Genomic DNA, 57,671 nt, shown 5'->3' with positions numbered 1-57,671 from the left:
CGGGGGAAATAGTCGTAACTATATACAAGCATAGAGGTTCGTACCTTTATGCTTGTATATTCTTATCCAGCAAATTGCACAGCAGTATTTGCATGTAAAAAAGCAGTATCAAAAACGGGAACAGTAAGATCATTTTGGGAGATGAGTAAAGGTATTTCAGTACAGCCTAATAGTATACCTTCAGCGCCGTTTTGAATTAATGACTTTGTAATTTGTAATAGCTTTTCTTTAGATGCTTCTGAAATGATCCCTTTACTTAATTCATCTAATATGACATGATGGATAACTGTTCTTTCCTCTTCATTTGGGATAATTGTCTCAATGTTATATTTCGCTAATCGTGATTTATAGAAATCTTGCTCCATCGTTTGTTTTGTTCCTAATAGTCCGATACGTTTTATATTTTGTTTTACCATTTCTTTAGCACTTACATCGCCAATGTGAAGAAGCGGGATAGAGATTGCTTGTTCTACTTCTTCGGCAAATAGATGTACAGTATTTGAACACATTAATAAACAGTCAGCCCCAGATTTTTCAACCTTCTTTGCAACCGTGACTAGTTCATTTTTTACTTCTTCATATTGATGGTTTTGTAATAAAGTAGTTACTTCTCCAAAGTCCATACTATATAAAACTAGCTTCGCATTTTGATCGTATTGAGAGAGTGTAAGTGTATTAATATGTTTATAGTATAATGATGTAGATTCCCAACTTAATCCCCCAATTAAACCAATAACTTTCATAATGCATTCCTCCCGAAACGATTTTGAATTTATTATTTCATAATTCCGATAAGAATACAATGATTTAAATGTACTATTTAACGAAAAATAAAAATAGTTAGAAAAGTATTGAAATTTATGCTTTTTAGTGCCATAATACGAATTACAAATTAATACTTATCCAGAGAGGTGGAGGGAACGGCCCTAAGAAACCTCAGCAACCCCTATGCAATTTTATAGGAAGGTGCTAATTCCGCAGAGGACACGATGTGTTTTTTGAAAGATAAGAGGATTCTTGAACGTGAAAGAAAATGACCTCTTATGTAAGAGGTCATTTTTTTGTTGTATAGAAAGGAAGTGTCGATGCATAATTCATTTTTAAAATAAATATAGAATAATAAAAGTTGACCAATATGAGAGGGGAATTGTAATGAATAAATTATCAACAAAGTTAGTAGTAGCAATCGGGATTGGAGCAGCCTTATACGGGATATTAGGACTTTGGGGATTTTCTATTGCACCGAATACATTTATTAAACCAGCATTAGCTATATTAACTGTTTTTGGAGCATTATTTGGTCCAGTGGCAGGACTCTTAATCGGACTTATCGGTCATACCGTAACAGATACGATTGCTGGCTGGGGGATTTGGTGGGGCTGGGTTATTAGTTCAGGGATTATTGGTTTTTCAATGGGTCTTATTCAAAAAAGAGTTGGTTTTAGTGTGAAAAACGGGTCATTTAACAAGGGAGATATTTCTTATTTAGCAATTACTGGGTTAGTTGGTATTGTCATTGCTATTATATTTGCTGGGGCATTCGATATTATTGTGATGGGAGAACCATTTGACAAAATTGTTATACAAGTATTAGGAGCAACAATTTCCGATGTTATCGTATTCTTAGTTCTTGGATTGCCACTTACAATTGGCTTGGCGAAATCCAATAAGAAACATGCACATTTAAAAATTGAAAAGTAGGGATGTTAACATGCAACCAATTATTTCGTTTGAACAATTCACCTTTCAATACGGGCATGCTGCGCAGCCTACTTTAAGTGATATTACCTTTCATATATACCCTGGGGAAAAAGTGCTAATTGCTGGACGAAGTGGTTCAGGAAAGTCGACATTAGCTCATTGTATCAATGGGCTAATTCCATTTTCTTATGAAGGGATTAGTACAGGTAACGTATTAATTGCCGGTAAAGACCCGAGGGAAGGCAGTATTTTTGAACAGAGTAAACATGTGGGAACAATTTTGCAAGATCAAGATGCTCAATTTATTGGTATGACAGTAGAAGAAGATGTAGCTTTTTATTTAGAAAATGAATGTGTAAATCAAGAGGATATGAAAAAGATTGTTTCGGACTCATTAAGAAAGGTGAAGATGCATACGTTTCATAAACAAAGTCCACATGAATTATCAGGAGGTCAAAAACAAACAGTTTCTCTTGCTGGTTTATTAACAACAAATGCGGATATATTATTGTTCGATGAACCGTTAGCGAACTTAGATCCGCTAAGCGCCTTACATACGATAGAACTTATGAAAGATATACATGAGCAATATAATAAAACGATTGTTATTATCGAACATAGAATAGAAGAAATTTTAAAGCTGGATTTAGACAAAGTTATATTAATTGATGAAGGTAAAGTCATTGCAATAGGAACACCAAAAGAAATCTTAGCGTCAAATATATTACCATGTATTGGCTTAAGAGAGCCTATTTACATCGAAGCATTAAAGAGATTACATTTTGATAGTAATAATGACGTAATATATCCAATGGAAAACCTTCAAAAGGAAAAGGTAAGCAACGTTATAAGAGAGTGGATGGAGAAACAAGTCATATTAAAAGGTAATACTAAAAACAAGGAATTACTTAAAGTGGAGAATTTATCATTTTCATACCCTAATAAACAAAAAGTATTAGAAAATGTAAACCTTTCAATATATGAAGGAGAAATTGTGGCACTGTTGGGACATAATGGAGCAGGGAAATCAACATTAGCTCATAGTCTTATAGGCATAAACAAAATGAAAAATGGGGAAATCTTGTTAGAGGGTGAAGATATTAGTTCTTGGTCTATTCGTAAACGTGGGGAAACCATATCTTACGTGATGCAAAATCCAAATCATATGATTACACAGCCCACTGTTTTTGAAGAAGTTTCATTTACATTAAAATTAAATAATTTTTCTAAGGAAGAAATTAAGAATAGAGTAGAAGAAACTTTAAAAATTTGTGGTTTATATCCATTTCGTAATTGGCCAATTCAAGCGCTAAGCTATGGGCAAAAAAAGAGAGTAACAATCGCATCTGTATTAACAATAGATCCCAAGCTTATCATATTAGATGAACCGACAGCGGGACAAGATTATTATCATTATAAACAATTTATGTCGTTTATTAAAAAACTAGCTAAAAAGGGAATCTCATTTGTTTTTATCACTCACGATATGAATCTCGCACTAGAATATGCAGACCGTGCAGTAGTTCTACATGAAGGGAAAATTATTGCGGATAATACAGTGTCTAATGTATTTGGTGATCAAGAAACCTTACAAAGAGCCAACTTAAGAGAGAGTTCTTTAACCAAGCTTGTTAAATTTAGTGGGATTGTATGTCCAGAAAAATTTATGGAGCTTTATTTAGACAGTAATAGGAGGGAGGAAGGTGCATAGTACATATTTTCATCGTATGGATGGGGTAGTAAAATTGTTTTTATTTATTTTTTGTATGACGATTACTTTTTTGTTTTTTGATTTTAGGTTGTTGCTAATTTTATTTATTATTGGGTGTATTGGACTCGGAATTGCTAAAATTCCATTTCGTAAAATTTTAATTGTTTTTAGTGTCATATTTACATTTAGTTTATTAAACTCTGTCATGATTTTATTTATTACACCCACTCATGGATCTGAATTAACTGAATCATATACCTCGTTTTTACATATTGGATATGCAACAATTACATATGAAACATTATTTTATGCAGCTACACTTTCATTAAAGTATTTTACGTTATTACCATTTACACTTCTTTTTATTTACACGACAGATTCAAGTGAATTTGTAAGTAGTTTAAATAAATTTGGTATTCATTATAAGATTACATATGCAATAAATATTGCACTGCGTTATATTCCTGACATCCAGTCTGAGTATAAAATTATTAAACACGCGCAAGAAGCGAGAGGAGTGGCTTTTGAAAAAGGAGAAGCAAGTTTATGGGTTCGTATGAAGAACCGTGTTTTAATTTTCTGGCCACTAATCATTCATTCTCTAGAAAGAATAGATACGGTTTCAAATGCAATGGATTTAAGAGGATTTGGAAAGAAGGATAAACGTACATGGTTTTATACAAGTAAGGCGAAACGTGAAGATTTCATCGCTTTATTTGCCGGTGTTTTCATATTCATTGTTGCCGTATATTTAAAATTAAACGTATTTCAAAACTTTTGGTATCCATTTTAAAGCACTCTTTAAACGAGTGCTTTTACTTATTTTTATGTAGACATGCTCAAAAAAGGGATATACACATAATGTATAATACGAACCAGTTAAAATGATCAACTACCTATTAGTTTTCAAACCAAAAGGAGGAGAAAATATGAGTTACGGTGGTTCTTGTGGTTTTGGTGGAGGTTTCGCTTTATTAGTTGTGTTATTCATTCTATTAATAATTGTAGGATGCAGCTGCTGGGGCGGAGGATACTAATTTTTAATTAGTCTTCACAAATGTAAACTAAAAAACATTGAAGATACTTATGTATCGAAACAAATAAAAAAGGAGCGACTATGCTCCTTTTTTATTTGTTTTAATGCGTATTCTTACTATATTTTGGGAACGTAATCGTTAAAGTCGTTCCTTTACTAACGATACTTCGGATTTTTAAATTTCCATACATCGTCTCAATAATCTTAACAGCAACCATCGTACCTAAACCGGTGCCTTTCGTTTTTGTACTAAAATACGGTTCACCGAATCGATGTATTTGCTCCTGTGACATTCCAACTCCACTATCTTCAATTCGTATTTCAACTTTACTATTATTGATAGATGAGGAAATATTTAAGGTACCACCATTAGGCATTGCTTCAATACTGTTTTTTATTAAGTTTAAAAAACATTGTTGAAAGTGTTGTTTATTACCAACAATGGTTGCCTCAGAAAAATCCTGTGTAATATGTATCGTATTCATATTACACAATGGCAATATCATATTAATAACTCGATTTAACTCTTGTTTTACTGAAATTTGATCTAATTTTTCTGGAGAAGGTTTGGCAAACGTTAAGTAATCATCGATAATTTCTTGGGCACGATTTAACTCTTCAAGTATATGTTTAATATATTCGTCTCTTGATTCAGGAGTTAAATTTGGTGTTTTTAAAAGCTGTGTAAATCCTTTTACAACCGTTAAAGGATTCCTTACTTCGTGCGATATACTTGCAGCGAGTTGGCTAACAATCTCCATTTTTTCCATTTTAATTAATTTTGAGCGCATTAATACAGCATCTTTTATAACTTCATTTATATAAACAATAAATAACATTAAAGTAGTCGGTAATACCATGAAATAAATAATATACAAATTATTCACTTCAAAATCTGATAAAGTTAATACAATTACAGTTGTAAATATTGCTAGGAAAAAGGTTAAAAACATGGAAAAAGCTACTTTAAGCTTTCTATTATATGTATTAAATTTTGAAGATGCGAGTGCTGTAACGATGAACATTATTCCGTAAACAACGACTGTTAGCATATTAAAGCCATAAAATATAAATCTTGTAATTAATAAAATTGTAAACAATATGATACCGACAGGGAATCCACCATAAAGCGTACCTATTATGACCGGAATTTGTCTTAAATCATGAATACAACTTTCATCCATATAGATAGGGTATCGCATACATAAAATAAGCGGGATACTAGAACAAAGGGTAATCAGTAATATTTTGTATTTTTTCAAATAATGCCTGCTATCATATATGAAATAAAAAACAAATATACTACATAAAATGTATAGAAGGTTATTTAATACGTTTTGGTTAATATAAACAAAGTCCATAATATTTGCCTCGTTATTCTGAATTTACTTAACATATGTATTATACATGATAACATGTGTTAGGATGTATAAACCTTGTTCATACAAGATTTATTTAGCTTGTTTTATAAAATGCAAACATTAGCTATTCAAAGATACTTTTACCAAAACTTTTTACTGCTTCTTTCTGCATGTTCGGTAAAACATGGTGGGTTATGTTGCTACTATAAGAAACGTAGGTATTCTTTTTTAAACTCATCCTTTTAATTTCTAGCCACTGAACGAGATAGTCTTTTAAAGTAAGCTTAGACGGTTCCACAAAAGTCCCTTCATTTAAATCCGTAATCTTTTTCGCCACATTTTTTACTGCTTCTTTTTTGTCTTATAACCAGAAAAACACTAAGTACTTATTTCCTCTTTTTCGAATATGTCCTTTCACTTAAAACACTCCTTCATTTTGTTTTGAATTATATTGTATAAGTCTAGTTGTAATGTTGCTACTTTGAAAATTGCATAGTTGGACATATGAGCGATGGATATATTTTACCATATATGAACAAATTCAGTTATAGGATATGATATGTAAGTTACTGCTAATTTTATATTTACAATATACTGAAAATTAAGTAATGCAAAAAATGGAAATATAAAATAATGCAAGGGGGAAAGAAAATGAAAAAGGTTTTTGTAGTGTTTTTTGTACTAGCATTCGCATTTATGTCTATCAATTCTTCAAAAGTTATGGCTTACGGAAATCATAAAGCGGATCTTTATACAAGCGGCGGATCTCAATTATTGAATTATGTTGGATCTAAACAACCTTTATATAATGATCCTGGTAACCTAAATGTAGTAGGTTATGTTGCTTATCAACCTGTTAAAGTAAAACAAGCATGGTATTTAATTAATACATTGTTAGGACAAAAATGGATAGGTTATAACCTTTAAAAAGCACTCATAATGAGTGCTTTTTTTATTTATATATAAGTCTATTTATAATTTTGGTGCTATGAAAATTACATATTTGGACATATGAGTGATGGATATATTTTATCATATTTAGATTGTTATTAAGGAATAAAAAAAGAGCCATAGGGCCTCTTTTTTTGCTGTATTCATGGAAATAAAATTAAAAGCGTTATTTTATTATAAAAAAATAGGTGACTCAACAATTGTGCTAGCCGAGTCACCTAGTACTATCGAACCAAATAATGTACTTTTTCTATATGTAGTTATGGGGAGTTCTTAGAGGCTAGCCCAATAGACAGTTAAGGGACAAATAAAATCATTTTAGAGAGTTTTACATTTTGTTATGTTAATGCTACAACAGCAAGAGTTAAGCCCAACGTATTTAATGTATTAGAATATGGTCCTACATTAACAGTAAGAGTACTTGTTATACCTGGAGGTGTAGTGAAAATTGCGGGTGCTGATACAGAAGTGAATCCGGCTGTATATCCTAGAGAAGTACCTGAGCCAATGATAGGATTATTATTCAGATACATAGTTATACCTGCCGAATTACCCCCTGGTTGAATAATAACTTGCACTTCATAGATTGCCAAATAGGTTCTTCTACCTTCAAGTAAAACAGTTGTTGGTGGTGTGAATGAGATTGCCGTACCATTAGAATTTACCACGGTATCTAGTGGAATCGCAGAGTTTACAGAAACTATTGATGGGGTAGTTTGAACAACATTTAAACTGTTAGCCGTGGGAGATGGACAAGAACAAGGTTTGTGAATGTTAGAGTTGTTATCATTTTGGTAATTCACAAATAATCAAGCTCCTTTGCGTAAGATAATTTTTTATCTTATATAAAACGTAGCCTTTTTGTATCTAAGTTATTTTTAATAAGTTTTTAAAGATAAGTCGAATATTGTTGGTCAGTCGACTTTTGAAATTATTTGAAACTCTGGGATTTTAAAGTGCGTTTGATAAATATATATGAAAAATTTTTTAAGGACATTACTGTAAGTTAGGAAACATAATAAAAAACGGTAAAATGAGGGGAGTAAAAGGAAAAGAACCCTTTATATAAAGGGTTTTTCTGGTGATTTAATATATCAATTACATTCGTGGTAATATTCATCACATGAATCGTTATTATCGTTACAGTATATACAAAATGTTTTTTGAACAAATAAACTAACTACACTAGTAGAACCTTCCTGCTTTGTAAGAGTAAGACTTTGAAAATCTTCAACTTGAAATATTTTTGTTTGAACAGGTTGTAATGTAGTAGTAATTGGTACGCTAGATCTTCTTGTTAGAATAGTTACTTGAACGGGTGCACTCATCCCGACAACGAATAACTGAATTAATGTTTTATTATGATTGTTTGTAAAATCCTCAAATACAGTTTGTGGAGCGGTGGTTTCAAGGAAAACTGACACAGGTATATTTCCATTTGCATTTTCTGCAGAACCAGCTATCGTATGAGTTTCAATAAAACAGTTATTTTTTTGATTGTTGGAATGTGATTGGTTTTTATAATATTTTTTACCATCTTTATAAAATTAATCAGCCATATGAATTTAAAGCTCCCTTCTTTTGGATATCTATATAGTCTATTTAATAAAGTGAAGTAGTGCTTGTACAACATAATAAAATCCGCTCTCGTAATTATCTAAAAATGTTATTTGGAAATTAAAGAGCGCCATTCAAGGCGCTCTCGGATAAACATTAATATTGAAAAAGAATACCACATTATATTTTATGCATGTTCTTAATAAATGTGTAGTTTTTTAGCAAAATCCTTATTTGAAAACAAGAAGCCCTAGAGTTAGGGCTCTAAGGCTTCTTATTTTGGTATTCTCACATGGTTTTTCAAAAAGAATAGAACATATTGAAGATAACATGTGAATGTTTCATAAATGTATCAAAAAAGTGAACAAAATTGCTAGTGGAGAAGAAGCAGAAATGAAGTTTCTAATACGTAAGTACGTGAAAGGTATTATTTCCGGTGAATAAAATGCGCATGGGACACCTAATCATTATTTTATCGGGGGAAAAGAATATGTTATGAACTTGGTTGAATGAAAAAATGAAAATTTTACTTTTAGAGTGAAACTAAACAAAAACGCTATTTTATTAGAAAAGGAGAATGAAAATGGAGGTCCAGTTAATTCACGAACAAACATATAAAAGTCAGTATGATTTAGAAAGTGCAGTAGAAAAATTCTACGATAGTCTCCGAGAAGAATTCGGAATGGTTGAGGACGAGGATATCAAGCAATTTGACCATATAAGCAGAGTATTTGAAGCGACGGCCGTAATGGAGAATGGTTTGAAATTGAAGGTAGAAATATTCTTTGCGGATGATGCAGACGAAGATGAATCATGGGTTTGTAAAGCTTATCAAGTAGCTTAATAGAAACTTCATTTGAAAGGAAAGTGATCAGGGTGGAAGTTCAATATGATGCGCAGGGCCGAATGAAGTATCATCCTGATTACGATCCGAATCATAAGAAGCCGTATACAACGAAAGAATTAGCCTACATATGTAAGTATTATGGATTCGGAAAGGTGAAGGGAATTGCTTTAGCATTAGGAAGAACGGAATTAACGATAAGGCAGCTAGTAAATACTCTCCGGAAGAATGGAATGTTTGAAAAATATAAAACTATGGGTGAGTAATTACAATAAAAATTTCATTTTATAGAAATAAAAACCCTAGTTTCCTAGGGTAATGGTATAACTGCCAAATATATTTTATTCGTTTATATTGTAACTTAATATTACGTTAAATACATCAGGTAAATGAAACCAATTGTAGAAAATAAGAGCAGTTAGCAAAAGCTAACTGCTCATCTCCAAGGGGGAACAAGGAGAAAATCTAATGTCATATATAGTATTGACGTAATATTTAGTTTTATTCGTGAAGAATTACATTTAACTTAATGCATAAGCAATGATTAAAGTTAGTGTTAAAAACACTGATAATAACAATGTTAGCAGAACTGTTACTATGCTTCTAAGCATTGTTATCCAATTACCTGCTTTAGAGAATCCTTTAATACCAGCAAAAAAAGTTCCTATTGAAAAAATGAGTACAAAAAATAAAGGGTGAAAATAAACGATTTTTATAAACGACGCATTCATTTCAGGTGTGCATACTTCAAGATATAAAAGAAAAAAAAGCAATGCAAGCGAATGAAAAAATAAAAGACCATAGATTTATATTATGCTTCATAGGTTGCTCCTTTGTTATCAAAATATTGCTATTAAATTTTAATGGAAAATATAAGAAAAATATAGTGGTTATAAATTGGAATGAATTTTTAAACAAAATAATCCTTTTGTTTAAAGAAAAACAAGCTACCACGTTACAATGATTGGAGATATTTTCCGATATATCCTTAAGAGGGTGGGAATAGAAAGAGTATCTTCTAGAGGAAAGGAATTAATTTATGTTAGGAAATTGGTTGGGTAAATTAAAATAACCTAAATGTATACAAAGATATAAACTTATTAATAGTCATGACAATGAAGATTTTAAAACTGGTAAGATGGGAATAGTTAGTTATTTCAAATGTGAAAAGTGTGGGAAAGAGAAGGAAATCAGCAAATATACTAATGATGTTAATAGTGACTATTGGGATATTTAAAACAACATTCGAATATCGTCCAGCTAGAAAACTAGAGGACACCAATTCATTAAAGCAGCAATTAAGGCTGCTTTACGAATGGGTGTCCTTTTTATTTTGAAAAGGGAGATGGGGTAATGGAGGGGTTAAAAAATCAGTTACATGAATGGAAAAAGAAATCCAAGCAAGAAAAGAAGAAAAAACCAAAAGAGAAATTAAGTACTCGTGAAATTGAGGATTTAATGGGGATGCATAGACCTTGTTATGAACGAAGACGTGGAGCAATAAGACAAAAATAATCTAAAAATAAAAAGGAGCGGTCTTATATGACTAAACAATTATCTTTCTTACCAAAAATTGATAGAACAGCGAAACAAGAGGAATTAGAAGGCGTGTTGGAAAGTGTACGTATACATAGGAAATGTGAAAATTAGAAACAGATTCTTTCTTCTAGTAAAAATTGAAGTGGAAGTTGGAAATGTAGCCATAGAGGAATTTGTTTTTATTCGAATATCTGAGCAAGAAGCTAGAACATTGTTAGTAGGGGGTATTCAACGTTGTACTATTTCTAATTGTATTCCTAGGTCTCATGATGATTTAGAAGTAGAATTCATTTGTGTTTTAATCGTGGGTGGGGAAGCATTTGCGGTTTTTGATGTAGAAGACGATGTTGATGAAGCTGTACTTGTTCCAATTTCATTAAGAGAAGCCGAGCGTTTAATCTGTAGAGGAGCAAGACGATGTACAGTTATTAATAGATAAGAGTAAGCCTTTTTATGTTGTATATGTTGAAGATCTTTTAAATGAAAATACCCTAAATCACGGATACATAAATCATTTGGTGCTACAGTTGGAATACACAGAGAACCATAGGTTCGATTATGTTGTTTCCCTGGACCTGTATGGATATAAGGAATTGTCCGCTTAATAGGTCATATTCAAGTTGAATTTTCATCCCAGCAGTATGGCTACATCCTCCAGCCCAGGATAAATGGTTGAAAATATATCTGGAAGCTGAAATGCAGTGGAATCTAAAATGCGAATACGCTTGAAAACAGAGGTGTATGGAGAAGAAAGTGGTATAGATGAAGTTAATTTGTTATTTAGAAGGTTAGTCAATATATGTTGCAAAAACTGAACGGCTGATTTATTAAACCTTTGATTCAGTCCTTCCTGACTGATGAGTACTTCTGTGGATGATTCTAAACAGCTAGATAACTGAGCTAAAGAGGTTGTAGCGATATTTTGACTCATCCATATACATAAAGCGACTAAATCTTACTGGTTCGTTGCACGAAACCAACATCTCTAGCAAGATCCCGTAAGGTATTTGGAGATAAAAAACTTTGAATCTCTTGAGCAAATAGTTGTAATTCATCAGATACAGAAATAGACATACAAAAACGCCATCCTTTCCTATGATTCTACAAAAAGAATAGCGTATTTTTTCATTTTAGGGGAGATTTTGTTGAATTAGCTTGATAGCGATTAGTGGTACCCCTTATAGGATAATAGAAGTTTTGCATTTTCAATTTTTTTACACTCTATTAACAAGGCAGTTATAGCATCCTGGTTTAGCGTTAAGAATATGAATATATTCTACTTCTTTATTATCAAAAATTTCATCTATATTTTCTCTTAAATTTACACCTTCTGTAACCCTTGCTTCTACAATCATTGAGTCAGCATTGTAGCCGTGTACAGATAGATACCTATGATGTAACATATGCGGAATTTCATTTACATCTAGCTTAGCAGTAGTTGCTCCCTTTCGTATAAATATAGGACCACTTGCTTTATAAGGCGAATTAACACTATGATATTGGTAATTCAGTAAAATTACCTCTTCTGCTACCTCTGCATCCTTCAAACTTACCCTGCAAGGATATCCAGGATTTTTATTTGCTATTATTTTGACTGCCCCGATATTTTTTAATACTTCTTCATTCATTAGAAATAGGTTATTAAACTCCTTCTCTTGTAACGCAACGATTTGAAAGTTATTTCTCATATTCTACCCCTCCTTAATTAGTTGTTATAAAGCAATTCACTAATGATGCTACCACTAAAGTTCATAAAACTTGTTCAATAATGCTGCCCGTTTGTTGAGGATTGAATTAAAAAGCCTACAATTCTATAACAGAGAAAAAATTGCTTATTATTGTTCAATACAAAGTTGTTTACTTTTAATCAATCAGTAATGATTTATCGAAAAATACGATGAGTACAAAGCACTCTTGTTAATTCATGCTATCTTTTGTTAAAGAACGTGAATTCAGTCAAGTTCTTGGTTTACGGTATTTCCACTATGGAAAGCCCGGAATTGACTCGGTGAAAATCCTGTATTTCTTTTAAATGCATTATAAAAGCTAGATACACTTTGATAGCCTGTTTGATAACCAATCTCTGTACTATTAAAGACCGTTGTCAAGAGCAGTTCCTTTGCTTTCTTAACTCTGATCCTTTCTAGATATATTCGAGGAGTATACCCTGTTCTTTCTTTGAAACTCCGATTTAAATGAAAACGACTAACTCCTACCCTTGATGCAATTTCATTTAAAGACATGTTTTGAACATAATTATTTTTTATCAATCGCATAGTATCTTCTAAAACGCATTCGAACGGGTCGTATATTTTTATATTTAGATCTGATCGGCATCTTTTGCATGGGCGATAGCCTGCCCTTTGAGCTTCTTGCGCATTTGAAAAAAAGGATACATTTTCATAATTAGGAACCTTAGACTTGCAAGAAGGCCGGCAGAAAATTCCAGTTGTCTTGACTGCGTAAAAGAATATCCCGTCATACGCTGAATCACATGATACTGTTGCTTTCCACATGGTATCTCTAGAAAGGTTATTTTGATCTTTCATTAGATTTTAATCCTCCCTTGTAGGCGAAAATCTTATTACTTAAAATCATATAAATCACATATATAGCCACGACAATTAACGGAACAAATATATACAATTGAAAAAATGGAATCACCAGCAAACATAAAATGAAAGAGATTAACGATGCCCACCATGCCAGTGTGTTCTTCCTAAATAATTTAACGCCTGCCGCCATTGAAAGAACATAAACTAGAATCCCAAGAGAAGTCGGTATAAACAAAATATCATCAAACGTTAGTGACAAAGCTTTTGTCACTAACACACCTGCTACCGAAAAACAGATAACAAACAATACCATCTGTCTTGGAATTTGAGTAGTTGCATGCAACCTTGAGAAAAATTTTGGGAAAGCACCATCTCTGCTTAATGAATATCCTAATTGCGTTAGGCTGGCTACAAAAGCATTCGCTGTCCCTGTACAAATAATTAAAGCTAAAACAGCTGTAACGACTTTGGCACCTCCGCCTACTGTACCTCCCATTATAACACCGATAGGAGACAGGTTGCTTTCTTGACTGCCATACGTGGCCGTTCCAATAGTGACAAGACTTAGCGCTAAAAATAATAATCCAATGACAACTGCACTAATAACTGCTCCTTTGACAATATCTTTTTCTGGCCTTTTAAAGTGCTCAGCCAGATTACAAATCGCCTCCCAACCGAAAAATGCCCAAAAGATAACCGTTATAGCGTTCCCGACAGAAAACCATCCATTTGGAACAAAGGGAGTAAAATTCCCCCATTGTATTCTTGGAAATGCCACAAATACAGCTGACGCTAAAAGAATCAGTAATAAGGAACTTAAAATCACTGCAACTTTACCACTAACATTTACGCCGTAATAATTGGAAACACCTGCAATTACCAAAATAAAGACGGCAATTATAATTGTTTCAAAATGCGAAAATCCAAATGCCTGACTGACGTAAAAAGCACCAGTTAAAGATACAATCGTTTGACCAACTGCTGCTGTTACAAAGTAAAACCACCCAACGATATTGCCAAGATGATATCCAAAAGAATTTCTAACAAAGGTTGCTGCTCCACCAGAATCAGGATATATCCGTGCCAAACTAGCAAAGGAATAAGCAAGCGGAAAACTAATTATAATAACGATAAACCAGGATACAATAGATGCAGGGCCCGCTATTGAGGCCGTTACCCCCGATAAAAAAAGGACACCTGATCCTAGAATAGCTGAAATGTATAACGCAATTCCTTGAAATAATCCAATGGCTTTATTGTTCATGATCTCCCCCCTTTTATAGGATTTAGTGTACTAGTAAAAAGGGGGGGATTCTTCTTGTTTTTTGCGGTTTAATTCGTTTAATAAAACAATCAAAAGCATTTTTATTATATTTCTTCTTCAACAATCGGGCCAGATTGTTGAAGAAAGTAGCCTGTTCCAATAAAGAACTTTATTATTCAGTAAACAACTTGTCATGAAACCATAAAACGAACCGAAATTTTTCTTAAGGGTAGAAAATTCGGCTCGCTTTATGTTGGGATTTGCTTAGCTTATATTTTCGTTAAAATGTGGGCGGGATCCCATGCCCATCAAGCTAACATTTTGAGACATCTCCATTACGAGAAATCTTCAAGAAAACAGACTTTGAAGTAAGGATACTATATACACGTATAGTACTCGCTAATTGGTGCTTTGGCTTTATGGATGCTTATAGTAATCTATATAAAATAATCTTTTTTTATAAATAAAAGGGCCTGATGTGAGAGAAAAGGCCTTTTCAAAAATTGCATATGAGGAAAATCAATGTCAATAGTTTAATACCAATAAATAAGAATTAATTCCAGGTATTAAGTATTGAGAAATAAAAAATATTTAACGCAACAAATTGGTTAACTTTATGAGCTAACCAATTGTTACACAAAAGAAAATTAGGCCCTCTAAGTAATAGATGTGTAACTTAAAGTTACAGTTATAGTGTAAGCGAGATTGAAAATGTTATACGAAAGTAATTCTGTTAAAAAGTTTCATTTTGTCATAAATAAAAGAGCAGTTAGCCCAGCCTAACTGCTCGATACAGAGGTAATAATCTAGCTACATAGATATTATATGCTGAGTTATTGATTTTATTTGTGTAAAAAACAAAAGAGCAGCTAACAAAACCTAGCCGCTCTAAACAGTGATGTGTCTCTAGATGTAGTTGTAGTATAAACAGAATGCTGAGTTTTATTCATGGGGAGATAGAAATGAGCTTGAAAATAGAATATAGTCCGGCTAGAAAACTAGAGGACACCAATTTTTAGAGCCGCGATAAAATTGTTTTAAGAAAGGGTGTTCTCTTTATTTTGAAAGGGGATTCGGGAAATGAAGGTATTAGAATAGAAATGTTTAAAAAACGCATAGATTGATAAAAAGTAAAGGGCGAATTCCTTATGAGAATAAGGAATATTATCATTTTTGTTACCATTTTCTTCTATCCTTATATATAATTGATTTGTATTTTATATATAAATTAGGAGGGAATTTATGACTACAAATAAGGACTACATTCGTTATATCCGGGGAAAAGTAGGGCATGATTTAATATTTCTTAATTTTGCTGGAGGTATTGTTTATAACGAACGAAATGAAATTCTTTTACAAAAACGGGGAGATAGAAATGAGTGGGGTCTACCAGGTGGTGCTATGGAACTTGGAGAATCTCTTGAAGAAACCGCTAAACGAGAAATATTTGAGGAGACAGGATTAAATGTTGAGGTTGAACATCTTATAGGTGTCTACTCTAAATATTCTGGTGAGTTTCCGAACGGAGATAAAGCTCAGACTATCACTCATTGTTTTCAATGTAAGCCAATTGGTGGAGAACTTACTGTAGATGGTATTGAGACTTTGGATTTAAAATACTTCCCAATAGACCAAATACCAAAATTATTCACAAAACTACACGAAGATGCCTTAGAAGATTGGCTTTCCAAAAGAAAAGGTGTATTTAGATAAAACACTTTCAAATTAATTATCCATAATCTTTAACTAACGGGCGCTTTAATTGAGTAAGAAAATAAAAACTTTTAACTTCCGCTAAAGATAATTATGTTAATGATTTAGTGATGGCAGTCCTGTTAAGGACAAGAAGAGGAACGTATAAAAATAGAGTTGTAGAAATAGAAAGAGTGGATTCCATGTGAGAGAATAGGGATCCACTTTTTTTCTTACAACTGATAAAGAGACACTATATCTGACTTACATAAATATCCTAGTTGTTCAAATTTGTCCTTGCTAATGGTACCATTAGAGTCATGGAGGGATATTATGTTTACTTTTAGATAATGCTTTAAGTTAAGTCTTTACAATTAAGCCCATTAAACGAAAGCCTTTAAATATAGAGCGTACAACTTTCATGAAGATGCGCCCTAAAAGAAATATTAAGTATGTATTATTTCTTTTCTTTAACTTCGTATTTAGCTTCAATAAAATTTAATAATTTACCTTTTTGATCATCATTTTCTTATATTTCCTTATCGTGTTGTATAATTGATTACGAGTTACTCTTTCTATTTTGATGTTCCTCTACTTTCTTATCATATACCTTAGAGAAATCATCCTTGTTTTCTTTAGCTAATTGGTAAACTGCTTCTTTCCACTGTTCTCTATCCATGCCTAACAGGTGGGGAGAACTATTCGCAATAACTACACTAACTTCTTTTACATCTTTACCTTTAGCTTCTAATATTGGTTTTGTACCTTTTCTTGCATCCTCTATCCCTTCTAAGATGAGTTTATGCGTGTCTTTATACTTATCAGGTACTTTTACGTTCTCCATTCGATCTAAAGCTTCATCCAAAATACTTGCCGTTTTGAATACCTCTTTATACTTTTCATCACCTTTTAGTGCATAACCTAAACCTATTATTATGTCATCCTTATTAAAGTTAAAATCTAGTAATTGTTCATACATGTAACTTGGATACTGTTCCTCAGATATTGTAGTTTTCAACATTGCTTTACTAGTTTCTTCAGTCTTAGGAGTAGAATCTTTATCTCCTAGCCCACAACCGAACAATAATAGAACTGGCATTGTCAACGCTATGAGTTTCGTTGCTTTCATTATGTATTCCCCTTTTAGAAAGTATTGTAATTAATTAACATATTGTACCATAACATAAATTATGAATATTAGATATACAAATTCCCTATCTTTACCGTGAAATGCATTTATTGTAATAATGAAGAATATGATACACATGCTTGGAATTGAAAAAATTTATAGCTCGTGAAATAAACATATACAAAGAAAAAGACATATTTATATTGTCCTCACCCTTACCGTCCATTTTGTCTAAAATATGGGTAGTCAAACCCACACATTAATACACAATTGGAAACATAATCAGTATATTAAGAAAAAATGTGTGAATTATTTAAACAAAAAAGTGTTAGCAAGTTTGCAAACGAACTTGCTAACACTTATACAGAATAGACATAACTTATTGCCGATATGTCGCCTTTGAAAATAGCTTTAATCAGTTACATCACACTTTATACGAAATACTCATAAAAACAGTCTTAATATACATGATAACAGTATAAACTCTATATTTCTTTTAATAATTTAAGGTTATATCCTTTCTGCATTCGCCGCGTTTAACCACGAATCATAGAATTCTGTAACTGATGCATACCGTTCTGCCCGATTTTCATTTACAGCACGATACGCTACCTCATATAATTCCTTACTTGCTTCCCATTTTATAAAGGAACGATCTTTTTCACCGCCTAGAAGTGAGAAAGCCATTGCTCCCATATTAAATACATTTGTTCTTTCATCAATTATAGCGTTTAGTTCAAATTCCTCTGGTGACATAAAACGGGAGGAACCCCATAGCCGGCCCATTTTATTTATGTAAGGTTTCTTACTGTATAAATCTATATCACAAATTTTTGTTTCGTTTGTATTAAAATTATATAAAATACTACCGTCATAAAAATCTATCGCTACATAGTTTTTCTTTTCTACATAAGTATGGAAAGAAAAAATGGAATGTAAGGAATGAATTCGTTTTATAGCAGACAAATGTCTAAATTTATAAAATGGAGAGTTTGGATTTTTATATTTCTCAGGAGGTGGGAAACGCCAATGCGAATGAAGACATTCACCATCAAACCAATTGAAAATTAATACATATCCAGATTGAACTGGAAAATGATCGATTAATCTTATAAGCGAGTCATGCTTTAAATCTTCATAGATAGTAACTGAATTTTTTAGCCTTTCAATAGCATCCCTTGTTGTTCCTTCATATGCAATTGCTTGTGCTCCTGCGTATTTAATAAATTTCTTATGACCATCTTTTTCTATACCAAAACTTATATTACCTGAATCTTGCTGGTCAAAAACTGCAAATACGGTCCCTAATTTAATAAGCCAATCAAAATTATGATATTCTTTCAATTGGAATGTTACGTTATTTAACTGAATTTCCACGGAATTATCTTTCATAGATTACCTCACATTTAATATAATTAAGTTGTACATTCCACTATTTCGACATATTTTATGGAAATCCTATGCTAATAATATAAAATTTTATAAATATAATGATAAACACTTATAAAGAGGTGAATATAATGGACCAACAAATTGTTATTAAAGCATATCAAAAAGACTGGGTTGAAGAGTATATAAAAGAAAAAGAGAAATTCTGTTCCTTGTTAGGACAAGAAATAATTGCTGTTGAACATATAGGAAGCACTGCAGTAAAAGGATTAGGAGCTAAACCTCTTATTGATATGATGATTGGCGTAACGGACTTGCAAATTACTGAAAACTGGATAGAAATTCTATCTGAAATTGGATATGAGTTTGTTCCAAAAGAAGCTACGAATTGGCGCTTTTTTAGAAAGGGAAAATGGAGAGCAGGTACTCATCATTTGCATGTTTATATTTATAATAGCGAAGAATGGAGAAACAATATTTTATTTCGGGACTTTCTAATAAGCCATGAATGGGCACGTGAAGAATATAGAGAATTAAAAGAGATGCTTGCTATTACATATACTTTTGATCGTGTGTCGTATACAAAGGCAAAAGCGCCGTTTATTCGAAAAATATTAGAATTAGCTAGAACTTAATAAATTTATAGATTCTTATCTAACTAGTTTTGAAACCTCTTCCTATACTTTTTATAGGGAGGGGATTTTTTGTTTTTTTCATGACAAAATATATAAGTTCTAATTATTGGAGGCAAACTATTTTATTTATTTTGATATTTCGAGTACATTGGAAATATTAAGGGGGAATTAAGCAATGAAAGCTATTGTACATCAATATAAAAAAGGATTAGAGGGATTAGAATATAAATTTTCACCTGAGATAAGTCCTAATGCAGGTGAAGTAAAAGTAAAGTTAAAAGCTGCAGGATTAAATCATAGGGATTTATTTATTATAAATAATAGAAAAGAAATGGATCTATCATTAGTAATAGGGTCAGATGGATCAGGAGTTGTTACAGAAATAGGAGAAGGAGTTTCAAATATTAAACTACATACAGAAGTTATTATTAATCCTAGTATTGGATGGGAACATGCTACTGAAGTACCGGAGTTACCGGAAGTGCTAGGTGGACCGAAAGATGGAACGTTTGCTGAATATGTAATTGTACCAGCTGAAAATGTAGTAGAAAAGCCTTCATATCTTACTTGGGAAGAATCAGGTGTTTTATCTTTATCCGCACTAACTGCATATAGAGCGCTTTTTACAAAAGGTAGACTGAAGTGCGGCGAACACGTTTTAATTCCGGGAATAGGCGGTGGTGTTGCTACATTTGCCATGTTATTCGCGAAAGCAATTGGCACAAAAGTGAGTGTTACTTCTAGGGTAGAGAATAAAAGGGAACTTGCTGAGAAATATGGTGCAGATATTTCTTTTCATAGTGCTGGAAATTGGGAAGAGAGCTTACAAGGTGAAAAAGTAGATTTAATAATAGATAGTATAGGTCCGGCAACTTTTTTGAAATATTTTGATGTATTAAAACCAAATGGAAGAATCGTGAATTTTGGTGCAAGCTCAGGAGATAAAATTGAATTACCATTACGCGCGCTATTTTACAATCAAATTGATATTATGGGAACATCCATGGGTAGCGGTGAGGAATTTAATGAGATGATAAAATTTATAGAAAAACATCAAATTAAACCAATTATTGATAAAGTTTACTCGTTAGAAGAAGCAATTCGAGCACTAAGCCGTATGGAACATGGAGAACAATTCGGAAATATTGTACTTCAAATGAATTAAAAAATATGATTTTGCAATTAGTATATTTAAATGAATATGTTATGTATCCCAAACATGAAAAAATACGAACCGCCTTATTATAAAGGCTTACCAGCTTTATACATAAATTGCGTATAAAATTTGTTTTATAATTGTCATATGAATAATAGTAAAATGAGAATTAGATGAAAAAAGTTTAAGCCTATTTTCATAATGGTATTGTATACTGTGTAAATCAAGAACACTTGTATGTAAGGAGAGAGTTTAATGAATTACACAGTATTTCAGTGGTTTAATAATTTTGCTGATTCATCCAAACTATTAGATACGTTAATGGTTGCTATTACAAATAGCGCTGCATACGTAGCCATTTTATTTATGCTTATCTTATGGTTTAATAATGGAAAGAAAGATAAGGCAATTAGAAAACAATATACAGTTTTATATACGACGCTTTCGGTTATTTTTGCATTATTAGTAAATGTTCTTATACACGCAGTATATTACCATCCGCGTCCGTTCGTATCACATGATGTACATCAATTAGTACCACATGCAGCAGATTCATCATTCGTTAGCGATCATTCTGTACTTGTATTTTCAATCGTCTTCGTATTTATTCTTAGAGGAGAAAAACTGAAATATATCGCGCTATTATGGGCAGTATTAGTCGGTATATCACGTATGTACGTAGGTGTTCATTATCCTTTAGATATACTTGGTGCAGCATTCTTAACACTTATTATGAGCGCATTAGTAATGCAAAGTGCACGTATGTTTGAACCAATAGCGAAACTTGTATTCAAAATGTATGCATTAGTAGCGAGACGAATTCCTTTCTTAGCGAAATATAACCATATCGCATAATTGTATTATAAAAAAGTTCCCCTTTGGACATCCAGAGGGGAACTTTTTTATAGGAAATACGAAAAGAGTTTAGAGTGCTCTGTAATCAAGTTGTACTAATTAATATTTTGAAATTTCACGCACCGAATTTAAATTATATAAAATAATGACACAAAATAACAACAGTTAGTTTTGCATTGTTTTAAAGGAATTAAAAAGAAAACTTCGAAACATATAATATCGCAAACAAAAATTACAAATTTAAAAACGTATCTTCGTACGAATCCATTCCAAAAGAGAGGAGATAAGTATGCAAAAACTCCAAACGAATAAAGGCGCTCGATATATGATGATTGCTTTTATTGTTTTGTTTCTTATTATGATTTTGCGTATATTCTATATTCAGGCAGTAGGAGTCGTGCATAATGTGAATGTAAAGGATCTAGCGAATGAACAACATAATAAAAAAGGTGTTTTAGAAGCGAATCGTGGCACTATCTATGACCAAACCGGGAAGGTGTTAGTACAAGATTCTACAACGTATCGAGTTGTTGTGAATTTAAAAGGAAAAGATAAAGTGAAAAATAAAGATGAAACCGCACAACAATTAGCCGATGCGCTTGAAATTGATAAAGAAGAAGTATTGAAAAACTTGCATGAAGGGCGTACACAAGTTGAAATTGGAAAAATTGGTCGGAACTTATCTAGGGAAACGAAGGAAAAAATTAATGATTTAAAAATACCAGGTGTATCTTTTATGACGGAAAAAGCAAGAGTGTATCCGAATGAAGACTTTGCATCCTATATACTTGGTTTTGCTAGACCAGATGATAAAGGGAATACAGAAGGAAAGTTTGGGCTTGAAAAGAGTTTGGATAAATATTTGCGCTCTACAAACGGGAATATAGAATATGTGGGTACACGAAGGGGGATTCCGCTTACGAATGATATAGGTAAAGTAGAACCTGCTAAAAATGGGAATAACGTATATTTAACCCTTGATAAACAAATTAATAGCTTTTTAGAAGAAGCGATGAACAAAGCACAAGAGCATTATGATCCTTCTATGTTAATTGGAATTATTGCTGATCCAAAAACAGGAAAGGTTTTAGCAATGTCTAGTAAACCTAGTTACAATCCTAATGTAGGTGATATCGAATACTTTTTAAATGATCCGATTGCAAATGCATATGAACCAGGTTCAACAATGAAAGTTTTTACGTTAGCAGCTGCCATTAATGAAGGTGTATATAACGGAAAAGAATATTTTCAATCTGGAAAATATTCCGTGGGTTCATCTGATATAAAAGATCATAATGGTGGATTTGGATGGGGATCAATTACGTTTGATGAAGGTTTTGAAAGGTCATCAAACGTAGCTTTCTCTATTTTAGAAGATCAGTTACTGAAACCAAATAAATTTAAGCAATATATGAAAAAATTTGGATTCAATCAAAAAACAGGAATAGATTTACCTGGTGAAAGTAAAAATACTTTATTATTAAATACGCAAATTCAACAAGTTACAACTTCTTTCGGCCAAGGTTCTACAGTAACTCCTATTCAATTAATCCAAGCGGCTACTGCAATAGCAAATGACGGGAAAATGATGCAACCATATATCGTTGATAAAATTGTAAATCCAACAAACAAAGAAGTTATTATGGAAAATCAACCGAAAGAAATTGGGAATCCGATAAAAAAAGAAACAGCGGACAAGGTTAGAAGCTTAATGGAGCGTGTTATAACATCTTCAAAAGGAACTGGTACAATGTATAAAGTGGATGGTTATCCAATTGGAGGTAAGACAGGAACAGCACAAATCCCGAATCCTGAAAACGGCCGATATATGGAAGGGAAAGAGAATTACATTTTCTCCTTTTTAGGAATGGCTCCAATTGATGATCCGGAGTTAATCGTATACTTAGCTATTAAGCAGCCAAAGTTAAAAGGAGATGAGTATGGAGCTCAGCCTCTTGCTGAAATATTTAAACCTGTTATAAAAAACAGCCTTGAATATTTAAAAGTGAAACCGTATACAGAAAAACAAATAGCTGATGCAGCGAAACAATCTCAATTAAAAGTGCAAAATTATGTAAATAAATCGATGGATACAATAGAGAAAAGTGTAGAAAAAGAGAAGCTACAGCCGGTAATTTTAGGAGAAGGAAAAATAATAAAACAATACCCACAGTCTGGCGAGGTAATAAGTGAAGGAGATCGTATATTTTTATTAGGAAATAACGCACATATGCCAAATGTAAAAGGTTGGTCCATGCGTGATGTTATGTATTTCTCTAAGCTTTTGAAATTAGATTTGAAAACTTCTGGTACGGGTTATGTAACGAGCCAAAGTATTGAAAAAGGACAAGGTTTACAAGAAGGAGATACACTAGAAATAGAATTAGAACCGCCGTTACAACCGTTAACAGAGGCGAATACGAATTAATTCAGGTATTTGGAAGGAGCTATATGAAAATGGCTCTTTCTTTAGAGTTATAAGTAATTTCACGCACCGTAATTTTTAGAAAAAATAATAAATAAGTGAATTAATAATAATACGTTATTAAATATCTGATTATTTTTTATTTACAGTTAAAATAATTTGTGATAATATGGAAAAAATCAAATGCAGTGAAGAGAATAGTAAATAAAATGAATTTTTCACAGAGAGCTCCATTTAGCTGAAAAGGAGTAAAAATTCTTTATTGAATCAAGCCTCTGAGCAGCACACCGGAACTTGTTATGAAGGGGGTGGTGTGACGGGAGCTCCCGTTATAGAGCTATGGTATAAGTATGAATGAGAATGCAGTACCTGATAAGGTTAGTATGGTGACATATTAACAAACTAGGGTGGCACCGCGATGATAATCTCGTCCCTAAGATTAAAAGTCTTGGGGGTGGGATTTTTTTATTGTTGTAAAACAATTTGGAAAGCGGGGGCAAAAAATGAAAAACTTACTTAAAGATTGGAAATATCCTTTATTACTATTGTCCGGAGTTGGTATTGCGAATTTAGGGGCATGGATTTACTTAATAGCACTGAATGTACTTGTCTATAATATGGGTGGCTCAGCCTTAGCTGTTGCTACTTTATATGTAATAAAACCATTAGCCACTTTATTTACAAACGCTTGGTCTGGGAGTATGATTGATCGTTTAAATAAACGGAAGTTAATGATTCACCTCGATATATATCGTGCGTTATTTATCGCTATTTTACCTTTACTTCCGTCACTTTGGATTGTTTATGTATTCGTATTCTTTATAAGTATGGCCAGTGCAATTTATGAGTCAACTGCTATGACGTATATGACGAAATTAATTCCAGTAGAGCGAAGACAACGTTTCAACTCACTACGTAGTTTAATAGGATCTGGTGCATCACTAATTGGACCAGCAGTAGCGGGGGGATTATTAATTGCGGGTACACCAGAATTCGCTATATATATGAATGCTATAGCATTTCTCTTATCAGGATTAATTACATTACTTTTACCCAACCTTGATAAGAAAAAAGATTCGGATACAACTAGTAATACATTATCCCTTACAGTATTAAAAAAAGATTGGAGCACTGTTATAAATTTTAGTAGAAAACATGTGTATGTCGTATATGTGTATTTCTTATTTCAAAGTATGTTCGTATTAGCAACTGCTACTGATTCACTTGAACTATCGTTTGCGAAAGAGGTATTACTACTAACAGATAGTGAATACGGTTTTCTAGTTAGTATAGCTGGTGCAGGCTATATATTAGGTGCCATAACAAATACAATTTTGTCAAAGAAATTAGCACCTTCATTTCTAATTGGAATAGGATCATTATTCATCGCAATTGGTTATTTAATTTATGCCTTTTCAAATGTATTTTTAATAGCTGCTATTGGATTCTTTATTTTATCTTTTTCGATGGCATATGCAAATACAGGATTTTATACATTTTACCAAAATAACATCCCTGTTCATATGATGGGACGGATCGGGAGTATATATGGGCTTATTATTGCGTTAGTAACAATTTTTATTACAATATTATCTGGTGTTGCGACTCAGTTCATTTCTATACAACTTGTAGTTATTGTAGGGTCATTAATAATGTTATTTATCACTATCGTATTGTGTGTGTTTACTTTATTCCCATTGCAATCTAAGTTGTATTCTACTGAATCAATAAAGTGAAACTTTAATCAGTGGGGGTTTTGTTCATCCCCCGCTTAACTTCCACTGAATTTTGAGGTGGGGGTCTTACTGTCCGTTAATGCGGGATAAATTCGAAATAAACTTTGTGTTCTCATTAACAATTTATCGTATTCAATAAGAGGGTTCTTTCCCCTTTATATGGAAAAATTAATAAGGGGAAAGAACAATTTGGAAAGATAAGGGTGGTTGTCGTGATAAAAACAAAAGATGAGATTAATAAAATTGTAAAAGAAATACAAAAGGAAATAGATTTCTCTGGAGTAGTTTTAGTAAAAAAAGAAAAAAACCTAGTCTATGAAAAAGCATTGGGTTACGCAAACCAAAGTGAATGTATAAGCAATACGATACAAACAAGATTTGGCATTGCCTCAGGATGTAAAATTTTCACTGCAATTGGCATCTGTCAACTTGTTGAAAAAGGTGTTATTTCTTTTCATACAAAATTAAAAGATTGTCTAGAGATAAAATTTCCAAACTTTGATGAAGATATTACAATACATCAACTACTAACGCATAGCGCTGGTATACCAGATTATTTTGATGAAAGTATTATGGATAACTTCGAAGATCTTTGGAAACAAACACCTATGTATCTATTAAAGAGCTTAAAAGATTTTTTACCATTATTCCAAAACAGTAATATGATGTTTACACCTGGAAGTAAGTTTCACTACAACAATGCAGGTTTTATCATACTTGGATTAATAATAGAAGAACAGACGGGATTTAAATTTACGGAGTATATAGAAAAGAACATATTTAATCCAATTGGTATGAATGATTCTGGCTATTTTTCTTTAGATAGATTACCAAGACATACAGCACTAGGATATATAAAGGATGAAACTAACCAAAATTGGAGAACAAACGCCTACTCTATACCAATAAAAGGAGGAGCTGATGGAGGTGCATATGTTACTGCACCAGACATGCTGAAATTTTGGGCGGCACTATTTAATAATGAAATTTTAGGAAAGGAATATACAAAGTTACTTTTAACTCCCCACATTCAAGTAAATGATAAACAGTCTTACGGCTATGGAATATGGATTGAAACACGAGAAAACAAGGTATTCAAATATCATATAATGGGATATGATCCAGGCGTCAGTTTTCGCTCGTCTATATATCCAGAATTAGGAATCACTTTAGTTATTCCATCGAATAAAGGGGCAGGACCCGAAAAATTAATGACAGAAATAGAAAGAGCTTTTTAATTATATGGATATTAAAGAAGAGATACAAAAATAATTTAAACGGGTTCATGATAGTTTCTATTTTGAAAAATATTTTAGTTAACGAGAAACCCTTTATTTAGTAAATAAAGGGTTTTATAATTTCATAAAAATATATACAATTATATAGATTTTGGAATTCGAAAACATTACTATATAGTTGTAAATTTTAATTATTCATTCATATGAAAGGGCGTGTTAGCAATTTGTATATGATCAACGGTAGTTTGTTTATTATTTTAGGGGTTATTTGTTATTTAATTGTACGTGGAATATTAATTGGTACCAAAAATAAAAAACATGTGATTTGGTGGAAAGAAATAATAAGTTTTTTATTCGTGGTCTACATTTGTATGGTTGTTGCAGTAACTTTATTCCCTTTACCAATTGGTTTTCCTTCTAATGTTGAAAATCTGAATCGCTCGGTCAATATAATACCATTTGCATCAATTATTAAAGACATCAATCAAATTGGTAGTGCTTATGATGGGGATGCCCTGTTTATGATTGGTCTAATTGTAAGAAATGTAGGCGGGAATATTTTATTATTAATGCCTTTAGGATTTTCAGCACCAATCTTATGGGATAAATATACGAAATTCAAAAATAATATTTTATTAGGATTTGCTATATCAGTTAGTATTGAATTGCTACAATTAATTGAGTCTTTATTTAGTGGAGTGGGACGTATTACTGATATTGATGATGTGATCTGTAATGTTATAGGTTCTATTGTTGGATATTGTATTTATAATATCTTTTTAAAAGCTATTAATAAATTTAACATTCGATTGTTGGGTAAAACTAATTCTAAAGGTGTGGAATTAGTTGATAAATAGGAGTTTAAACGAGTTATTAAAAGCGTACGAGTAAAAAGTACGTCTTTTTATTTTTATAAATAATGCTTAAGGCTGATGAGAACTCACATTTTCCATCTTACACTTGAAAGTAGCTATTGTATTTCAATTATGGAATGAAAAGAGGAGAATATAATCTTTAAAGATAAACAAGTTTATAGGAGGATTCTAAATGGATATTTTACTTGTTGTTCTTATTATTGTTTTGATGCAAAGTAAAGAACGAAAAGTGAAAATAAACCGTATTTGGCTCATTCCGGCTTTGTTGTGCTTTGTAACAGTTCAGTCCATTATTCGTATGGGACAAATAACTTTGCTGCAAGGACTACTGTTTTTTGTAATGCTTGGAATTGGCTTAGGTATTGGAATTATACGGGGGAAAGCTTTAACATTTCGATTAGATAGTGAAACGGGTCATGTACTACGGAAAGGAAATTGGGTAAGTACAATAATTCTTCTTGTTATTTTAGGAGCAAAAATTATTATTAAACAAAGTATGTTTTCTGGTAGCACGCACCAGACACTAATGGTTGTAACAAATGCCTTTTTATGTATTACATTAGGCACCGTAATTAGTAGACGTTATTATATTTGGAAAAAATATAATGAATTAACACAAAAAGCGTAAATACATGCATCCCTTGTTTAACATTGTTGCGAACGGTAATACTAAATAACATTGAACTTTTACAACAAGGGATGATAATATGATATACATTTACACAGACTTCGGCGGTACACATACAACATCACTAGCTGCAGCATATCATTTAAATAAATTACCAACGGATCGTAAGTTAACAAAAGAAGAAATTTTGAATGTAGATTACTTTAATAAATTGAAAACAGAAGATATGGGAAAAATTATTTTTCATGGAATAGACGAAAACGGTCATCCTGTATATACGATTGGATGTGGCGCATCAAAAGTTGTTGTACCAGCGATGAAGCATTTAGGAGAAATCTTGCAAAAACATTATCAAAGTCATGAAAAAATTATTTTTTCTAATACATCACCAACCGTACCTTTACCAATGACTTTTGGTGGTCTGTTTTCTAGAAGGTTCCATATCGATTTTATTGGCGTACCGTTACTCGTATGGGGAGCAAAAATTTGCTGTGATAATATACAAAGGCTTGTTAGTTATACAAAAGAGGCAGGAAGATTAACGAATGATTATGTTGTAATTTTAGATAATGAAACTTTTAAATAGTATATGAATAAGAAGAAAATCGAGCAAATTCCTTGATTTTCTTTTTTATTTGTGGAATAGACAAGAAATAGTCACATTTAATATACATCTACTATAGCCAAAATAATAAAGTCCTGTTACTATTACAGGGATATTCTCTTTTTATAACATAAATATATAGAAAAATTAGAAAAGAGGAATTGAATTAAGGGAGGAACAACATGAAGCGTGTTGCTTGGATTACTGATAGTACAACTGCGAATTTTAAAACAGAAGGAGATAACTTTGTTATCCCAATCGAAGTTATTATTGATGGAACTTCGTACAAAGATTGTGAAGAAGGTGTACGTGAACGGGTTTATAATGCGTTAAACGAAGGTAAAACAGTCACTACTTCACAACCTAATATTGGGGAAATGGTAGAGTTGTTTACAAAATGCAAAGAAGAATATGAAGAAGGATTTGCAGTTGCTATTAGCGGAAAAGTAAGTGGAACCTATCAAAATATGAAGTTAGCTGCAGAAATGGCAGGTTTTCCATTAACTGTATTAGACAGTGAAACAACAAGTTATCCAATGGATGAATTAATTAGAAAAGCGAAATCGTTATACAATGATGGTATGACTTTACAAGATATACACAAAACATTAGTAGATGAAAAAAGAAGACCTTTTCATGTATTCCCAAAGAGTTTAAAAGGTTTATATGCGAGTGGTCGTGTAAAGGGTATTCAATTTTTACTTGGAAGTTTATTAAGTGTGAACTTAATACTAGAAGTAAAAGGTGGAGAGCTTTTACTTGAAAAGAAAGTTCGTAAAATCCAAAAATGTCGAGAATATATTAAAAATGAACTTGAAAAAGAATTACCAAAAGTACTTCATATGTTCCATGCTAACGATAAAGCTGGAGCGGAAGAATGGATTGCAGATATTAAACAAGCATTCCCCGAAATGGATTTCAAATTATATCCATTACCAATTTCATTTGCGGTTCATGCAGGTGAGGGAACAATAGCAATTAGTTATTAAAGTAAAACCCGTGAATCATTCACGGGTTTTTTCAGAGTGTTGGGAAAGACCTTATATACTATAAGGTCTTTTGTACCTCTTAAAATGACTTGAATAGCGTTTATTTGAGGTCATTAGGTAGTTAGAGATTGATGACTATCTTTAACGAAAAAAGTTGAAGTCATATTTTTAAATGCTAATAAATCAGAATATTCTACCTTTTATTTCTACAGTTACAATCTATTTACATATAAGATTATTAGGATTATATTGACAATGAAAGAGAAAACAATAGATGGAAGGGGATGTTTTTTATGTTTAAAAAAGCAGCACTAGGGATTTCATCGTTAGCAATCACAGCGTTCGTCGGATTAGGGATGGCAACAGAAGCTTCAGCTGGACCAGCAGCACCACTTACTTCACTAAACGTCGTACAAGTAGAGTCTGAGCTGGGCGGAGTAGAAACAATTAACCAAAACAGCTTTAGCACAACACGTAACCACGGGGGAAAATACTTATATATTACAACGAAAGAGATGGGATACGGTCAAAATCCGTTTACTAAAATGAATGGTTCTAATGTAAAAAGTATTGGATCCACAATAATCGGCGGAAAACCAATCGTTGGCTGGTATTACAAATGGGATGCGTCTGGACATCAACAAGGAACATTTGAATACCAAAAAACATCTATAAACGCGCCATTTAATACAATGCGTACGTCAATTTATATCCAATAATTTTTGAAAACGTTCGCACATATAGAATAGTTAAAAAGGTACTTCTAGGAGTACCTTTTTTTGATTTGAATCACGTTCATCTATATTTACAATTCCGATTCCATAGCAAGAACACTTCCCATAAAACAAAATCCTTAACGTCTATAAAATTTATATGAACGCGTAATACAAGTCCGCTACAGTTAAAGTACGTAACTTTACATATTTCAACTCAATGAAAAAGGAAGAAACTGCAGTACTTACGCCGCAGTTTTAAATTCATCCATGAACTCACAGTTTTTAGATATATAGACATAAACGTACTACCTGCTACTCTTTTTTAAATTCAAGATTAAAAAAGAGTAGCTAAACTTATATAAGCTTAGCTTAATGGGTATGTGGCGAAACTTTAAAATTAATTACATCTTTTTCATAGCATAAATAATTTTGTATAGGCAGATGAAAGGATTTTTTAAAATAATAAAGAAGTATGTATAAACAAATATATAAATGGTAGTGATTAGGATGAAAATCAGTAAGTTTGCAGAAGTAAATAATGTAAGTGTAGATACGATTAGACATTATATGGACCTCGGACTCGTTATTCCCGAGAAAAAAGGAAGTCACTATTTTTTTGACGAGTATTGTCAAAAGGATATAGAACTTATATTAGAGTACAAATGGCTAGGGTTTAGCTTGTATGAAATTAAAGAACTGTTTCTTTATAAAAATTTAGGGAAATCCTTAGACTATGAAAAGGATAATTTTTATCAATCTTTATTTAAAGTAAAATATGAAAAGATTGAACAAGAAATAAAAACTTTAGAGGAACGAAAATGCAAATTAAAGGAAGCGTTACATAATTTATCTATAGAAACTGAAATTTCGAGTTCAATTTTAGGGGTAGATTTAAAAGTACTTCATTTATTTAAATGTGTTAAGTGTAACGGAAATTTAATTCTTGAAGATGGCATTATTAATAAGAATCAAATTATTGAGGGAAAGTTAATTTGTAATTGTGGTGAAGAATACACGATTATTTCAGGGGTTTTAACAGCTGGCAACTCAGTGAAAGCGTATGAAAAGAAATCACTTGAAGATTCTATTTCGGATTATATTCATGAAACTGATACTGCTTTTTTGGAAAATGTTCAAAGAGGAGGAGAATGGGCGAAAAAGAAACTAATGCAATTAGATTTAAATGAAAAAATACTACTTGATTTAGGGTCTGGTATTGGGTTCTTTTTACGAAATATTTATGAAGAACTACCGGAAGAGTGTTTATATATTGCTGTTGATCGAGATTTGAATAAACTTTTACTTTTAAAAGATGTAATTGAGAGAAGAAATGTGAAAAGAAATATTGTATTTATCTGTGCCGACTTTCTAAACATACCTATTCAGAATAATTCTGTTGATATTGTAATCGATCAATCAGGTACAAGTAATTATAGTTTTGAATATGAGGAGTTCTTATTGTGTGAATTAAATTCCCTTTTTAAACACAATTGTTATTTATTAAGTTCATTTATTTTATTTAATAAATTTAGTATAAATAGCCAAATTGCACCTAGACTCAGAGAGAATTTTACATCTGCAAAAGTAACAAAAGAAATCGAAAATTTACAGTTTCAATCTATTGATGAAAGTACTTCAAATTATTTGATACGAGGGGGAAGGTACGAGGATTTCTTTGTTCAAGGAGAAGAAATTTATACATATTCATTTTTCGGAAAAAGATGGGGTTAACCCCATCTTTTATTTATTTTCCCTTAAAACTTTTCAAATAGTACATATTGCTATTGGGTTGACCCAAGAACTTACAATGTACGTAACACAAAGTTAGGCAGGGGGAAAAGTGATGGGAAGTTTACGATTACATATAGAAAATAAAAAAAGCAATCAAGAATTAAGAAATATTAGTTTATATTCAATTGCAAAAACAGTATCACTATTTGGTAGCTCTATTTATAGTTTTGCATTAGGATTGTATGTTTTACAAATAACCGGATCTGCGTTAAATTTTGCAATTTCGCTCATATTAGGAACGATTCCAATGATTGTTATGAATCCATTTGCCGGTGTCATTGCTGATAAGGTTGATAAAAAGAAACTGGTTATTTGTATGGATTTACTAAGCGGATTATTATTAATAACTGTTTATATATTAAGCAGCTATTATGGATTAAACTTATTCATCATTTATACTACTACCTTTCTTATGACAGTATTTACAACGTTTTTTGGAATAGGATTAGAGGCCGTAAAACCGAATATGGTTACTAAAGAACGGTTAATGAGTATTAATTCTATAAGTAAAATTATCGATTCTATATCTTTAATTTTAGGGCCTATGTTAGGGGGCATTGTTTTTGCAGTCTTTGATATGAAAACTTTTATAATTATTAACGGTATTTCATTTATCCTTTCGGCTATATCCATATTGTTTATAAACTTTAAATTGTGCGAGCAAAACATAAATGAGGAATGTTCAATTAGAGAAATTAATTTTATTGAAGATATAAAGGAGGGATACTCTTACTTATTGGAGCGGAAAAGCTTAAAAAATACTTTTAGTATTTTAATTTCACTTAATTTCTTTTTAGGCTTTGCTGTAACTGTTCCGTTGCCATACATTATTAACACAGTTCTCAATCTTAGTTCTAAGCAATTTGGTATGATTCAAGGGACTTTTCCGATAGGTATGATAGTTGGTGCAATATTAGTAAAAAAGATAACTGATTGTTTTTCTTATTCTTATCTATTGAAAAAAATAAGTTTTATGTTGGCAATTTTTATGATAGTTTCAGGAATACCTGTTTTATTTAAATCTATTGTAGTAAATAATTTGGTATATGTTACTACGTATTGCATGATTATGTTCTTTTTAGGGTTTATGATAGCACAAATTGATATTCCTTTAATGTATTTCATGCAAAATGAGATTCCTGAAGAATATAGAGGAAGAGTTCTTAGTATTGGATTAAGCTTAGGTAAAATAATGCAGCCAATAGCACTTGCAATATCAGGACTATTATTAAATTTCATTCCAGCCTACACGCTTCCCATTGCAGGGGGGATTGTATTTTTTACTTTGAATAAAATTTTAACAAATAAGTTAAATTTAGAAATTCATTCAAAAGATTATAGTGTTTAACGTAACTTAAAAAGCGCAGGATCAGCATCCTGCGCTTTTCTATCGTAATTCAGCTGTTTTTCTAATAACAATTTTATCAATATCATCTTCTTCATCACCAATAAATAATCCTCGTTCTTTTAAATACGCTTCAAAATATAAATCAGCTTCAGCGCGTTCATCATATGGCTTTACAGAGAGAACGAAACCTAATTTGTTTTGTTCTTCTAAATGAGAAGTGGAGATGTAAGCCGGTACATTATGGCGTAAAAAGAGTTCTTTAACCGGAATAATCATATCTTTCATTAATTTCGTTAGCATACCCATTTCAAACTCGAAATTAAAGCGATCTATACTAGACAAATCAGCGAATACTACACCGATAAAACCTGTATTAAATACTTCTTGATATTCTACATCTTCGTCATGGTCGCCGTAAAAATTCTTTTCGATTAAATAATTTACAAAATAAGCAACGCCATCACTTTGTTCAAATGGTTTCGTTGAAAGAACAAAACCAATTTTCTTTTGTTTATGTAAATACACACATGACATGTATGCTGAAATGTTATGTTCTTTAAATAAAGCACTTGTTGCTCCAGAGAGACCATCTAATACGTGATGAACAATTTGAAGTTTTTTACGAGCGAAATAATAGGATTTCTTTTGTAACTCCAATGTATCAATAAAGACAGAGCCGATAAAGCCTGTATTTGAAATAATAGGTGCTTGCTTTTTTCTTCCTCTGCGCTTTAATGGAGCCATTGTTAAAATCATCCCTTCATGTACGTTTAAAATAAAAAGAACATTTGTTCGCATGTTTATATTTTACTATTAAAACGCTATAAAGTAAAGGGTTTTTGATGAAAATATAACAAAAAAGACACCTTATAAAAGGTGCCTTAAACGCTGTAAGGAATAGGGTTTATCCTAACTATTTATATTATGATACAGAAACAATCTCTTCTGTATCTTCTACATCTAAATGACAGTCCATAGTACGAACATCTTGATCTTCATGACTTCCGAAATAAATAGTAATTTTCATATGTATCGCTCCTTTATTCTAGGAATACCTAAAATAATTACTAGTAATGTTAATATTTATTATATACCACTTTTTTCATTCCGACAACGTTATATCATTTTTAATTATTTTAAACTATAGAGCACAATTTAAAGAAGTACTTTTTATAGAAAAAGGTAAATTTCTAATATGTTATATTTAATATAGAAGGATTCGAGTAGTACTTTTTATGAAAAGGAGAACTATTGATGAATTATAAACAATTACTAATAGATAACTTTGTGTTTAAAACTTCATATGTTGCGCAATTTGTGCCCGGAATGAGTGTAAAAGAAACGAAAGATTATATTTCTGTTGATTGCGGATTACCTGCCGATACATTCAATGTTATTACTCTACTAAATAATAATTTAACGGAAGGGATTGAGAAATTATATAAGGAGGTATTCTACTATAATCAAAAAAAATTTCCAATGAGTATTTGGTTATGGGATGAGGAGCAAGAGCGAGATATAAAAAGCGAGTTAATTAAAATCGGTTTAAAAGAAGCGGAACAGAATATTGCGATGGTAGCAGACTTAGAAACAATTTCTCCACCAATAAACATGCCAGTAAGTTTTACAATTCAAGAAGCATCTTCATCTGGAAAAATAAAAAAATTTGGAGAAACATTAGCTAATCTATTCGGCACATCAGAAGAAGGTATACATGTACAAGCATTCTATAATCAAATTTCTAATCTTGATTTATGGAACAGTGAGAATATGAAACTATTTTTAGGATTTTATGAAGGTGAAGTCGTAACTGTTGGTTCATTGATATGTTCAAAAGATAGTATTGGTATTTATGACATAGCAACTAAAGAAGAAATGAGAGGACGAGGATTCGGATCTACTATGTTCAATTTCCTTCTGCAAGAAGCACAAAAATTTAAAAATACTTATTGTGTATTACAAGCTTCACACGATGGAATCAATATTTATAAAAAATCGGGATTTCAAGCTATCGGTAAAATGACTGTATTGGAAAATCGACATTTAATTGAGTAAATCATTCTAGTTAAATCGTCTTTATATAGGAGCTTATAAATCGTTATGAAAAAGATATATCTTGTTACAATAATTTGTGCCTTTATAGTAATAAGTATCTTTGTTTTTCAGAAAATAAATGAACATAAGTATACTAAAGCTATTAATCAATCAAATCATATAAAAAATATCGCACATAGAGGTGCTTCTGCGTACGCACCTGAACATACAATAGCAGCATATAAATTAGGACAACAAATGAATGGAGATTATATAGAAATTGACCTCCAAATGACAAAAGATGGACATTTAGTGGCTATGCATGACGAAACCTTAAATCGTACAACAAATGGTACTGGGCTAGTGAAAGAGCATACATTAGAAGAAATAAAGCAACTAAATGCAGGTTCTTTTTTTAATGAAAAATATCCGAACTTAGCAAAGAAAGAATTTGAAAATGCTAAAGTCCCAACATTAAAAGAAATTATTGAAACGTTTGGGCATAACGCGAACTATTATATCGAAACAAAATCACCTGATGAATATTTAGGAATGGAAGAAAAATTATTAGAAATTATTAATTACTACGAAATACAGGATAAAGTTATTATTCAATCGTTTAGTGAAGAAAGTCTACAAAAGATTCATAGCTTAAATAGTAATATATCCATAGTACAATTATTACCTTATAAAAAAGCAGTTCAATTAACAAAATTAGAGATAGAAAAGTATAAAATGTACTGCATAGGTCTTGGTATGAATTACAAATATATCGATTCAGATTATGTAAAGAAAATAAAGAAAAGTGGATTAGAAGTTCATCCATTTACAGTAGATAATGAAAATGATATGAAAAAGTTACTTGCATGGGGAGTCGACGGGATGTTTACCAATTATCCAGATCATTTACATTCAATATTGGATTTGAAAAATCATGAATAAGTAGTGTTATTCATAAAGGGAAAATTTACACAACCTGTATACTAGGATTATCAATGCAAGAAGGCATGTATCATATCAAAAGAAAATACCAAAAACCGCAACTGGAAGACCTAGGTTGTGGTTTTTTATTGCTTTGATTTCAGTTTACAAAGTTTGAAGCTAGAAGTGAAAACCTTTTTAGATGAATTGGCTTCTTATGTATTTGTACTTCATATCGTTCTAGGTATATGTACAACCCATGAGACGAATTTTGCATATGATAATAGAAAAGGAGATGTTGCATATTGAAATATCACAATAGAAATGTAAGTAATCTGAATAAATTAGCGGATAATACGAAAGCTGCCGCTTTTAAGTGGTATCAGTACTGCATTGACAATGGTATTGAAGTGTTAATTTACGAAACAATCCGTACGGTCGAGCGACAACGTGAATATGTTCGTAAAGGAGCATCGCAAACGATGCGCTCATATCACTTAGTAGGACAAGCATTAGATTTTGTTCCAATTCAGTCGAATGGTACAGAAGATTGGAATAGCTATAATAAAGAACCGTGGGCATCAGCAATTCGTTATGCTAAACAAATTGGCTTTGAATGGGGCGGTGACTGGAAAGGATTTGTGGATAGTCCGCATTTGCAATATAACTACAAAGGGTATGGAACGGATACTTTTGGAAAAGGTTCTCAAAACGTAGCGACTCCTCCTCCAACGAATGATGGTGTAGGGGTAGCTTATATTAACGGTAGCAATGTAAATTTACGAAAAGGACCTGGTACTGGATATGGTGTTATTCGCCAATTAGGGAAAGGAGAGTCCTACAAAGTATTTGGGCAATCAAATGGCTGGTTAAATTTAGGTGGCGATCAGTGGATTTATAACGATCCATCATATATTCGTTATACGGGAGGAAATGTACCCGCAACTTCACAATCATCAAACGATGGTGTAGGCGTAGTTACTATAATAGCGGATGTATTGCGTGTTCGTACCGGACCAGGAACAAATTACGGTATTGTGAAAAATGTGTACCAAGGTGCAAAATATCAATCGTTTGGATATAAAGATGGTTGGTATAATGTTGGTGGAAATCAATGGGTTTCTGGTGAATATGTTACATTTGTAAAGTAAAAATAAGAGCCGTCCTGTTGGGCGGCATTTTATTATAGATGTTCATAGGACGAGTGCTCATAATATCATTCGTAATATATAGAGTATAATTTTTCATTCTAATAATCAGAAAGTAATCAAAATGTAATTAATTTTAACTACGCTTTTTATATTTTTTTGATACACTGGCTACGAGGGGGATACCAATTAATGTGGGTAAAAACCAAAACCATATTGGCGGAAGTAAATTTATAATGGGAATATGGATGCCGACATTTACTAAAAGTGCGGTGACTGCACCTATATAAGAACCTAACATACCTCTAATGTGGTGATGGAGCCAATTTTTCCAACGTTTTTTTCGTGCGAGGTATCCATAAATTGCAAATGAATAAGAGAAGATTGCTACATAAAATAAATATGCGATTTTATCCCAGTTGATAATGGATAATATTATTGCCGTAAGGGTAATGACAACATAGGATGCATGATATATCTCGCCCCATTCAGTATGTTTTCCTTTCTTCTTTTGAGCAACCATCGCTACAATACCAGTGATTAAGCATATTGTTCCAAATAGTATGTGTATGGTTAAAAGAATGTTAAAAATGCTCATAATAATTCCTCCTTTTTTATTTTTATAGTATTGCAGTATAGGAGAAAAGTTGAAACATATTGTTTGTTGGCCTTAATATATTGAAATAAAGGTAATCCTAGAACAAATTTAAACGGACAAATTTTTCTTGATTTTAGTGAGCCACGTATTACGTGAAATGAAGGAGAGACTTCCATGTTTACATCTATTACATATTTACAATCAGGGAATGACAAACAACAAAAGGTATATGATGTTTTAAATAAACTAAACATAATGGAGGATTTAGCTTTGTATAGTCCCGTTCTTTGCGGGACAATCCCTATAAGAATTGATACTCTCCAATCTGACTTAGATATAGTAATGGAAGTACATAACTTTGATGTTTTTGAGCAGGAAATGAGATCTTTATATGGTTCTTATAGAGGGTTCAATATAAAAAAGAAAAAAATGAAAGGTACTGAATCGATAAAGGTAAATTTTGAATTCGAAGGTTTTGAATTTGAATTATTTGCTCAGCCTAAGCCAGTGCGTAACCAAAATGCATATAGACATATGATAGTAGAGCACATGCTATTAATGCAGCATCCACATATAAGGGAAGAAATTCTTCGCTTGAAAGAGAACGGTATAAAAACAGAACCTGCTTTTGCTCAAGTATTAAACATTGAAGGAGATCCTTATGAAGGACTTATTGTGTTGGGGCAGGAAATGCGGTTGTGGTAAATAAGATACATAAAAACTCCTCTATAGAAAAAGAGGAGTTTTTATTATGCCATTAGCTTACGGATTAATTCACTCAGCAATTTAACCCCGTGAGTCATTTGTTCTGGAGAAGCATATCCATATGATAAACGAATGTACGGTTCTGATTCTTCTTCATAAATACGTCCTGGATTTAAAAGAATTCCCTTTGATAGTGCCTCTGAAAATAATTTCTTCATCGGAATGCTAGGTACAACCTTAAGCCATATAAAGAATCCGCCGTTAGGAATATCCCAAGTGGCAATATCTGCACAATACTTATTTAAAGCCCGTATCATGATTTGTCTTCGTTCTTTTAGTTGAATTCTTACGTTTGCAACATGTTCTTCATAAAAACCTTTTTTTATCCATTCAGCAGCAACTCTTTGGGATAACGAACTCGATCCATAGTCTGTTTGCATTTTTATATCTGACAATCTTTCAATAACTGGTTCAGGTCCAATAATCCATCCAATTCTAAGTCCTGGGCTAAGTGTTTTAGATAGACTACCAACATATAATACATGTCCATGTTTATCTATTGATTTTAAAGGAGCTGGAGGGGGTTCATCAATCCATAACTCACGATAAATATCATCTTCAATAATAGGTAACTGTTCCTTTTCACATATCTTTATTATTTCTTTTCTTCGTTCTTGAGACATTAATATCCCAGTTGGGTTTTGAAAACTAGGAATAGAATATAAAATGTTTTTCTTTTGACTGTATTTAATGCGTTTTAATAATTCGTTAGGTAAAATACCGTGATGATCCATAGCTATACCAGATAAATTTATATTTGCTGATTGAAATACATGAAGTGAATATAAGTAAGAAGGTTGTTCAAGTAAAACAGTTGATTCTCTATGCAAAAGACCAATTGATATTAATTGCAATGCTTGTAATGCACCAGAGACGATTAATATAGAACCCGGTGATACATGTATTCCGAATGATTTTACGTAGTTACTTATTGCCTCACGTAACGGTAAAAAACCTTTTTGTTCTTCGTATCCGAAATAATCTAATTCGTCACTTACGTTTTTCATAATGGACTGCATCGTTTTTAGCGGGAAAATTTGAGGTGCAAGTTCACCTTTACTAAGATGGATAAGTGTTTTATTTGCTTCTGCTTCATTTATTTCTCGTACCATTAACTTGCTAGGTTTATGAATACCAGCTTTTACATATTCACTCCAATCAGGCGGGGGATTCGTCGCTAATAATGACCATGTATTATTTGTTACAACTGTTCCTGCTCCGATTTTCCCTTGAATTAAGCCATCTGCCATAAGTTCATCGAGCGCAGTTATTACAGTACTTCGATTTACATGAAATAATTTTGCTAACTGCCTTTGACTAGGGATCTTACTTCCGATCGGCCATTCTCCGTTTTCGATTTTTTCTTTCATATAATCTACTATCTGCCGATATTTAGGCAGTTTTTTATTCGTTGTCATAAAAAAACTCCCTCGTTCAATTTAAAAATGCCAAGTGGTTGGTTTTTACGATAAATAACTGGTTGAAGACATTGTATCAACTATTAAATATGATGAAAAGAAATAATTGGTAATTTAAAAATGGTTGGTTTATTAGAAAGGGAGAGAAAACATGCATAATAAAAAATGGGATTTACGCATTATATATGCACACGCGTTTACGATTCTTATATGGGGAACTGCTTTTCCGGCAATTCGTATGGGGCTTGAATCTTATACACCTGAGCATCTTACTTTACTACGCTTATTAATCGCTTCATTTATACTTCTGTTGTTTTCTTTTATCTACAAGTTACGGCTACCGGATTTAAAGGATATCCCAGCAATTTTTATGTTCGGTGCTTTAGGATTCACTTTTTATCACATTGCATTAAACTACGGCGAAAAAACAGTAAATGCTGGTTCTGCAAGTTTAATTGTTTCGGTCACACCTATAGTAACGGCAATTCTTGCTTCTATATTTTTAAACGAAAAAATGAAATTAAATGGTTGGATCGGTGGTGTAATTAGTTTTATAGGAATTGCTCTCATATCATTTAGTCAAGGAGATGCTATTCAATTGAATAGTGGGGGATTATTTATATTATTAGCAGCGATTTCAGAAAGCCTATATTTTGTTTTTCAAACTTCTTACTTAAAAAAGTACGGCTTCTTACCATTTACCATATATACAATTTTATCTAGTACTGTATGTATGCTTATTTTCTTACCGGGAATGTATCAAGAAATACTAGCAGCTCCTCTTGAAGTGAATGTGAGTGTTTTATATTTAGGCTTATTTCCAACAGTACTCCCATATATCGCATTGGCCTATATCATATCTCATGCTGGTGCTGCTGAGGCAACAAGCTCTCTATATTTAACCCCAGTAACTGCATGTTTTATTGCTTGGTTATGGTTAGGAGAAGTGCCAACTTTAGTTTCGATAATTGGCGGAGGGATTACTATACTTGGTATCGTGATTGCTCATATACCAGTATTAAGAAAAGAAAAACATAGGAATTTAGCAAATAATCAATCCGTATAACGTAATTCAATAATAATTTTATGATACTTTTTCATATAGTTTCTTTCTTATGTTGATAAATATAATATTTTGTATTTCAGTTAAATATTGTATGTTACATTTTATGTAGTAAGCATTTTAAAAGGAGATGACAACATAATGAATGGAAAAAGAAATATTTTCACATGTATTTCTATTATAGGAATCGGTCTAGCTAGTTTTTCTAGTTTTAGTTTCGCAGCAAATGTAACGGACAATTCAGTACAAAATTCTATTCCCGTAGTTAATCAACAAGTAGCTGCTGCAAAGGAAATGAAACCATTTCCCCAGCAAGTTAATTATGCAGGTGTTATAAAACCTACTCATGTTACACAGGAAAGTTTAAATGCTTCTGTAAGAAGTTACTACGATAATTGGAAAAAGAAATATTTGAAAAATGATTTATCTTCTTTACCTGGTGGTTATTACGTAAAAGGAGAGATTACGGGTGATGCGGATGGGTTTAAGCCACTTGGAACTTCAGAAGGTCAAGGGTATGGGATGATAATTACAGTATTAATGGCTGGTTACGATTCGAATGCCCAAAAAATCTATGATGGTTTATTTAAAACAGCAAGAACTTTTAAAAGCTCTCAAAATCCTAATTTAATGGGATGGGTTGTCGCAGATAGTAAAAAAGCACAAGGTCATTTTGATTCTGCTACTGATGGGGATTTAGATATTGCGTATTCTCTTCTTCTTGCTCATAAGCAGTGGGGATCAAATGGAACAGTTAATTATTTAAAAGAAGCACAAGACATGATTACAAAAGGTATTAAAGCTAGTAATGTTACAAATAATAGCCGACTAAATTTAGGAGATTGGGATTCTAAAAATTCACTTGATACGAGGCCATCTGATTGGATGATGTCACACCTTAGAGCATTTTATGAATTTACAGGTGATAAAACTTGGCTTACTGTTATTAATAATTTGTACGATGTTTATACGCAATTTAGTAATAAGTACTCTCCAAATACAGGACTTATTTCAGATTTCGTTGTAAAAAACCCACCACAACCCGCACCTAAAGACTTCTTAGAGGAGTCAGAATATACAAATGCATATTATTACAATGCTAGTCGGGTACCATTGAGAATTGTAATGGACTATGCGATGTACGGCGAGAAAAGAAGTAAAGTCATTTCTGATAAAGTCTCTTCATGGATTCAAAATAAAACGAATGGAAATCCTTCTAAAATTGTGGATGGTTATCAATTAAATGGATCTAATATTGGTAGTTATTCAACTGCTGTATTTGTTTCACCGTTTATTGCTGCAAGTATAACGAGTAGCAATAATCAAAAGTGGGTAAATAGCGGTTGGGATTGGATGAAGAATAAGAGAGAAAGCTATTTTAGTGATAGTTATAATTTATTAACTATGTTATTTATTACAGGAAATTGGTGGAAACCTGTACCTGATGATAAAAAAATACAAAATCAAATAAATGATGCAATTTATGAAGGATACGATAATTAATTAAATTTGAGAATGGTTACTTAAGAAAGGAATTAGCATACGCTAGTTCCTTTTTAATATTTTGTAAAACATTATCCATTCTAAAATTCGCATAGATATACTTGCTTTTTTCATATACATAGTTATTGATGACTCTATGTTTTTATGAGGGGAGAGTATTTCTTGGAAAAAGTATTATTTTTCGGAGACCCAGGTATTGATGACTCATTTGCCATTATGTATGGTTTACTGCATCCCGAAATTGAAATTGTAGGTATTGTAACTGGATACGGAAATGTTGAGCATATACATGCTGCACATAATGCAGCGTATATTTTACAGTTAGCAAATAGACAAGACATTCCTGTCATTAGTGGTGCAACAAAACCACTTACAGAAGAAATTACTACGTACTACCCTGAAATTCACGGAGCAGAAGGATTAGGGCCCATCCATGTTCCAGAAAGCGTATTATCTATTCCAATATACAATTTTGGTAGTATCGCTGCGATTCTTGTAAAGTACGGAAAAGATTTAACGATTGTTGATGTAGGAAGATCTACCTCGTTAGCAATTGCTTTTAATTTATGGAATGATTTAATGCTAGATGTAAAAGCAATATATTTCATGGGTGGTGTTTTTTTAGAAGTAGGAAACGTTACGCCGTTAGCAGAGGCAAATGTGTATGGAGATCCTATAGCAAGTAAAATTGTTTTCCATCAAGCAAAGAATTTATTAATATTCCCTTTAAATGTAACAAACAAAGCTGTGTTAACACCAAATGTATTTAGCTATATTCAAGCTAATACAAAGAATCCATTTCATATGATAATGAAACCAATGTATGACTACTATTTATCTGCATACCAAAAACTTAATCCATCTATCGAAGGACCTTTGCTACATGATGTGGTTGCAATAAGTGGATTAGTAAATCCAAGTTTTTTTGAATTTGTGCATCGTACAGTAAATGTAGATACATACGGAGATACGAAAGGACAAACATTTGCTGATTTCCGCCCTAGCTCTATACCTGAAGGGGCCCATATAGCATTAGAAATAGATGAACAAAAATTCATTCAAGATTTTATAAAAATCATGTTATAAGTTGTTGTCGAAAAAGGGAATTATTTCAATGCGTTGAATATAAAAATACATCCCTCTAGATAAAGGAGCTTACAATATTGAATGTCCAGTTAAAGGTTGTTACGAGAGAAAATTGGGAAGAAGCATTAAAGCTACAAGTTAAAGAAAATCAGTTGAAATTTGTTCCATCCGTAGCAGTTTCGCTTGCTAAAGTATATATAAAACCAGATGGTGACAATGTAGAGTACATACCATTCGCTATATACGTTGGTGACCTTATGGTTGGTTTTGTAATGCATGCAGTTGTAAGAAAGACATCAGATATGTATTGGATTAACGGATTTATTATTGATCAAAAGCAGCAAGGTAATGGATATGGAAAAGCAGCATTACAAGAAAGTATTAATATAATAAAAAATACTTTTAAATCGTGTAAAGAAATTAGATTAACCGTACATAAAGATAATATCTCTGCAAAGAAACTATATGAACGATACAGTTTCAAATCATTAGAACAGGAGTATGATGGCGAGCAAGTATATCGTTTATTTGTTTAACTATTAGGAAGTAAAGGCGTGAAATGAAATATGCAATTTACTGAAGTGAAAATTGAAGTGTTCATTCCTGAAGAATATATTGAAACATTAAGGGATGAATTAAATAAAATTGGAGCATGTAAAACGGGCGAATATGACCATTGTCTTTCCTATAGTTCAGTGAAAGGATATTGGAGACCGTTAGACGAGGCATCTCCTTTTAATGGAGAAATTGGTCGAATATGCGAAGGGCAAGAATGTAAAGTTGAAATAAAGTGTAAACGAGAACTTGTAAAAGATGCTCTTGAAGTTATTAATGATATTCATCCGTATGAAACACCTATGATTTATATTATACCAATACTAAATGACTATTTTGAGCAACTATACATTGAATAACTAGGAGGAATATCAATTGAAAAGTAAATTTCATCATATTGTACGAGCAGTCATGATAAAAGATGAAAAATTATTAGTTGCTGAATATATTGGCCATCATTATTTTTTACCTGGTGGCCATGTTGAAATTGGAGAATCAGCAGAGAATGCATTAATAAGAGAGTTAAGAGAAGAACTTGGAGTAAACTGTAGTATACAACAATTTTTAGGAGTCATAGAAAATCAATGGCAAGATAAAGAAGTGCTTCATCATGAAATTAACCACATTTTTGAAGTAGAGTCACAAGATTTACATACGGACTTACCACCGAAATCTAGCGAGTCTCATTTAGCATTTCAATGGATAGATTGTAATAAAGAAGCCTTAAATCATTATGAAATCATGCCAATGCCTTTAGTGAAGGAATTACTAGAAAGAAAGTTAAGTGATGAACTACTAAATTGTTGGATTAGTAATTTTTAAATCACTTTATTTATAGTAAATACGTCCATCGAATGAATATAAAGAAAATAGGCTGAAAAACAAGGTACATCACCTAGTGTAAGTTCATATTTTGTTGATGTACGCATTTAGTCTATAGTCTTGTTTCTACTTTGTTCACAAGAATTTATTAACTTTAATATTTGGGCGGAATTTATATTTATAAATGGAGGGGTTCTTAATGAATCAGTTTCAACATGAACTACAAACATTAAATCTTAATGATTATCAAACTGGTAATGTTGTGTATTGGGATCAACAACAAAGTCAATATCCATACTACTACATTCAAGACGATGCACGTCGTTGCGGAGGATGCGGAGGTTGTGGTGGACGCTGTGGCGGTTGTGGCGGCGGTAGATGTGGTGGCTGTGGTGGACGTTGCGTAGGTTGCGCTGGTTGTTTTGGTTGCTTTAATTGCTGGAACTGGTGGGTTATTTAAATATAGTACATCATTAATATTTTATATGAAAGAAAGGTGTAAATACTGTTTATACTTTTCTTTCATGCTGTAATTTTGTATTAGTGTTAAGGGGGATTTATTTGTATACATACGAAAAGTTGATTTCTTGGGTAGAAAATATAAAAGAAAAAAATCAAAGTTCTGCTGCAGCACTTTGTATTATAAAAGATAATAAAATCGTGCTAGAGCATTATAGTGGTTATCACTCAAATACATCTACAAGCAAGAAAGTAACAGCACCTTCACAATTTAACGTTGCTTCTGCTAGAAAAAGTTATTTAGGATTAATAATAGCGTATGCGCTTTATGAGGGGAAAATAAACTCTATTGATGATGAAGCGATAAAATATTTTAAAGACTTTGATCCTGTATTGCTTGGTAAAACGACGATAAGACATTTAGTAACACATTCGCACGGATTAGAAGAAACGAATGACGGGACAATTTTTCGTGAATTTGAACCGGGACAATCATGGGCGTATAGAGATATTAATGTAAGAATGATGACACGTCTTATTTATCAGCTATATAACAAAAGTTTTCCTGAATTGTTAAAAGAGCGTGTTTTTAAACCTGCTAAATTTCAAGAAACAGGATGGAGAATACAGCAAGATGAAAATTTGGTTGAAATTATTAATAATCCAAATGAAGACCCGATAAGTGGAATTGGTACAGTAAATGATGGTACTGAAAAAAATCTATTTGTCTCAGCTAGAGAATTTGCGCAGTGGGGCAATCTTCATCTAAATCAAGGCATGATACATGATAAACAAATCGTTCCAAAAGAAGTTATAAAAATTGCTACGAGTTTGCAGAGTCCAACATTTATAAACAAAGAGCTACCACAAAATGGGGTGTTTTGGTTCATCCAAAATGAGCCTGCACAATTAAGCGAACTTGGTGAACGTATTCCAAAAGGGTCGTATCAAATATTAGGGATTACTGGGCCGACTATTTTAGTAATACCTGAATATAATGTAGTTGTTGCAAAAATGTATAATAAAAGATATAACTACGGCGGTGATAATTACTTATATTATTTACGTGAATTTAGTAATTTAGTCGCTGATACATTTAGTAACCGTATTAGGGCATAATTACTCCTATAACAAAAAGGGGTGATTGAAAGTGAAAGATAAAGTGAACAAAAATAAAAAGCAAAATATAAAAGATGTAAATGTACCGCAGCCGAAAGATTTTGATGAAATCGAATATTAATTTTTCATCCGACTATATGATGAATGAAAAATACGTCTTAAGTCTCATAACATTTAAGAAATTATTTGATAACATATATACATAAGCATTTGAAAATGTCTTATCTTAACAAAGCTTTCTTTAGAAATATCTGATATAACCTGCAAAAGGCACTTCTTTATGAAGTGTCTTTTTGTGTATATGAACTTAATTACCATTTTCCGTACAGTATCTTGTAATTTATGATGGATATACTAACTGTGAAAATTCATGTCAAGATAAAAGAAGGGGACAAGTTAGTATGAAACAAAGTTCTATAAATCCGTTACTAATTGTTCTAGGTACAATCATTGTTCAAATTGGCCTTGGAACAATTTATACATGGAGTTTATTTAATCAACCCCTTGTAAGTAAGTTTGGATGGAATCTTAATTCAGTAGCGATAACTTTCTCCATAACAAGTTTTTCTTTATCATTCTCAACTTTATTTGCAGCAAAGTTGCAGAAAAAATTAGGACTTCGAAAACTTATTGCTACTGCAGGAATTGTTTTAGGACTCGGCTTAATACTTAGTTCACAAGTTTCTTCTTTACCACTATTATATTTATTAGCTGGTGTCGTTGTTGGTTATGCGGATGGAACAGCTTATATTACATCACTATCTAATTTAATTAAATGGTTTCCAAATCGGAAAGGGCTTATTTCAGGTATATCTGTATCAGCGTATGGAATGGGCAGCTTAATCTTTAGATATATAAACGGAAATCTTATCGATAACCTTGGTGTATCACAAGCATTCTTCTATTGGGGTATTATCGTGTTACTTTTAGTGTTAATCGGATCGTTCTTCTTACGTGAGGCAATTGTAAGTAATGCTGTAACTGAAACATTACACAATGACTATACTCCGCGTGAAATGATGCGAACGAAACAAGTATATCTGCTATTTTTTATGTTATTCACCTCGTGTATGGGTGGTTTGTATTTAATCAGTATGGTAAAAGATATCGGCGTACAACTCGTTGGACTTAGCGCAGCAACTGCTGCAAACGCCGTTGCTATGATTGCAATCTTTAATACAGTAGGTAGAATCATTCTTGGGACGTTATCAGATAAAATCGGCCGAATGAAAATTGTCTCTGCTACGTTTATTATTATAGGATTGTCAGTCTTTACTTTAAGTTTTATCCCGCTAAATTACGGAATCTATTTTGCTTGTGTAGCAAGTGTCGCCTTTTGCTTCGGTGGTAATATAACTATATTCCCAGCTATTGTCGGAGATTTCTTTGGATTAAAAAACCATAGTACAAATTACGGCATTGTCTACCAAGGTTTCGGATTTGGTGCGCTTGCAGGATCATTTATTGGAGCGATACTCGGGGGATTTCAACCAACTTTCATTATAATCGGTGTTTTAAGTGTTATTTCCTTCATTATTTCAATATTAATCCGTCCACCAACTGCAGAGAAGACAAAGGAACTAAAACATCTACATCGGAAAGTTGCTTAATTTTAAAAAGAGTCCTCATGTTAGGGCTCTTTTTTATTCCATTAACTTTGCTTCTTTACTAACTCATTAAAGACAGGACAATATCATTATAAAATTGAATAGATAAGTAAAAAGGAGCGTGACACTTAAAATGAAAATAGTACAGCAGTGGGTACAAGAAGATAGTGATTACATAAGAGAGAAAGTAATTGAATATAATCAAAAATATCTCGCAGATGAAGAAAAAACACCTTCAGAAAAGGTTAGTTTCATAGTAAGAAATGAAAAAGAAGAAATCGTAGGTGGGGTAACAGCAATAATTTTTTGGCACCATGTACACGTTGACTTTCTATGGGTTTCTGAAGAATATAGACACGAAGGTTATGGAACCAAGTTAATAAAACTTATTGAAGAATTTGCAATTGAAAAAGAGTGTAGGTTAATCAATTTAGATACTTTTAGCTTTCAAGCACCTGCTTTTTATAAAAAACATGGATATAAAGTAATTGGAGTAAGTGAAGATCATCCGAAAGGACATAATCATTATTATTTAGAAAAACGGCTAAAAAGTATATAGAATTTGTTAACATTAGTATTTGGAATACAAATGTAATCAAGGCGAGGTTATTATTAATTTTAGTTTTAATTTAATCAATTTTCATGCTGAAACTTCAAGAACGTTCTTTGGATAATCTTCCTAAGATACGTTCTTTCTTTATATATCAGTGGCCCATTCTTATTAACTCCACCAATAGCGGTAAAGGCAAGACTTAACTAACTTATATATATTAAAAGGAGTTAATGGTAGAATGGATAGAAGACAGAAAATTCCTTTTATTAAAAATAGAGGAGGTACATATGAAAAAAGTTAATGTTACATACGCGATTTTGTACGATAAAACTAATGAAAAGATCTTAATGGTAAAAAACAAAGGGGAAAATGGTTCTTATTATACATTACCGGGTGGCGCAGTTAAATTAGGAGAAACCTTAGAAGAAGGAGTAATTCGGGAAGTAAAAGAAGAAACAGGGTTACATATAAACGTAAAAGGGATTTGTTCTATCAGCGAAGCCTTTTTCGAGGAAAGAGATCATCATGCAATTTTCTTTAATTTTCTAGGCGAAATAATCGGCGGGAGACATATATATCAAGACCAAAAGAAATCGAAGAGATTACTTGGATGGAATTACATATAGCAGCACCGTATTTACGCATACCAGAACATTTACTAGATTTATTACAAAAGAAAGAAACAGTACCTTATTTTTTTAACGGAACAATCGTTCATCAATCTTCATAAAAATATTATCTCATGTAAGGCGGGGAAAACATGGAGTTCATCGTTAATCACAAACAATTTACTCAAGCACTTTCAGAAGTTAACAAAGCGATATCAACAAAATCTTTAATTCCTATATTATCTGGTATAAAAATAACTGCAGATCAATCTGGAATTACTTTAATTGCAAGTAACTCGAATATTTTTATTGAAAAATTCATTCCTGTTTCAATTGAAGACGAAAAAATTGCAACTATTTTAAAGGCAGGAACTATTGTTGTACCTGCAAAGTATTTCATTGAAATAATAAAGAAAATGCCAAGTGATATAGCAATAAAAAGTAAGAATGAGCAAATTATTAAGATACAATCAGAAGAAATCACATTAAGTTTAAATGGATTTCCTGCAGATGAGTTTCCGAATGTACCGCTTATAGACAATCATGCAGAAATCAAGGTAGAGACAGAGCAATTGATTGAAGTATTTAAACAAACAGTCTTTGCGGTAGCAAAAAATGAATCTAGACCTGTTCTTACTGGGGTGCATATAGAGTTATCTAATAATAAGTTTATTTGTGCTGCAACTGACTCACATAGACTAGCGATACGTGAAACGCGACTTTCCTCAGATGTAAAAGCAAATTGTATTGTACCAAGCGCAACCATTAGTGAACTTCTAAAATTAATGAACAGCAATTCGGAATTCGTATATATTTACCTTTCAGAGAGTCATATTATATTTACGCTTGGAACAACTACATTATATTCAAGACTAATTGAAGGGAAATATCCTAATATTTCTAACCTTATTCCAAATGACTTTAAAACGATTATTAACATAGATAGAAAAAAGATATTACAAGGTGTAGACCGATCAAGTTTATTAGCAAGTGAATGGGCCAATAACAATGTTAACTTAGAAATCATAAACGAATCTACAATTAAAATTTCTTCAAACGCTTCTCAAATTGGGCAAATATCCGAAACGCAACAAATAGATGCGATTCAAGGTGAAAAACAATTAAATATATCTTTCGATGGGCGTTTTATGGTTGATGCTTTAAGAGCAATAAAAGAAGAAACGATTACTTTAAGCTTTGGCGGTTCTATGAGACCGATATTGATTGAAGCAGGAGAGCAATCTGCAGCAATCCATCTTATATCTCCAGTAAGAGCTTATTAAAAACGGAGGAAGGAATCACATTATGTACAAGCACACTTTATGTTTTATAAAAAGAAATGAAGAGATACTTATGTTAAATAGAGAATATGATCCGGTAAAAGGATTATGGAATGGGGTAGGAGGAAAGATAGAAAAGGGAGAAACACCTTTAGAAAATGCGATTCGTGAAATAAAGGAAGAGACTAATATAAAAGTTACGTATGACCAAATTCAATTTAAAGGCATTATTAAATGGGAGGATTCTTCATATTCTGGCGGTATTTATGTTTATCTAGTAGAGTTACTTCATGAATTTACATATCACACTCCAAAAAAAAGTCGCAGAAGGAATTTTAGATTGGAAAGAGGTTTCTTGGATTCTTAGTGACTATAATTACGGTGTAGGAGAGATGATACCTAAATTTTTAGTTGAAGTGCTCCACAATGAATTAATATTAGAGCATAATTTTATTTTATCTAATCATAAATTAATAGATTATAGGAATAAAGAATTAGCTAAGCAGGACAACTCTATAGATAATATAATTCCATTATAAAAAGTAAGAATCGTAATCTATCATACACAGCAAAATAATTATCACCTAAATATAAAAGCCATAGATTATTCGAAGAGTAGCTAAGGAGAAAATTTATATGAGGATGAGTGTGATGAAGAAAATAATTATTTTACTCATAGGTATCGTTTTAATTACTATTGCTTTTTATCAATACAACAAAAAAGAAGGTTTAGCTAAAAATGATAAGGTGTATGTAGAAGACTTTAAAGGTAAAAATGATTCAAACAAAATACAATCTGCTATTAATAAAGCAGAATCTAGTAAAATTAAAACAGTATTGCTTGATGATAAGAAGTATAAAATTACGTCACCAATCGTAGTGAAACAGGGTGTAAAGTTATTATTTGGTTATGGAACACAATTTGTTGTTGAAGGTAATTTTAGAGTTCTAGAATTAGAAAAAAACGCTTCTATTGAAGGAGCTTATATAGCTATAGATGATCCTAAATTTAATTCTGAAGTTATATATTTAGACGGAAAAAATAAGTATTATAACACTTGGCACAAAACACAAATAAAAGATATAAATATTATCAATTGGACAGAAACGAATAAAGGTACCGGCATTTCTTTGTATTCTGGTGGGAAGGAAAATGAAATTTCATTTATTAATTTTGAAAATATAAAAGTTGTAGGCATGGAAACTGGGGTGAAATTAGTAGCAAAGAAACCACAATCTGGACATGCATGGATAAATGCCAACCGTTTTATGAACTTCTCTCTCGAAGATTGTGTAAATATGATTTTTATGGATAGTAATGTAACAACGCCAAATGAAATTAGTGGTAACCTATTTACAAACCTTCAAATACAACCTACAAATAAAACGAAAAGTATTGTAAAGGTAAGTGGACAGCATAACGAGTTCCATGGAATGGTGTGGGATTTACAGAAAATCAATCACGAAAACGAACTCATTGAACTAACTGATAAAAGTATGAATACAGTGATTGAAATGTCCAGTGTACCAGCAAATAGAATTTTAGATAGCGGGAAATCAAATATAGTGAAATAAGTTTAAATACAGAAAAAGAGCGAATTCCTTATAAGAGAGTTCGCTCTTTTTCTATTTATAATTAAATTTCTCTCCACCAAGCTGTTGAAGGATAGTTTGTAGATTTTAACGTAATAGATTCGCCAATTTGGGGCGTTGTAATTTTAACTTCTAAACGGTTAGCTTCTTTCGTAACACGCTCTATCGGATCACTCCATTCGTGTAATGCTAATGTAAAAGCACCCCAATGAATCGGAAGAAGTAATTCTCCTTGTACATCAATATGAGCTTGTACAGTTTCTTCAGGCAACATATGAATTGCAGACCACCTCGGATCATATTGTCCGCATTCCATCAATGTAAGATCGAATGGACCATATTTATCACCAATTTCCTTAAAGTGAGGGGCATAACCGCTATCGCCACTAAAGAAAATTTTAGTCTCTTGACCAAGGATAAGCCATGAACACCATAATGAACAATCTCTATCTGTCATACTTCGTCCAGAGAAATGCCTTGCAGGCGCACATACTAACTTAATATTATCAAACGTAATTTCGTCCCACCAATTATGCTCACTAATTTTACTAGGCGAAACACCCCATTTAATAAGATATTGTGCAACTCCAGTTGGAACATAAAAGTGCTTTGCGCGATCTTTTAACTGCATAATACTTTTGTAATTCAAATGATCATAGTGATTATGAGAAATGATAATCGCATCAATTTCTTGAAGGTCATCACGTTCTAAAGAAAAAACACCACTATAGCGTTTACTATTAAACAAAGGAAATGGGGAAGAGGCATCTCCAAACATAGGGTCTAATAACAGTTTTTTACCTTCTATTTTCAAAAGAGAAGCAGAATGGCCAAACCATGTAACACTCTCTAACGGTTCATTATCTTTATTTGATAAAACGATAGGCAAACCTTTTATAGGACGCAGCTTTGATTTTATTTTAAAGTAATCCGTCATTAAACTTATAATATCTTTCGGTTTAAAACTCATATCAGTATGAATTTGATTTGTATATTTCTTATTCATTCGTTCTCCTTTTTACGATTAACAATTTACGTATGTTGTTATTGTAGCTATTTGTAGTTTAAACTATATTATTTTACCTTTCATCTAAAATGCCTTGTATTTCATAAATCCGTCAAATTCATTATTTGTATCTATAAAGTACAAATCGCACAGCAGCAGCTAAGACAAATATTAAGTACATGTAAATTGTTTTTATTTAGTAAATTCCTTCTTATACGCAACAAAGAACATATGTTTCTTTGTATGTTATAGAAGAAAATATGTCTCTAATAAAAGAAAGGAAGGAGAGGATATAAGTGCACATAGAGCGAAAAAAGAAATCAAAATGTAAACTATCAAAATCTGAAATCATGCATTTGTATACTGAAGGGAAGAGCACCTCAGAAATCGCTGTGCTTGCTAATGTGTCTGCAAGGTATATTCGTATGGTTTTATCAGACAATAACGTACCAAGGCGCGCTATAGGGAGTTGGAAGAGAAAGTATGACATAACAGAAGATTACTTTAAAACGTGGTCAAACAATATGGCTTATATTTTAGGGTTTATAGCAGCAGATGGTGTTATACAGAAAGAAAATCAATGTGTCAGTATATCTCAAAAAGAAAGTTATATTTTAGAAAATATAAAAAAAGAACTAAAAACAAACCAGCCACTTTATCAAAACAAAAAAACAAGCGTATACATGCTAAATATTAATAGCAAAACAATAAAAGACGACCTTATGAACATACACGGAATTATGCCATGTAAATCATTTAACATCGAATTTCCTTTTGTACCAGAAGAATATTTGCATCATTTTGTTCGTGGGTATTTTGATGGGGATGGTTACGTCAAGTATGAAACTTATACAGTTAATTTCGTAGGTGGATCATATAACTTTATGAATTCTTTACATCAAATTCTTCAAAATCGCAATTTACGAGCCGATTTACTAAATCAAAACAAACATTATCGCGTTATTTTATCTGGAAGAAAATCAATACAACTATTTTCAAATTGGATTTATAAAGACAAAGATATTTATTTGCATAGAAAATATGAAGTGTTTCAGAGAGAAAGTCTGAGTTTAGATCAATTACAAGATCGAAAATTAAAACAAACTCAAACTGCCGTTAAACAAAGAAAACAAAATTTCCTTGAAGAATATATGAAAAATAAATGTAATGCTACAACTTGTTCAAATTTAGAAATAAGCGAATCGGCTTTCAAACGTTGGCTAAAAAATGATAATCAATTTAAAAGAGATTATGAAAAGATTAATTTAACAATGTCCACTAGCGATAACTAAATATAAAATCCTAAAAAACCTTAGAATAGGTATGAAGATAGCTATTCTAAGGTTTTTTATTTTTAAATCATAAAGGATTCTTAATTTTATTGATTGAATATAGTAAATACATAGATTTTACAATTTTCTTGATAAAAAAGGAGAGAGACACCTTGCAAAAGAAATTTATCAATCCAGAAACGATGCCACCAACTTTTGGATATTCACATGTAGTGGAAGTTAGTAACGCTAAACGAACAATTTACATATCTGGACAAGTAGCGATTAACACTGATGGTCAAATAGTTGGCATTGGTGATTTAGCTACACAAACGCGACAAGTTTTCGAAAATATTAAAAGTGCATTAGAAACTTCGGAATTAAGATTTAATGATGTAGTAAAATTAACATTTTTCCTAACAGATATTTCTCAAATGGCCATGGTTAGAGATATACGAGATCAATACGTTGATACTAAGAATCCACCAGCAAGTTCAGCTGTCGAAGTTAGAAAGTTAATTAACGATAACTTATTAATTGAAATTGAAGCAATTGCTATAGCAAACTAATTTTAAGAACTTATCTGTAATCATATCAATGCAATTCGTTTAATGCGTTCAGTTAAAACGAATTGCATTTTTTATTGTCTTAAATATAATTTATATCTGGAGACATTTTCATCAACAACTTATAAAACAAACAACTACACAATCCATCACACAGAATGATTAAAAAGAACGAGGGGAGGCTAATCACAAAAGCTGACTTATTTATAATAAGTTTATAATTTGAAGTTAGTTAACATAATATATATTATAGGTAGTTATAGAGACAAAGCGATTACAGGTATCAAAAACCAAGTAAACTATACTTAATGAGACGGAACGGAGATTTTTAGTGAGATTCATATGAAATCTTATCTAAACAAATTTCTTCGGTTTTTATCGTTTTTATTTGTTATAAATTCATCACAGCAAATCTTACTCAATAATCGCTTAAGATTTAACGAATCCAAATCATTTTTGATCGGCAAGAAATTTTTATACAGAAAAATTATTTCTATACAAAATATAAATTAGTAATTTTATTTTATGTTTTACTTAATGAACTTATTGCTATTTGCACACGTTTTACAACTTTACATTATTTGTTGTTATTTCTGTTATTTAGGCTTGCCTTTCATTACACTCATTGTTTTTTATTCTAGTTAACATAACGCTTATTTTTAACATAAAAAATCCTCCTCACCTTCAGGAAGATTTTTTGTTTGCTATTAATTTATTTATATCTTCTAGTAACAATCCCAATTGTAAATGACATTGGAAAAATCTAGATTTAACAGCTCTTCCTTACGTATAAAGAAATTAGCAACCCCAGAATCGCCCCACATAATATTTAATGAATCGTCTGTATCGATTTGCAGCAATAATATGTCATGTTGCTGGTATTTTTCTTCCCATTCTCTAGGATCTGTCTGTGTGAAAAATGGATATCCACCAATTTTATGTCCTTGATCTTTACATAAATCATCATACAGTTCGCCTAATTCTATATTATTTTCTTCATCAACAATCTCTTCCCAATCAATGTTATCACTAAAAATCATTTCAAATCGATAATCTCTTGGTGTTACTGGTTGATATGCCAACTCAAACTTTAGTTTTGCTGCTTCGGGTATGATAAAATTCTCTAAATGTAAAGTGTTTAAATAACTAAAATCAGTAATCACCTTAGTTAAATCCGCTGTGATTGTAGAATGATAAACAATTCGAAAGTCTTTTTGGCTTGTGGGATGATCAAAATCTGCTCCAAAAAGATCTTCTTCAGGACTTACGAAAAACTGTAACAATCCCTTTTGAGGCATATATTCAACATGCGGCATTTCTTCAAAGTTTAACTGCGCAAGTAGCATCATAGGTTGTCCATTTGAGTCTTTAGGATGCTCTTGATCTATAGGTAAATACGGATAACCACCAAACTTACTTTCAAAAAGCGTTGTCTCTGCTAATGTTCCAGACACTTTAACATACGGTTTCACACTTTCTTCTAAAATACTACGATACTGTTCTAGTTCTTTCGGAATTTGAAGTTGATACGTATTCTTCACTACATTTGCCTCCCTTTAGTAACGAATTGAAAATGCCTAACTTAATTATATAGTAAGCGATAGCTTAATTGAAAATCGTTAAAAATCCATTTTCACCCTCATTTTTTGCGCGCTTGTCGGACAAAGTAAATTATGCTCTAAAACCTTTTTATTGATAGTTCGAATTAATTCCGCTGCTTCTGCCGTATTTGTATTTTCTTTTAGTCTTTCTTTTAAATCTTCAATTTCTTTTGAAAGCTCAATCCACCTAGGCAAAATATGATTATTTGCTAAAGTTCTATAAAGTTGCTTTTCAGGATTGTAAGAAAGATCTTTATCGAGATTAAGAGGTTTACCTTTACCAGGTAAATTATCAAAAGCTCCTTTCTGTTCTGCTTGTTTAACGATAGAACTAATATGATCCTCATACGTATACGACCAAACTTTTTCA

General features: G+C 31.9%; 55 protein-coding genes, 6 pseudogenes, 1 riboswitch and 1 other annotated feature (1 of these 63 only partly in view). Of the genes and pseudogenes, 43 read left to right on the top strand and 18 right to left on the bottom strand.

The window, feature by feature from the left end; genetic code table 11:
• Positions 1–62 precede the first annotated feature (62 nt).
• On the bottom strand, positions 63–743 hold the full coding sequence (locus MR160_RS04590; protein WP_000864388.1) for an aspartate/glutamate racemase family protein: 681 nt from the start codon (positions 741–743) through the stop codon (positions 63–65).
• Between the two features lie 153 nt (positions 744–896).
• Positions 897–1,012, top strand: a riboswitch (SAM riboswitch).
• 140 nt (positions 1,013–1,152) lie between these two features.
• Between MR160_RS04590 and MR160_RS04585 the strand changes: the two genes are divergently transcribed.
• The 4 genes from MR160_RS04585 to MR160_RS04570 all read left to right on the top strand — a co-directional run bounded on the left by MR160_RS04585 (position 1,153) and on the right by MR160_RS04570 (position 4,449).
• Positions 1,153–1,701, top strand: coding sequence for an ECF-type riboflavin transporter substrate-binding protein (locus MR160_RS04585; protein ID WP_001038209.1), 549 nt, complete (start codon positions 1,153–1,155; stop codon positions 1,699–1,701).
• Between the two features lie 10 nt (positions 1,702–1,711).
• Positions 1,712–3,412, top strand: coding sequence for an ABC transporter ATP-binding protein (locus MR160_RS04580; RefSeq protein ID WP_001182503.1), 1,701 nt, complete (start codon positions 1,712–1,714; stop codon positions 3,410–3,412).
• A complete protein-coding gene (locus MR160_RS04575; protein ID WP_081143682.1) occupies positions 3,405–4,205 on the top strand; it encodes an energy-coupling factor transporter transmembrane component T family protein in 801 nt (266 codons plus the stop codon). The genes MR160_RS04580 and MR160_RS04575 overlap by 8 nt, the downstream gene beginning before the upstream one ends.
• Before the next feature lie 136 nt (positions 4,206–4,341).
• Positions 4,342–4,449: a YjcZ family sporulation protein gene (locus MR160_RS04570; RefSeq protein WP_000120182.1), complete on the top strand. Its 108-nt coding sequence runs from the start codon at positions 4,342–4,344 to the stop codon at positions 4,447–4,449.
• Between the two features lie 100 nt (positions 4,450–4,549).
• Here MR160_RS04570 and MR160_RS04565 read toward each other — a convergent pair whose 3' ends face one another.
• Together MR160_RS04565 and MR160_RS35060 are read right to left on the bottom strand one after the other, a co-directional pair.
• A complete protein-coding gene (locus MR160_RS04565; protein WP_081143683.1) occupies positions 4,550–5,809 on the bottom strand; it encodes a LytS/YhcK type 5TM receptor domain-containing protein in 1,260 nt (419 codons plus the stop codon).
• Positions 5,810–5,978: 169 nt separating this feature from the next.
• Positions 5,979–6,227 (bottom strand): annotated as a pseudogene (locus MR160_RS35060) (tyrosine-type recombinase/integrase); the annotation flags it as partial.
• A gap of 233 nt (positions 6,228–6,460) precedes the next feature.
• On the opposite strand from MR160_RS35060, the gene MR160_RS04555 reads away from it, so the two are divergent.
• Entirely contained in the window at positions 6,461–6,736 is a 276-nt protein-coding gene (locus MR160_RS04555) for a hypothetical protein (protein WP_242297093.1), read from the top strand.
• Positions 6,737–7,098: 362 nt separating this feature from the next.
• Here MR160_RS04555 and MR160_RS04550 read toward each other — a convergent pair whose 3' ends face one another.
• Both MR160_RS04550 and MR160_RS04545 read right to left on the bottom strand, forming a co-directional pair.
• Positions 7,099–7,563, bottom strand: coding sequence for a hypothetical protein (locus MR160_RS04550; RefSeq protein WP_001109245.1), 465 nt, complete (start codon positions 7,561–7,563; stop codon positions 7,099–7,101).
• Positions 7,564–7,854: 291 nt separating this feature from the next.
• Positions 7,855–8,307, bottom strand: a pseudogene (locus MR160_RS04545) (exosporium protein D); the annotation flags it as partial.
• 593 nt (positions 8,308–8,900) lie between these two features.
• Here MR160_RS04545 and MR160_RS04540 point away from each other — a divergent pair.
• Together MR160_RS04540 and MR160_RS04535 are read left to right on the top strand one after the other, a co-directional pair.
• Positions 8,901–9,161: a hypothetical protein gene (locus tag MR160_RS04540; protein ID WP_000453679.1), complete on the top strand. Its 261-nt coding sequence runs from the start codon at positions 8,901–8,903 to the stop codon at positions 9,159–9,161.
• Between the two features lie 32 nt (positions 9,162–9,193).
• Positions 9,194–9,427, top strand: a complete 234-nt coding sequence (locus MR160_RS04535; protein WP_000453747.1) for a hypothetical protein — start codon at positions 9,194–9,196, stop codon at positions 9,425–9,427.
• Between the two features lie 255 nt (positions 9,428–9,682).
• Here MR160_RS04535 and MR160_RS35055 read toward each other — a convergent pair.
• Positions 9,683–9,983, bottom strand: a pseudogene (locus MR160_RS35055) (hypothetical protein).
• A gap of 531 nt (positions 9,984–10,514) precedes the next feature.
• Here MR160_RS35055 and MR160_RS04530 point away from each other — a divergent pair.
• Both MR160_RS04530 and MR160_RS04525 read left to right on the top strand, forming a co-directional pair.
• Positions 10,515–10,676 carry a hypothetical protein gene (locus MR160_RS04530; protein WP_002082702.1) on the top strand — a complete coding sequence of 54 codons (162 nt, stop codon included), beginning with the start codon at positions 10,515–10,517 and terminating at the stop codon, positions 10,674–10,676.
• 103 nt (positions 10,677–10,779) lie between these two features.
• Complete coding sequence (locus MR160_RS04525) at positions 10,780–11,139, top strand: hypothetical protein (protein ID WP_015945802.1); 360 nt, start codon at positions 10,780–10,782, stop codon at positions 11,137–11,139.
• A gap of 2 nt (positions 11,140–11,141) precedes the next feature.
• Here the strand turns inward: MR160_RS04525 and MR160_RS04520 are convergent.
• The 4 genes and pseudogenes from MR160_RS04520 to MR160_RS04505 form a co-directional block, all read right to left on the bottom strand.
• Positions 11,142–11,774: pseudogene (locus MR160_RS04520) on the bottom strand (IS4 family transposase); the annotation flags it as partial.
• A gap of 140 nt (positions 11,775–11,914) precedes the next feature.
• On the bottom strand, positions 11,915–12,388 hold the full coding sequence (locus MR160_RS04515) for a DUF1203 domain-containing protein (RefSeq protein ID WP_242297092.1): 474 nt from the start codon (positions 12,386–12,388) through the stop codon (positions 11,915–11,917).
• Positions 12,389–12,652: 264 nt separating this feature from the next.
• Entirely contained in the window at positions 12,653–13,249 is a 597-nt protein-coding gene (locus MR160_RS04510; RefSeq protein WP_000654821.1) for a bifunctional transcriptional activator/DNA repair enzyme AdaA, read from the bottom strand.
• Entirely contained in the window at positions 13,233–14,519 is a 1,287-nt protein-coding gene (locus MR160_RS04505; RefSeq protein ID WP_001060115.1) for an APC family permease, read from the bottom strand. The genes MR160_RS04510 and MR160_RS04505 overlap by 17 nt, the downstream gene beginning before the upstream one ends.
• Before the next feature lie 1,242 nt (positions 14,520–15,761).
• Between MR160_RS04505 and MR160_RS04500 the strand changes: the two genes are divergently transcribed.
• Positions 15,762–16,232 (top strand): NUDIX hydrolase, encoded by a 471-nt coding sequence (locus MR160_RS04500; RefSeq protein WP_000210489.1) that lies wholly within the window; start codon positions 15,762–15,764, stop codon positions 16,230–16,232.
• Between the two features lie 538 nt (positions 16,233–16,770).
• Here the strand turns inward: MR160_RS04500 and MR160_RS04495 are convergent.
• Together MR160_RS04495 and MR160_RS04490 are read right to left on the bottom strand one after the other, a co-directional pair.
• Positions 16,771–17,340 carry a membrane protein gene (locus tag MR160_RS04495; protein WP_000648401.1) on the bottom strand — a complete coding sequence of 190 codons (570 nt, stop codon included), beginning with the start codon at positions 17,338–17,340 and terminating at the stop codon, positions 16,771–16,773.
• 510 nt (positions 17,341–17,850) lie between these two features.
• Positions 17,851–18,732 carry a protein kinase domain-containing protein gene (locus MR160_RS04490; protein WP_242297091.1) on the bottom strand — a complete coding sequence of 294 codons (882 nt, stop codon included), beginning with the start codon at positions 18,730–18,732 and terminating at the stop codon, positions 17,851–17,853.
• Positions 18,733–18,860: 128 nt separating this feature from the next.
• On the opposite strand from MR160_RS04490, the gene MR160_RS04485 reads away from it, so the two are divergent.
• The 13 genes from MR160_RS04485 (at position 18,861) to MR160_RS04425 (ending at position 33,725) form a co-directional block, all read left to right on the top strand.
• Entirely contained in the window at positions 18,861–19,364 is a 504-nt protein-coding gene (locus MR160_RS04485) for a GrpB family protein (RefSeq protein WP_000372681.1), read from the top strand.
• Positions 19,365–19,539: 175 nt separating this feature from the next.
• On the top strand, positions 19,540–20,529 hold the full coding sequence (locus MR160_RS04480; protein ID WP_242297090.1) for a zinc-binding dehydrogenase: 990 nt from the start codon (positions 19,540–19,542) through the stop codon (positions 20,527–20,529).
• Between the two features lie 246 nt (positions 20,530–20,775).
• Positions 20,776–21,375 (top strand): undecaprenyl-diphosphatase, encoded by a 600-nt coding sequence (locus tag MR160_RS04475; RefSeq protein ID WP_001110130.1) that lies wholly within the window; start codon positions 20,776–20,778, stop codon positions 21,373–21,375.
• A 289-nt stretch (positions 21,376–21,664) separates the two neighbouring features.
• Positions 21,665–23,803, top strand: a complete 2,139-nt coding sequence (locus MR160_RS04470; RefSeq protein WP_001170951.1) for a penicillin-binding protein — start codon at positions 21,665–21,667, stop codon at positions 23,801–23,803.
• A 176-nt stretch (positions 23,804–23,979) separates the two neighbouring features.
• Positions 23,980–24,238, top strand: a binding site (T-box leader).
• Between the two features lie 65 nt (positions 24,239–24,303).
• Positions 24,304–25,536 (top strand): MFS transporter, encoded by a 1,233-nt coding sequence (locus MR160_RS04465; RefSeq protein WP_000793350.1) that lies wholly within the window; start codon positions 24,304–24,306, stop codon positions 25,534–25,536.
• Between the two features lie 212 nt (positions 25,537–25,748).
• Positions 25,749–26,774 (top strand): serine hydrolase domain-containing protein, encoded by a 1,026-nt coding sequence (locus tag MR160_RS04460; RefSeq protein ID WP_000598055.1) that lies wholly within the window; start codon positions 25,749–25,751, stop codon positions 26,772–26,774.
• A gap of 224 nt (positions 26,775–26,998) precedes the next feature.
• Positions 26,999–27,631: a VanZ family protein gene (locus MR160_RS04455; RefSeq protein WP_000281840.1), complete on the top strand. Its 633-nt coding sequence runs from the start codon at positions 26,999–27,001 to the stop codon at positions 27,629–27,631.
• Between the two features lie 190 nt (positions 27,632–27,821).
• On the top strand, positions 27,822–28,277 hold the full coding sequence (locus tag MR160_RS04450) for a DUF1453 family protein (protein WP_000353715.1): 456 nt from the start codon (positions 27,822–27,824) through the stop codon (positions 28,275–28,277).
• A 79-nt stretch (positions 28,278–28,356) separates the two neighbouring features.
• Positions 28,357–28,863, top strand: coding sequence for a DUF3189 family protein (locus MR160_RS04445; protein ID WP_000639423.1), 507 nt, complete (start codon positions 28,357–28,359; stop codon positions 28,861–28,863).
• A gap of 200 nt (positions 28,864–29,063) precedes the next feature.
• A complete protein-coding gene (locus tag MR160_RS04440) occupies positions 29,064–29,870 on the top strand; it encodes a DegV family protein (protein WP_000831924.1) in 807 nt (268 codons plus the stop codon).
• 293 nt (positions 29,871–30,163) lie between these two features.
• Positions 30,164–30,589: a DUF4879 domain-containing protein gene (locus MR160_RS04435; RefSeq protein WP_000472921.1), complete on the top strand. Its 426-nt coding sequence runs from the start codon at positions 30,164–30,166 to the stop codon at positions 30,587–30,589.
• Between the two features lie 504 nt (positions 30,590–31,093).
• Positions 31,094–32,317, top strand: a complete 1,224-nt coding sequence (locus MR160_RS04430; RefSeq protein ID WP_000703286.1) for a MerR family transcriptional regulator — start codon at positions 31,094–31,096, stop codon at positions 32,315–32,317.
• 112 nt (positions 32,318–32,429) lie between these two features.
• Positions 32,430–33,725 carry an MFS transporter gene (locus tag MR160_RS04425; protein WP_000535181.1) on the top strand — a complete coding sequence of 432 codons (1,296 nt, stop codon included), beginning with the start codon at positions 32,430–32,432 and terminating at the stop codon, positions 33,723–33,725.
• Between the two features lie 39 nt (positions 33,726–33,764).
• On the opposite strand, the gene MR160_RS04420 is transcribed toward MR160_RS04425, so the two are convergent.
• On the bottom strand, positions 33,765–34,469 hold the full coding sequence (locus MR160_RS04420; protein WP_000035353.1) for a hypothetical protein: 705 nt from the start codon (positions 34,467–34,469) through the stop codon (positions 33,765–33,767).
• Between the two features lie 510 nt (positions 34,470–34,979).
• On the opposite strand from MR160_RS04420, the gene MR160_RS04415 reads away from it, so the two are divergent.
• The 3 genes from MR160_RS04415 (at position 34,980) to MR160_RS04405 (ending at position 37,831) form a co-directional block, all read left to right on the top strand.
• Entirely contained in the window at positions 34,980–35,780 is an 801-nt protein-coding gene (locus tag MR160_RS04415) for a GNAT family N-acetyltransferase (protein WP_001107084.1), read from the top strand.
• 45 nt (positions 35,781–35,825) lie between these two features.
• Positions 35,826–36,701, top strand: coding sequence for a glycerophosphodiester phosphodiesterase (locus MR160_RS04410; protein WP_000725654.1), 876 nt, complete (start codon positions 35,826–35,828; stop codon positions 36,699–36,701).
• A gap of 284 nt (positions 36,702–36,985) precedes the next feature.
• Complete coding sequence (locus tag MR160_RS04405) at positions 36,986–37,831, top strand: M15 family metallopeptidase (RefSeq protein ID WP_000873744.1); 846 nt, start codon at positions 36,986–36,988, stop codon at positions 37,829–37,831.
• A 133-nt stretch (positions 37,832–37,964) separates the two neighbouring features.
• Here the strand turns inward: MR160_RS04405 and MR160_RS04400 are convergent, their stop codons facing one another.
• A complete protein-coding gene (locus tag MR160_RS04400) occupies positions 37,965–38,426 on the bottom strand; it encodes a DUF2306 domain-containing protein (RefSeq protein WP_000021744.1) in 462 nt (153 codons plus the stop codon).
• 174 nt (positions 38,427–38,600) lie between these two features.
• On the opposite strand from MR160_RS04400, the gene MR160_RS04395 reads away from it, so the two are divergent.
• The gene (locus tag MR160_RS04395) at positions 38,601–39,131 is read left to right on the top strand and encodes a DUF4269 domain-containing protein (RefSeq protein ID WP_000495184.1); all 531 of its coding nucleotides are present in this window, start codon (positions 38,601–38,603) and stop codon (positions 39,129–39,131) included.
• A gap of 44 nt (positions 39,132–39,175) precedes the next feature.
• Here the strand turns inward: MR160_RS04395 and norG are convergent, their stop codons facing one another.
• A complete protein-coding gene (norG, locus tag MR160_RS04390) occupies positions 39,176–40,609 on the bottom strand; it encodes an efflux pump transcription regulator NorG (RefSeq protein WP_000210495.1) in 1,434 nt (477 codons plus the stop codon).
• Between the two features lie 151 nt (positions 40,610–40,760).
• Here norG and MR160_RS04385 point away from each other — a divergent pair, with 151 nt between their 5' ends.
• The 14 genes and pseudogenes from MR160_RS04385 to MR160_RS04320 all read left to right on the top strand — a co-directional run bounded on the left by MR160_RS04385 (position 40,761) and on the right by MR160_RS04320 (position 52,839).
• Positions 40,761–41,675, top strand: coding sequence for a DMT family transporter (locus MR160_RS04385; protein ID WP_000551631.1), 915 nt, complete (start codon positions 40,761–40,763; stop codon positions 41,673–41,675).
• A 138-nt stretch (positions 41,676–41,813) separates the two neighbouring features.
• Entirely contained in the window at positions 41,814–43,175 is a 1,362-nt protein-coding gene (locus MR160_RS04380) for a family 8 glycosyl hydrolase (RefSeq protein WP_001013608.1), read from the top strand.
• Positions 43,176–43,337: 162 nt separating this feature from the next.
• Positions 43,338–44,261 (top strand): nucleoside hydrolase, encoded by a 924-nt coding sequence (locus MR160_RS04375; RefSeq protein ID WP_000416781.1) that lies wholly within the window; start codon positions 43,338–43,340, stop codon positions 44,259–44,261.
• A gap of 77 nt (positions 44,262–44,338) precedes the next feature.
• Complete coding sequence (locus MR160_RS04370; protein ID WP_001102680.1) at positions 44,339–44,797, top strand: GNAT family N-acetyltransferase; 459 nt, start codon at positions 44,339–44,341, stop codon at positions 44,795–44,797.
• 30 nt (positions 44,798–44,827) lie between these two features.
• Entirely contained in the window at positions 44,828–45,175 is a 348-nt protein-coding gene (gene cutA, locus MR160_RS04365; RefSeq protein ID WP_001160789.1) for a divalent cation tolerance protein CutA, read from the top strand.
• Positions 45,176–45,191: 16 nt separating this feature from the next.
• Positions 45,192–45,638, top strand: coding sequence for an NUDIX domain-containing protein (locus MR160_RS04360; RefSeq protein WP_000836826.1), 447 nt, complete (start codon positions 45,192–45,194; stop codon positions 45,636–45,638).
• 199 nt (positions 45,639–45,837) lie between these two features.
• On the top strand, positions 45,838–46,098 hold the full coding sequence (locus MR160_RS04355; RefSeq protein WP_001071343.1) for a heterocycloanthracin/sonorensin family bacteriocin: 261 nt from the start codon (positions 45,838–45,840) through the stop codon (positions 46,096–46,098).
• Between the two features lie 101 nt (positions 46,099–46,199).
• Positions 46,200–47,216, top strand: coding sequence for a serine hydrolase domain-containing protein (locus tag MR160_RS04350; RefSeq protein ID WP_000288927.1), 1,017 nt, complete (start codon positions 46,200–46,202; stop codon positions 47,214–47,216).
• A gap of 401 nt (positions 47,217–47,617) precedes the next feature.
• Positions 47,618–48,826 carry an L-lactate MFS transporter gene (locus tag MR160_RS04345; RefSeq protein WP_242297089.1) on the top strand — a complete coding sequence of 403 codons (1,209 nt, stop codon included), beginning with the start codon at positions 47,618–47,620 and terminating at the stop codon, positions 48,824–48,826.
• Positions 48,827–48,956: 130 nt separating this feature from the next.
• A complete protein-coding gene (locus MR160_RS04340; RefSeq protein WP_000706901.1) occupies positions 48,957–49,382 on the top strand; it encodes a GNAT family N-acetyltransferase in 426 nt (141 codons plus the stop codon).
• A 281-nt stretch (positions 49,383–49,663) separates the two neighbouring features.
• Positions 49,664–50,106, top strand: a pseudogene (locus MR160_RS04335) (NUDIX hydrolase).
• A 30-nt stretch (positions 50,107–50,136) separates the two neighbouring features.
• Positions 50,137–51,267 carry a DNA polymerase III subunit beta gene (gene dnaN / locus MR160_RS04330; protein WP_000394477.1) on the top strand — a complete coding sequence of 377 codons (1,131 nt, stop codon included), beginning with the start codon at positions 50,137–50,139 and terminating at the stop codon, positions 51,265–51,267.
• A 22-nt stretch (positions 51,268–51,289) separates the two neighbouring features.
• Positions 51,290–51,803: pseudogene (locus MR160_RS04325) on the top strand (NUDIX hydrolase).
• Positions 51,804–51,900: 97 nt separating this feature from the next.
• Positions 51,901–52,839 (top strand): hypothetical protein, encoded by a 939-nt coding sequence (locus MR160_RS04320; protein ID WP_001242971.1) that lies wholly within the window; start codon positions 51,901–51,903, stop codon positions 52,837–52,839.
• Positions 52,840–52,900: 61 nt separating this feature from the next.
• On the opposite strand, the gene MR160_RS04315 is transcribed toward MR160_RS04320, so the two are convergent.
• Complete coding sequence (locus MR160_RS04315) at positions 52,901–53,863, bottom strand: MBL fold metallo-hydrolase (protein WP_001037075.1); 963 nt, start codon at positions 53,861–53,863, stop codon at positions 52,901–52,903.
• Between the two features lie 296 nt (positions 53,864–54,159).
• Here MR160_RS04315 and MR160_RS04310 point away from each other — a divergent pair, with 296 nt between their 5' ends.
• Positions 54,160–55,155, top strand: a complete 996-nt coding sequence (locus MR160_RS04310; protein ID WP_086398310.1) for an LAGLIDADG family homing endonuclease — start codon at positions 54,160–54,162, stop codon at positions 55,153–55,155.
• Positions 55,156–55,307: 152 nt separating this feature from the next.
• On the top strand, positions 55,308–55,703 hold the full coding sequence (locus MR160_RS04305; RefSeq protein ID WP_001169706.1) for a RidA family protein: 396 nt from the start codon (positions 55,308–55,310) through the stop codon (positions 55,701–55,703).
• A 722-nt stretch (positions 55,704–56,425) separates the two neighbouring features.
• Here MR160_RS04305 and MR160_RS04300 read toward each other — a convergent pair.
• Positions 56,426–57,241, bottom strand: coding sequence for a YwqG family protein (locus tag MR160_RS04300; RefSeq protein ID WP_000799798.1), 816 nt, complete (start codon positions 57,239–57,241; stop codon positions 56,426–56,428).
• A gap of 78 nt (positions 57,242–57,319) precedes the next feature.
• Positions 57,320–57,671, bottom strand: partial view of a DnaJ family domain-containing protein gene (locus tag MR160_RS35280; protein WP_001070924.1) — the 3' portion only. It continues 56 nt past the right edge of the window; the window shows 352 of its 408 coding nt (coding positions 57–408); its start codon lies off the right edge, out of view; its stop codon occupies positions 57,320–57,322.

It is taken from the genome of Bacillus cereus group sp. BfR-BA-01382 (genome assembly GCF_022663475.1).
Classification (GTDB): Bacteria; Bacillota; Bacilli; order Bacillales; family Bacillaceae_G; genus Bacillus_A; species Bacillus_A thuringiensis_S.
The sequence above is the reverse complement of the archived record's forward strand: the minus strand, read 5'-3'. Positions and strand labels throughout refer to the sequence as shown.

What these genes read in the sequence shown, in the direction of transcription:
- MR160_RS04355 (WP_001071343.1), top strand. Translation starts at nt 45,838, where the DNA reads ATGAATCAGTTTCAACATGAACTACAAACATTAAATCTTAATGATTAT.
- dnaN (WP_000394477.1), top strand. Translation starts at nt 50,137, where the DNA reads ATGGAGTTCATCGTTAATCACAAACAATTTACTCAAGCACTTTCAGAA.
- cutA (WP_001160789.1), top strand. Translation starts at nt 44,828, where the DNA reads ATGCAATTTACTGAAGTGAAAATTGAAGTGTTCATTCCTGAAGAATAT.
- MR160_RS04465 (WP_000793350.1), top strand. Translation starts at nt 24,304, where the DNA reads ATGAAAAACTTACTTAAAGATTGGAAATATCCTTTATTACTATTGTCC.
- MR160_RS04495 (WP_000648401.1), bottom strand. Translation starts at nt 17,340, where the DNA reads ATGAAAGCAACGAAACTCATAGCGTTGACAATGCCAGTTCTATTATTG.
- MR160_RS04470 (WP_001170951.1), top strand. Translation starts at nt 21,665, where the DNA reads ATGCAAAAACTCCAAACGAATAAAGGCGCTCGATATATGATGATTGCT.
- MR160_RS04510 (WP_000654821.1), bottom strand. Translation starts at nt 13,249, where the DNA reads ATGAAAGATCAAAATAACCTTTCTAGAGATACCATGTGGAAAGCAACA.
- MR160_RS04345 (WP_242297089.1), top strand. Translation starts at nt 47,618, where the DNA reads ATGAAACAAAGTTCTATAAATCCGTTACTAATTGTTCTAGGTACAATC.
- MR160_RS04450 (WP_000353715.1), top strand. Translation starts at nt 27,822, where the DNA reads ATGGATATTTTACTTGTTGTTCTTATTATTGTTTTGATGCAAAGTAAA.
- MR160_RS04420 (WP_000035353.1), bottom strand. Translation starts at nt 34,469, where the DNA reads ATGGCTCCATTAAAGCGCAGAGGAAGAAAAAAGCAAGCACCTATTATT.
- MR160_RS04485 (WP_000372681.1), top strand. Translation starts at nt 18,861, where the DNA reads ATGGACCAACAAATTGTTATTAAAGCATATCAAAAAGACTGGGTTGAA.
- MR160_RS04315 (WP_001037075.1), bottom strand. Translation starts at nt 53,863, where the DNA reads ATGAATAAGAAATATACAAATCAAATTCATACTGATATGAGTTTTAAA.
- MR160_RS04385 (WP_000551631.1), top strand. Translation starts at nt 40,761, where the DNA reads ATGCATAATAAAAAATGGGATTTACGCATTATATATGCACACGCGTTT.
- MR160_RS04425 (WP_000535181.1), top strand. Translation starts at nt 32,430, where the DNA reads ATGGGAAGTTTACGATTACATATAGAAAATAAAAAAAGCAATCAAGAA.
- MR160_RS04490 (WP_242297091.1), bottom strand. Translation starts at nt 18,732, where the DNA reads ATGAAAGATAATTCCGTGGAAATTCAGTTAAATAACGTAACATTCCAA.
- MR160_RS04590 (WP_000864388.1), bottom strand. Translation starts at nt 743, where the DNA reads ATGAAAGTTATTGGTTTAATTGGGGGATTAAGTTGGGAATCTACATCA.
- norG (WP_000210495.1), bottom strand. Translation starts at nt 40,609, where the DNA reads ATGACAACGAATAAAAAACTGCCTAAATATCGGCAGATAGTAGATTAT.
- MR160_RS04555 (WP_242297093.1), top strand. Translation starts at nt 6,461, where the DNA reads ATGAAAAAGGTTTTTGTAGTGTTTTTTGTACTAGCATTCGCATTTATG.
- MR160_RS04410 (WP_000725654.1), top strand. Translation starts at nt 35,826, where the DNA reads ATGAAAAAGATATATCTTGTTACAATAATTTGTGCCTTTATAGTAATA.
- MR160_RS04435 (WP_000472921.1), top strand. Translation starts at nt 30,164, where the DNA reads ATGTTTAAAAAAGCAGCACTAGGGATTTCATCGTTAGCAATCACAGCG.
- MR160_RS04515 (WP_242297092.1), bottom strand. Translation starts at nt 12,388, where the DNA reads ATGAGAAATAACTTTCAAATCGTTGCGTTACAAGAGAAGGAGTTTAAT.
- MR160_RS04480 (WP_242297090.1), top strand. Translation starts at nt 19,540, where the DNA reads ATGAAAGCTATTGTACATCAATATAAAAAAGGATTAGAGGGATTAGAA.
- MR160_RS04505 (WP_001060115.1), bottom strand. Translation starts at nt 14,519, where the DNA reads ATGAACAATAAAGCCATTGGATTATTTCAAGGAATTGCGTTATACATT.
- MR160_RS04565 (WP_081143683.1), bottom strand. Translation starts at nt 5,809, where the DNA reads ATGGACTTTGTTTATATTAACCAAAACGTATTAAATAACCTTCTATAC.
- MR160_RS04580 (WP_001182503.1), top strand. Translation starts at nt 1,712, where the DNA reads ATGCAACCAATTATTTCGTTTGAACAATTCACCTTTCAATACGGGCAT.
- MR160_RS04570 (WP_000120182.1), top strand. Translation starts at nt 4,342, where the DNA reads ATGAGTTACGGTGGTTCTTGTGGTTTTGGTGGAGGTTTCGCTTTATTA.
- MR160_RS04445 (WP_000639423.1), top strand. Translation starts at nt 28,357, where the DNA reads ATGATATACATTTACACAGACTTCGGCGGTACACATACAACATCACTA.
- MR160_RS04475 (WP_001110130.1), top strand. Translation starts at nt 20,776, where the DNA reads ATGAATTACACAGTATTTCAGTGGTTTAATAATTTTGCTGATTCATCC.
- MR160_RS04430 (WP_000703286.1), top strand. Translation starts at nt 31,094, where the DNA reads ATGAAAATCAGTAAGTTTGCAGAAGTAAATAATGTAAGTGTAGATACG.
- MR160_RS04400 (WP_000021744.1), bottom strand. Translation starts at nt 38,426, where the DNA reads ATGAGCATTTTTAACATTCTTTTAACCATACACATACTATTTGGAACA.
- MR160_RS04320 (WP_001242971.1), top strand. Translation starts at nt 51,901, where the DNA reads ATGAGGATGAGTGTGATGAAGAAAATAATTATTTTACTCATAGGTATC.
- MR160_RS04440 (WP_000831924.1), top strand. Translation starts at nt 29,064, where the DNA reads ATGAAGCGTGTTGCTTGGATTACTGATAGTACAACTGCGAATTTTAAA.
- MR160_RS04415 (WP_001107084.1), top strand. Translation starts at nt 34,980, where the DNA reads ATGAATTATAAACAATTACTAATAGATAACTTTGTGTTTAAAACTTCA.
- MR160_RS04540 (WP_000453679.1), top strand. Translation starts at nt 8,901, where the DNA reads ATGGAGGTCCAGTTAATTCACGAACAAACATATAAAAGTCAGTATGAT.
- MR160_RS04395 (WP_000495184.1), top strand. Translation starts at nt 38,601, where the DNA reads ATGTTTACATCTATTACATATTTACAATCAGGGAATGACAAACAACAA.
- MR160_RS04380 (WP_001013608.1), top strand. Translation starts at nt 41,814, where the DNA reads ATGAATGGAAAAAGAAATATTTTCACATGTATTTCTATTATAGGAATC.
- MR160_RS04530 (WP_002082702.1), top strand. Translation starts at nt 10,515, where the DNA reads ATGGAGGGGTTAAAAAATCAGTTACATGAATGGAAAAAGAAATCCAAG.
- MR160_RS04585 (WP_001038209.1), top strand. Translation starts at nt 1,153, where the DNA reads ATGAATAAATTATCAACAAAGTTAGTAGTAGCAATCGGGATTGGAGCA.
- MR160_RS04340 (WP_000706901.1), top strand. Translation starts at nt 48,957, where the DNA reads ATGAAAATAGTACAGCAGTGGGTACAAGAAGATAGTGATTACATAAGA.
- MR160_RS04500 (WP_000210489.1), top strand. Translation starts at nt 15,762, where the DNA reads ATGACTACAAATAAGGACTACATTCGTTATATCCGGGGAAAAGTAGGG.